The sequence below is a fragment of the Symbiobacterium turbinis genome (genome assembly GCF_055383075.1).
In genome coordinates, this window is the sequence record NZ_AP042433.1 from 1,198,866 (window position 1) to 1,254,957 (window position 56,092).

A 56,092-nucleotide genomic window follows, 5' to 3' on the forward strand; every position below is an offset into this window, starting at 1 on the left:
ACGCCGCCAGCAGGCCGCCCAGGAGGCCGCCGATGTGCGCGTAGTTGTCCACCCGCCCGTACATGAAGCCGAAAAGCAGGTTGATGGCCACCGGCGCGAGCAGGCCCTGCCAGTCCACGCGCCGGTTGCGGACTGTGGTCGCAAAATAGATGAGAGCACCCATGAGGCCCAGGATGGCCCCTGACGCCCCGACGCTAATGACCAGGCCCGGGCGCAGCGCGACGGAAGCGACGCCCCCGGCCACCCCGGCCACGAAGTAGATGAAGAGCATGCGCGCCGAGCCGTAGATCAGCTCGCAGTACCTGCCCACATGCCAGAATGCCCACATATTGAACGCCAGGTGCATCGCGCTGCCGTGGAGGAACAGGTGACTGACGAGGCGCCACTGCTGTGTCTGCTCGGCCAGCGTGAGCAGCGTGTAGTTTGCCCCCCAGATCACCAGCGAGAAGGTGTCCGGCCCGCTGATCAGCCGGAAGAGACCGCCACCCATCCAGACCGTCCACAGGTAGTACGCGATCGTCAGGGCCAGAATCACCCGGGTGGCCGGAAAGCGGCCCAGGTTCAGCAAGGGGCGCGGCGCCTCGTAACGGGGGGTTGCCTCCACATACCTGGGGGCCGGCGGCTCCGGCACATCGGTGAGGATGCGGGCCACCTCCGCGTCCACCGGCGGGAACCCGGTGTGCTGGTCCAGCAGCCCCACGTCCAGGTCCGCGCACCAGGGGATGACGCCCCAGCGGCCTTCGGGATCGCGCTCCCGCAGGGCGGCGATCGCGTCCGCGTCCTCGTCCGTCACCCCGCGGTCAAACGGGAAGAGCAGGATCATGTGCCGGGGCTCGCGGGCGCGTTCGTCAGTCTGCCCCGTCCGCAGCCACACCGCGCAGGCGCGCGTGAGCTCCTCCCGCTCCAGCGGGTCGGTGGGGTTCAGATCCTCGGTCAGCGCGATCAGGAGCCGTCCCCACTCCTCTGACCGTGAGACCACCAGCGCCAGGCGGCCCTGCAGCTCCGGGGGGACGGCCTCCGGCTGGAATCCGGCTTCCTTCAGCTGGCCCGCGACCATTTCAACGTATGCAGCGTAGTTCACAGCCCACCTCCGAAACGGGCGATGGCCGTCTGAGCCATCGCCCTGAACGCCATTCCACTTGATTCACCATCTGCAGCGACCATACCTCCTGCGTAGGGCCGTCAGGTCACGCGCTACACCGGATGAACCTAAGGTAAACCAACCAGAGCGTGAACCGCAAGGCCCGCCGGCGGGAAATGTGCAGTCCGCTCCTCCGGGCGCCCCGCGCGTCAAGCCAGATGGCGCTGCGCAGCGCGGTGTGCCAGAAACATGGTGAAGGCAATAAAGAGCCAGAGGGCCAGGGTCATCGCCGACAACCCCCGGATCGTCGCACCCCCGATGACCAGCGCCCGTGCCGCGTCCACCGCATAGGTGATGGGGTTGAACCGCGCCATGGCGCCGAGCCAGCCGGGCATGGCGTCGAGGGGCGCAAACACGCTGCTCAGGAACACCAGTGGCAGCGATACCAGGCCGGTAAGGGTGTAGAACTGTCCGTGGTGTTTCACGGTGAACGCCAGGGCGAGGGAAGCGGCGCAGACTCCGGCCCCGAGCAGCACGGCCAGCAGCAGCAGTCCGGGGAGCGTCCACCATCCTGCAGCGAACCGGACGCCGAGCAGCCCTGCCATCGCCACGATCGCCAACGTCTGGGCCGCGCCGACCGCGGTTACGTAAGTAAACCGGCTCGAGACGAGCGCCAGCGGGTGAACCGGGGCCACCAGAAAACGGTCCAGGGCGCCGCGCTCCCGGTCGACCAGAATCTACAGCCCGCCCATGAGCGACACGTTGAACACGGTCATCATGACAGCGCCCGCCGTCATGAACCGCAGATAGCTCTCCCCCGCCCAGTCCGGCCGGGCTGCGCTCTCCCAGAGGTGCCCGAAAAGCACCAGCCAGATGGCCGGCTGCACGCCCCCTTCGTTCCGGAACGCCCTGCCGAACCGGCGGCGCGGCGGGCACATGATCGAGGGCAGGAGGCTCCGCCGCTTCCACGGCCGACAGCGCCGGCTCCAGTTCCGCCGGCCGTGCAACCGCAGCCCCGGTCACCGGGTCAACGGCCCGCCCGGTCACCCGCGCGAAGACCTGGTCCAGCGTTGGACTGAGGGTCTCGATGGCGCCCGGCGGGGGCAGGGCACCCGCCTCAAGGGCGGGAACCAGCTTCAGCAGCGTGCCGGTCAGGTCGGAGCGCCGGCGCCTGGGGCACCCACCCGATGAGGCGCCGAATCGCCGCGCCGTCCTCCCGGAACGTCAGCCCCGCGATCCGCACCGTGCCCGAGGTGGGCCTCTCCAGCCCCATCAGCATGCGGATGGTCGTCGTCTTTCCCGCCCCGTTCGGCCCCAGCAGCCCGAAGATCTCGCCCTGGCGAATCGAAAGGGTGAGGTCGCGCACCGCCTCGACCTCGCCGAACCGTTTCGAGACCCCCGCAAGTTCGACCATGAAGGTCAATCTCGCTCCCCCCGTGTCGAGATGCTGTCCGGCCGCGGCTCCCCCGCCGCCCACTCCGCCGCCGGCCCTCGTCGGCGGTGCGGGCACTTGTTGTCGGCGCGGCGGCATCTTTGCCCTTATGATTCCAACAGATTTTATATTATTACGTCGAATATTCTGTTTACTGGTTACGCGCGCCCTTTTGGACTGCCGCCACAGAGCCCCCTGCGCCTCCCCGGAAAACGGCGGAACCAGGACGCCGCCACAACCGCGTCCTGGTTCCGCTTCACACGCACAGGCCCGCTCACTGCCCATGCCAGCCCGACTCACTGCTCACCTCTCACAGTCAACAGCCCACTGCCCCCACAACCCACGGCCCACAGCTCATAGCCAACTGCCTCTCACCGCTCACAGCTCACCGCCCACAGCCCACCGCTCACCGCTCACAGCTCACCGCCCACAGCTCACCGCTCACCGCTCAGATCAGTCCGAGTTCCCGCCCCACCTTCGCAAAGGCGGCCAGGGCCTCGTCCAGGTCCTCCTTCGTGTGCGCGGCGGTGACGATGGTCCGCACCCGGGCCTTCCCCCGCGGCACCGTCGGGTAGGCGATGCCCTGGGCGAAGACGCCTTCTTCCAGCAGCCGGTCGGAGAGCTGCATCGCCTTCACCTCATCGCCCACGATCACCGGGGTGATCGGCGTCTCGGACCGGCCGGTGTCCAGCCCCAGGTCGGTCAGCCCCTTCTTGAAGTAGCGGGTGTTCTCCCAGAGCCGGTCGATCAACTCCGGCTCCGACTCCATGATCTCGATGGCCTTCAGGCAGGCCGCGGCCACGCCCGGGGGATGGGACGTGGAGAACAGGAACGGCCGCCCCTTGTGCCACAGCAGCTCGATCAGCGCCCGGGGGCCGGCCACGTAACCGCCCAGCACCCCGACGGCCTTCGAGAGCGTGCCCACCTGCACCGTCACCCGGCCGTCGAGGCCGAAGTGGTTCACCGAGCCCCGGCCGTTCTTCCCCAGCACGCCGGAGGAGTGGGCGTCGTCCACGTAGGTCATGCAGCCGTACTTCTCGGCCAGCTCCACAATGTCGGGCAGCGGGGCGATGTCGCCGTCCATCGAGAAGACGCCGTCGGTGATGATCAGCCGGCGCCGATACTGCCCGTCGGTCTCCTTCAGCACCCGCTCCAGGTCGTCCATGTCCGCGTGCCTGAAGCGGTGGATCTTCGCCTTCGACAGCCGGCAGCCGTCGATGATGGAGGCGTGGTTCAGCTCGTCGGAGATGACCGCGTCGCCCTCGCCCACGAGCACGGGAATCACGCCGGAGTTGCACGTGAACCCCGACTGGAAGACCACGGCGGCCTCCACGTGCTTGAACTCGGCCAGCTTCTCCTCCAGCCGGTTGTGGATCGTCATCGTCCCGATGATGGTCCGCACCGCGCCGGAGCCGGCGCCGTAGGCCTCGGTCGCCTCGATCATCGCCTGCTTCAGGCGCGGGTCGTCGGCGAGACCGAGGTAGTTGTTGCTGGAGAGGTTGATGACCTCCCGCCCGTCGATGAGGGACCGGGGACGCTGGGGCGACTGCAACTCCTTCAGGGGCCGGTAGAGCCCAGCCTGCTTCAGGCTGTTGAGCTCCTCCACCAGAAAGTCCGTAAGAGCCATCCGCATAGACCTCCTCCGCGGGAAATCAGGCCTTCAGATCGGGCAGCAGGACGATCTTGCCGCTCTGGCCCGAACCCATCAGCTCCATGGCGGTGTCAAGCTGCTCCAGCGGCAGCCGGTGCGTGATCAGGGGCCGCAGCCGCTCGGCGAGGCCGGCGCGGTAGAGCGAGCGCACCTGGTACCAGGTCTGCCACATCCGCCTGCCGGTGATGCCCTGCAGGACCAGGCCCCGCATGATCACGTCGGCCGCGAGGTCCAGCTCCACCGGGCGGCCCGGCAGGCCCAGCAGCGAGATGCGCGCCCCATTGCGCGCCGCCCGCAGCCCCTGCCGGATGGCGGAGGGGTTGCCGGACATCTCCAGCACCACATCGGCGCCGTAGCCGCGCGTGTAGCTGCGCACCGCCTCCACCGGATCCTGCTTCGTGGGGTTGATCAGCACGTCAGCCCCCAGCTGACCGGCCAGCTGAAGCCGGTACTCGTTGATGTCCATCGCCATGACGATCTCCGCGCCGGCCATCTTGGCCACGGCCACCGACATGATGCCGATCGGGCCGCAGCCGGTGACCAGCACGGACCGGGCCGTGAGCTCGCCGCTGAGCGCCGTGTGCACGGCGTTGCCAAGCGGCTCCTGAATCGACTGCAGCTCAAACGGGATATCCTTATCGTTCACCCAGATGTTCTGTTCCGGAATCGCCACGTACTCCGCGAAGACACCGTCGGTATCCACGCCCAGGATCTGCGTGTTCTCGCACAGGTGGTACTCCCCCACATGGCAGCGGGGGCAGCGGTTGCATACAACATGCGTTTCGGCAGATACGTAATCGCCCACCTTGCAGGCGGTGACCTCCCGGCCCGTCGCCACCACCTCACCGGCCAGCTCGTGCCCGATGGTCAGCGGCGGCTTCACCCTCCCCGCGGACCAGGGATCCCACGTGTAGATGTGGTAGTCGGTGCCGCAGATCGAGGCCGCCCGCACCTTCACCAGGACGTCGCGGGGGCCGATGGTCGGGATCGGAACCTGCTGCAATGTCGCTCCGGGACCAGCTTCCAGTTTACGCAAAGCACGCATCGTTTCTGCCACGGCTGCCCACCTTCTTTGCCCCGCGGACCAGGAAGCCGCAGGGAAGTTTGATGGCTACCCCTCACTACTGTATATCACTTGCGAGAACAGTCGCAAGGTCGCGCTTGCTGCACTCCTCACCCCGCCCCGCGATACCTTTAGACCTAGACTTTCCATATAAGTGAAGGATTCCGGCGCCCGCGTAGCCAATTCAGGAGATTCTCAGGGTTCTTATGTAGACCATTTATCTAGATCTCTTGCAGGGAGGGCTGGGCAATGGGTTTGAGAGCACGGCTCCAGCGCTACGAGCAGGCGACCAACCGTACGGTCACCCTCATCCTGTGGGTCAGCCTCGCGCTGGTCGTGGCCGCACTGGTTCCCCTGTCCGCAAAAACCGGACTCCCCCTGGGCCCGTTCCTCCTCTGGGCGGCAGGGTCCGCCGTGCTGCTGGTTGCAGCGACCCTGCTGGTGCGGGCCGGAATCCTGCCACGGGCGCAGAAGTATGTCGTGATCGGCCTGCTGGCCGTGGTGCTCACGGGCATCGCCTTCCTGGTCCCGGGCTCCAACCAGCACGCCGGTATCTGGTTCCTCCTGCCGATGTTCACCGGCGTGTACGTCCAGCGCGGGGTTTCCGTCTACGGGACCTTCCTGGCCCTGGGCGGCTGGATCGCCCTGCTGCTGCTGAACCCGCCCGACGTGGCCCCTTCGGTCACGCTGGCGCGCATCGGCCTGGTCAACGGCGTCATGCTCACCCTCGTCGGCCTGGGCACCTACGCGATTGCGGCGCGCAGCCGGCAGCTCCTGGAGGCGCTCGCGGACGCCGCCGCACAGGAGGATGTTCTGCGCCGCCTTGACGCCGTGGTCGCCGAGGCGCGCGAGACCACACACGAACTCTCCGGCGCGGTGGCTGACCTGGCGCAGGTGGGCACGGATGCCCACGAGCAGATCGAAGCCCGCCTGCGCCCCACCGTGGCGCGGCTCACCAGCGCCAGCCACGAGTCCAGGGAGGCTGCCGAGGAGAGCCACGCCGCCCTCGTGGAGCTGACGACATCGGTCACGGCCGTTTCTGACGGCGCCCGCAGCCAGCTTGCGCAGACCGACGGCGCGCTCGCACTCAGCCGCAGCATGGACCAGGCGGCCGCGGCGATTGTGGAACTGGCGCGTGAGGTCGCCGCGCAGGCACAGGAAGCCCGGCGTGCAGTCGAAGCCGGGCGCGGCTCGGTGCAGCGGTCAGCCGACGGCATGACCCGGCTGGCCCGGACAACCGAGGAGGCGACTGGCGCCATGGTTGAGCTGGCGGGCTACTCGGCCCAGATCGGCCAGGTGGTCACCACCATTGAAGAGTTTGCCGGGCAGACCCGCATGCTGGCGCTCAACGCCGCGATCGAGGCGGCCCGCGCCGGCGCCGCCGGCCGGGGCTTCGCCGTGGTGGCCGACGAGGTCGGCAAGCTGGCCGCGCACTCCAGCCAGGCAGCGGCGGAGATCGGCCGGCTGATCGGCCAGGTGCAGTCCGGCATCGGCGCCGCCCAGTCGGCCATGACGAGCGCCCACGCACTCGCCGCAGAGAGCCTCACGCTCTCCTCGGCCACCGGCGAAAACCTGGCGGATCTCGCGGTCACCGTGGGCCACACGGCGGACCGCATGGCCGCCATCACCGCGCAGGCAGAACACCTCTCCGCAAACAGCCGGCAGCTTGCGGAAGCCCTGGCCGAGCTGACCGCCATCGCACAGGAGAACTCCGCCTCAGCCGAACAGATGGCGGCCACAGCCGAGCAGCTTGCCTCGGGCGCGCGCTCGGCGGCGGAATCGTCCGCCACCAGCGCCGCTGTGGCCGACGAGGTGGCGCAGGTGGCCGACGCGCTCTCCGCCCTGGTGGCCCAGGTGCGCGACAGCGTGGAACGGCTCCACCGCGCTGCCCAGGACCTGACGGCCGTGATCGCCGATGGCTAGGTCCGCGCTTACTCGTCTCCAGCAACCCACGGATATCTGTACCAGAGGAGAGATCCCGCGATGCATCGGACTGAACAGAGCCTGCAGCCCAAATCGGCCCGGCTCAGCGCCTGCGAAATGACAGAGATCATCATGCCCAATGATGCCAATCCGCTGGGCAACATGCTGGGCGGGCGGCTGCTTCACCTGATGGACGTGGCCGCTTCCATCACCGCGATGCGCCACGCGGGCAACCCATGCGTCACGGCCTCCTTCGACTCGGTCGATTTCCTCACGCCCGTCCACATCGGCGAGGTCTGCATCCTGAAGGCCCGCGTGACCTGGACCGGCCGCACCTCGCTGGAGGTCGGCATCGACGTCTACGCCGAATCGCCCACCAAAGGCGAACGCCGGCACACCACCTCGGCCTACGCGACCTTCGTGGCGCTGGATCCCGAGACGGGCCGGCCAACGCGCGTGCCGCCGCTGCTCATCGAGACCGAGCAAGACCGGCGCTGCTTCCAGGAAGGCGAAGAGCGGCGACGGCTGCGGCTGGCGCGCCGGCACGGCAGGGGTTGACAGACGACTTCTGTCACCTTCCGGGGCATACTCATGAAAGCACAACCCCGCGGAGGTGACGCACGCGTGGCCAGGCCGATCCTGCTGTTCGACCTGGACGGCATCTGCTGCAACCTGATGAAGAAGTGGCTGGCCGTCTACAACCGGGACTACAACGACAACCTCCGTCCGGAGGACATCACCTCCTGGAGTTGGGACACCTTCGTCAAACCCGAGTGCGGCAAGCGCATCTACCACTACCTGAACCGCCCGGGCTTTTTTGCGGATCTGGAGCCCATCGAGGGGTGCGTGGAGTCGCTGGGCCGGCTGGCGAAAATATGCGAGCTGGTGGTGGTAACCGCCAGCCCCAGGGAGGCCGCCGGCGACAAGATCGGCTGGGTGCGCAGGCACCTGCCCATGGTGCCCCGCGGGAACATCGTGATCACGCACCGAAAGGACCTGGTGCGCGGCGACTTCATGTTCGACGACGCGCCCAAGAACCTGCGCAACCACCCGGCCATTCGCATCATGATGGACTACCCGTACAACCGTCATTTCCACGATTGCTACCGCGTACACTCGTGGGCGGAGGCGGAACGGCTCATCCGGAGCCTCATCGACCGCCAGCAGGGGGTGAGCAGACAGCCGTCCGCCGAGTGGGCCATGCAGCCCGCGTACGGCGATGCTTCGCATGGCAACCAACCCACTGTGTAAAACTGCTACCACCTCAATCGCGCAACATGCAAACGAAAGTGCCCCCGGCTTCGTCTAACGAGTATCAAGGTCCGAAACCGGAGGCTGGCCAATGCGCAAACTGCTTACTTCTGCCGTCGTTCATTCCGTCCTGATTGCATCGCTCCTCATCACCGGCTGCAGCTCCCTCCCCGGCGGGAACACCGCTCCCCCCGGGCCGTCGGGACAGGTGCCGGTGGGCAACATCACCGGCCCCGGTGGAGAAGATCCCGCCGAACCCGGCGAGGCGCCCGATCCGGGTGAAGCTCCAGATCCCGGTGAAACGCCCGATCACGGTGAGGCTCCCGACCCTGGCAGCTCCGCTGATCCCGGCGACGCTGAAGTGCCCGGAGCCGGCGCGAAGCCCGGCGACGACGAACCCGCCGTTCCGGCGACACCGCCCCGCGAGATGCCCGATCCCGTGCGGGGCCTCCACCTTTCCGGCTGGTACGCGGGCTCCCCCGACCTGGTCTGGCCGCTGCTGGACTGGGCCCGGGCGGCCGGCATCAACACCATCGTGCTGGACCTGAAGGCCGAGGACGGCTACCTCTCGTGGGAGTCGGACATTCCGCTCGCCCAGGAGATCGGGGCCAACATGCGCAAGATCGCCGATCTGCCCGCGTTCATCGCGGAGGCCCACGAGCGGGGCTTCTGGGTGGCCGGCCGCATCGTCGTCATGAACGACCAGTGGCTGTACAAGGCCCGGCCGGAATGGGCCATTCCGGGGTTTGACGGCGGTGCGTACTCCTTCATGGACCCGGCCAACGAGAACGTGTGGAAGTACAACGTCGACGTGGCAAAGGAAGCCATCGCCGCCGGCATCGACGAAATCCAGTTCGACTACATCCGCTACTCCGAGAACCTGCGCGATGGCTACAACGGCCACGACACCACGGCGGAGCAGCGCACCGAGCCCATCAACGACTTCCTGCGGTACGCGATGGCGGAACTGAAGCCCCTGGGGGTCGTGGTCGGCGCCGACCTGTTCGGCCTGACCACCTCGGTGGCGGAGGGCGACGACATGCAGATCGGCCAGGACTACCGGCAGATCGCCGAGATCGTCGACTACGTCGCGCCAATGGTCTACCCCTCCCACTACGCCCCCTGGACCTACGGCCTGGAGGATCCCAACGCCGCGCCGTACGAAACCGTCTACAACTCCATGCAGAAGGCGCTGGAGCGGACCGAGGGGCTCCCCATCGAGAAGCACCGGCCCTGGATCCAGGACTTCTCCATGGGCGGCATCACCTACGGCCCCGCCGAGGTGTTGGCCCAGGTACAGGCGCTGCGGGACCTGGGCATCGAGTCCTTCATGCTGTGGGATCCGTCCAACCAGTACACCCGCGACGTCTCCTTTGAGTAGACCCGAGACGCGCAGCAAAGGGGCTGTCCCGGAAGCAGACCACTCTGCCGGGACAGCCCCGTTCGCATGTCTCCACTGCGGTCGCCGCTATTGAGGCCGGAAGAAGGTACCCAGGGTACGAGGGAAAACATCGCCTCGGGGCGAAAGGCCACGGCGAGGCATTCCGAGTATGCCGCAATAATGAAGACGGCCTTTCCGTGCGGGAGGTATCGCCTCGATGATCCCACGACACCACTACCGGTTCGAGCAGTTCTTCTCAGTCCGGCGCAACTACGGCATGCAGCTGGCCCCGGACGGCGACTCGCTGCTCTTCCTCAGCGACATGAGCGGCCAGCCCAACCTCTGGCGGGTCTCCAGCCGCGGAGGCTGGCCCCAGCAGCTCACGCTCTTCACGGATGTCTCTGTGGCCCAGGCGGTGCTGTCCGGGCTATTCCAAGCGGCGCAGCCGCTTGTAGGCCAGAATGAGGAGCAGGATGAGCACCGCCGTGAAGACCACCGTGCCGCCGGGGGCCAGGTCCAGCACGTAGGCCAGGGTCAGCCCCGCCAGCACCGAGACCATCCCGAAGCCCACCGAGAGCGCCAGCGCTCCCCGGAAGGAGCGGGCCACCTGCAGGGCGGCCCCCACGGGCACCACCATCAGCGAGGAGACCAGCAGGGCCCCCACCACCCGCATGGTGAGGCCCACGGTCAGCGCGACCAGAACGTAGAACAGCGTGTTCAGCGCCCGGATCGGCAGCCCGCTGATGCGGGCGTACTCTTCGTCAAAGGTCGACGCCAGCAGCTCCTTGTACAGGAGGAAGACGCAGCCAAGCACCACCACGCCCAGCACGCCGATCACCAGCACGTCGGTCCGGCTGACGGTGACGATGGAACCGAACAGGTAGGCCATCATTTCCCCCGTGCTGCCCGTGGCCAGCGACAGCAGGATGACCGCCAGGGCGAGGGCGCCGGCCAGCACGATGGCCACCGCCATCTCGCTGTACTTCCGGTACGACTGCCTGAGCCAGTCCATGCCCAGCGAGGCGGCCACGGCAAAGAGCAGGCCGGTGGCCACGGGGTAGGTCCTGGTCAGCATGCCGGCGGCGACGCCGGTCAGCGTGACGTGCGAGAGCGCATCGCCGTAGAGCGCCAGCCGGCGCAGGACCAGGAAGAGCCCGATGGAAGGCGCCACCACGGCGACGATCAGCCCGGCCACCAGGGCCCGCTGCATGAAGGCCAGCGAGAACATCTCAATCACGCGCGGTCGCCCTCCCCCGGGTGATGGTGGTGCTGGATGCGGATGACCTCGTGCCCGTAGAGCTCGCACAGCTGCTCATCGGTGCCGAAGTCAGCCGGCGAGCCATGGTAGAAGAGCCGGCGGTTAAGGCAGGCCAGCGCCGAGACCTCGTGCGAGATCGCGCCGATGTCGTGGGAGACCAGGATGACCGTCAGCCCCATCTCCTCCCGCAGGCGGCGGATCAGCCGGTAGAACTGCCCTTCCGCGGACGCGTCGACCCCGACGGTGGGCTCGTCCAGGATCAGCAGCTCCGGCCGGCTGACCAGGGCCCGGGCGATGAAGACCCGCTGCTGCTGGCCGCCGGAAAGCCGGCCCACCAGCCGGTCCTTGTAGGGTAGCAGCCCCACACGGTCCAGGGCCTGGCGCACGGCCAGCCGGTCCGACGGCGTGAACCGCCTCAGAACGCCGCGCCGCGCCGTCAGCCCCGTGTAAACGACCTCCTCCACCGTGGCCGGAAAGGCGGTGTTGAACGAGGCGGCCTTCTGCGCGACGTAGCCCACCCGCCAGCGGTCCCGGAACTTCTGCAGCGGCGTGCCGAACAGGCGGATCTCCCCCTGCGAGAGGGGCAGCAGCCCAAGCATCAGGCGCAGCAGCGTGGTCTTGCCTGACCCGTTGGGCCCGATCAGCCCCAGGTACTCGCCGCGCTCCACCGTCAGGCTGACGCGCTCCAGCACCAGATCCTTCCCGTAGCCGAAGCTGACGTCGCGCACCTCAACGACTGGATTCGTCATCATCACTGGCACCCCAGCGCCTTGCGCAGGTTGGTCAGGTTCTGCCGCATTACGGAGAGGTAGTCCTCGCCCGCCGCGATCTGCTCGGGCGTCAGCCCCTCGAAGGGGTTGAGCACCAAGGTCTCGGCGCCGACCTCGTCCGCCACCACCCGCGCGACCTTGTCGCTCACCAGCGTTTCGAAGAAGATGTACTGCACGTCGTGCTCCCGGGCCGCATCCACCACCGCCTTCAGCGCCCTGGGGGTCGGCTCGGCCTCCGCGGCCAGCCCCATGATGGCATGCTGCTCCAGGCCGTAGCGGTGGGCCAGGTAGCCGAACGCCGCGTGGGTGGTGAAGAAGACCCGCCGCTCGCACCGGGCGAGGCCGGCGGCAAACTCCTCATCCAGCGCCGCCAGCTCCGCCAGGTAGGCCTCGGCGTTGCTGCGATACACCTCCGCGTTGGCGGGATCGGCGGCCGCGAGGGCGTCGCGGATCCGCGCCACCGTATGCGCCGCCCCGTTGGGGTCGAGCCAGATGTGGGGATCCAGGTCCCCGTGATCGTGGGCGTGGTGGTCGCTGTCTTCGTGCTCGGGGTCAGCGTGGTGGTCGTCGTCTTCGTGTGCCTGGTCAGGGTCATGTTCATCGTGTACAAGTTCGCCCTCGTGGCTGTGCCCGTGCCCGGCGGCGTCCAGCAGCGCAAACCCTTCGCTGGTCTCCATCGCCATGAGGTCACGGTTGTCCAGCGAGGCCAGCGCCGCGTCGACCCAGTGTTCGAAACCCGCCCCGTTATACAGGAAGACCTGGGCGTCGTTCAGGGTGCGGATGTCGCCCACCGAGGGTTCCCAGTCGTGGGGCTCCGTGCCCGGCGGCACCAGGTTGACCAGATCGACCTGGTCTCCCCCCACCGCCCGTGCGAACTCGTATACCGGATAGATGCTGGTGGCCACCCGCAGCCGGCCGTCCCCCACAAAGGCCGAAGCTCCCCTGCGCGTGACGTTCGTCCCCCCGCAGCCGCCAACCAGCATGAGCGTCAGCGCCAGTGCTGCGAGCCATCTCAGTCGGCGCATCCTCATGCAGCCCTCCTTCTGCGATGAAAACCGATTTCTCGTGTCCCACCAGGGTATTCTGTGCTCCACATCGGATAACTGTCAAGTAGTAATTTTACTGTCTCCGACGGCGGCGCAGTCGGGGCAGTAGCCGAACAGCTCGATGTGGTGCGCCGAGATGACGAAGCCGTGCTGCTCCAGCGCCACCGCCTCCAGTTCCTTGATGGGGCAGTGGGCCAGGGGAATCTCCACACCGCACTCCAGGCAGACCAGGCTGTGGTTATGCATCTCCCGGTTCAGCGAGTACTGAGCCGTCCGCCCGGTCAGCTTCACTTCGTTCACCACGTTCAGACGCACCATCAGCCGCAGGTTGCGGTAGATGGTGTCCAGCCCGATCTCGGGATAGGTCCGGCGCACCTGCTGGTAGATCTCATCGGCGGTCAGCGCGTTCTCACCGGCGTCCAGCAGGACTTCGACGATGAGCCGACGCTGGGGCGTCAGCTTGCACCCCATCTCCTTCAGACGCTGCAGAACCTGCTCCACCGTCATCCTGCGCCCCTCCTAGTCATATCCAGTAAAATTCCTATTTGAGTTTAGCCCCCGCCGGCTCCCGTGTCAACACAGAGCCTTGCGTCCATAGGAAGAGGCGCCTCCGGTGGGCCGCCGTGCGGCCGCAAGAGGCGCCTTCGCTCGCAACCTTCAACTGCTCATGTATGGTCAAGGTAACACGTCTGTGTTCAAGGCAAGACACCTGTGGTCAGGGCAGCATGTCGATCCCCAGTACCAGGTCGATGTCGTCCACGGCGGTGGGATCCGGCTGCATGGTGACCACCACCCCGGGCAGGATGCCGGCCAGCTGGTCCGTCACGGCGCCCTCATCCAGATGCGGGCCCCGCACCAGCGCCAGTGTCGTCGGCAGAACCGCCTGGCTCTCGTGCACCCGCGAGACCTGCAGCCCTGCGGCCTCCAGCAGCTCCACGTAGGCCCAGGCCACGCCCTCGCCGGTGGCGTCCACCAGGTTCACCGTGGCCCAGGGCTCGGCTCCGACGCCTGCCTCACCGCCGGTCTCGTCGCCCGAGGGATCGCCGGAGCCTTCCGCCGCCCCCTCATCTCCCTCGGCATCACCCGGCCCCTGCGCGGTCTCTCCGCCCGGCTCGCCATCGTCCTCGCCTTCACCGGGCTCGCCCTCTTCCTCCTCCGCGCGGGCGGCGGCTTCCGCCCGGGACCGGGCCACCTCCTGCTGCAGGACCGACTGGTACTCCTGGTTGTCGGCACGGGCCTGGGCCAGGAACGCCTCATCTGGCGGCTCGCCCACCAGCAGCTCGTAAGCCGCCGTCCGCAGATCCACGAGGTCGGCGCCGAAGTAGAAAATGCCGTCAATCCAGTACTCATCGGCCTCAATCGTGCCCGTGATCAGCGGGTTGTTCAGGGCCTGCCGCCCCGCGGCGGCCAGCCTCACCATCTCGCCCAGAGTCATGTCGGTGCCGATGGTGTGGTAAAGGGCCGAGATGAGCTGCGGCGCCCGCGTGAAAACGGCCGGCGTCGCGGCCTTCTTCACGGCGGCCTGGATGATCTCCTGCTGGCGCCGCATGCGCCCCAGGTCGCCCTCGGAGTCGGCCCGGAAGCGGGCGTACTTCAGCGCGGTCAGGCCGTCCATCACCTGCGGCCCCGCCTTGATGTCGATGACGAGCCCGTCGGGTCCGAAGCGGAAATCGGAGGGATCGACGTAATAGAGCGGTTCAGGCGGGTTGACCTCCACGCCGTTCAGGGCGTCGATGACCTCGACGAACCCCTCGAAGGAAATGGAGACCCAGTGGTCGATATCCATGCCGAGCAACCGCTCCACCGTGTCCACCGAGAGGGCGGGGCCGCCGTACGCGTAGGCGTGGTTGATCTTGTCGTACCCGCGGCCGGGGATGTAGGTCCACAGGTCGCGGGGGATGGAGAGCATCGCGATCCGCTGTTCACGGGGATCGTACGACACCACCATCATGGAATCCGATCGGCCCCACTCACCCTCCCAGCTCTCCACGCCCATGACCAGGAAGGTCTGCAGATCTCCCGGCAGCGTCTGCAGCGGGGGCGGCGTCTCCGCCGACGTGCCTCCCGGCTCCGTGGGGTCCGACGGCCCCGGGTCGGCAGTTGCCGGGGAGTCGAACGGGCGATGCAGCGCCACGGCGCGGATTGCGGCTGCGAGGGCAAGGATGAGAAGGAGAGGGACCAACCAGTGCCACCGCTTCTTCTTGGACTTCTTTGTCGTGTAGTGCACGGGCTGCCCTCCTCGTTGCTGAGTTTACCTGTCTTACTATAGCAGAGAAAACCGCTTTGCCGTATAGCGACCTACCCTAGTTTGACGTGGGAATGGACGGATGAGTTTCTGCGCGCGGAACGGCCGCCCCCTTTTTCCGGGGGCGGCCGTTCAGTCGTCGGCGCCCTGCGGCGCATCGCCGGCCTGCACGTCGACTTGGACGCCGGTCAGGTACAGCAGGCGGCCGTCCACTCGCACGAACTCGGAGCGCTCGGTAAGCGAGTCCTCCGGCTGGCCGGCGACGCGGTACCAGGCCGTGAGCGTGCCGCGGGCGATTCCCCTTTCGTCCTCGGATTCCGTCTCGTGAATGACGAGGCGCGTGAAATCCACCTTCTTACAGTAGTGGAGCGTCTCCCGCTTGAAATCTGCCTCGGTCTTGCCGGCCCGCGCCTCGTTGTCGGGATGGGTGGTGCGCCAGAGGTAGTTGACGTCGCCGATCGCGTAGGCCGTGAAGCGGCTCCGGATCATGCGCTCCACGGTGTCGGGATACTGGATGCCGGCGTGGTAGAGGCCGCAGCAGGCCTTGTACTTCCGGCCGCTGCCGCAGGGGCAGGGGTCGTTCCGTCCGACTTTCTGCAAACAGGTCCACCTCGCTGACGACAGTGGCGTGCCGGGGCCGCACTGGGTAGTATGCCCGTCAGGCTTCCAGTACCCGCACCCGGCTCACCGTGACGGAGACGTGCCCGCCCCGGCGGTCAACCCGCCCCAGGGCGGCCAGCGGCGGCCGCGGGTCGGTGAAGATCAGGTGGCCGTAACGCTGGTAGACATCCTCGAAGATGGTGAGGTCGATCAGCCCCGTCTCGTCTTCCAGCGACAGGAAGACGACGATCTTGCCCGACCGCGTCGGGGGCCGGTGCGGGCAGACGGGCAGCCCGGCCACCTTCACCAGCTCCCCCGCCTGGCGCTGCCGCACCTCCTGCGCCGTCAGGTAGCCCTGCCGGGCCAGCCGTTCCCGCACGAAGCGCATGAAGTGTGCGCGCACCATCAGCCCGGTGAGCTCGTATTCCTTCAAATAGCGCTCCGCGGCGCTGAAGTCGGCGATCGGCGGCGCGGCCAGGTGCCCGGCTGGGTGCGCGGCTGGGTGCCCCACCGCGGCGTCCAGCAGGCTGGCCTGCTCCGCCCCCCGCTCGCGGCGGATCCGCTCGGCCTCCAGCAGGCGGGCCACCTGCCAGAGCGCCGCCCGCCGGTTGGGATGCAGGCTGTCGAAGGCGCCGGCCAGCGCCAGGGCCTCCAGCGGCCCCCGCGGCACGGCGCCCCCGGTCCGCCGCACCAGGTCGGCCAGCGACCGGAAGCCGCGCGGGCCCCGGGCCGCCAGAATCGCCGCCGCCGCCGGCTCCCCCACCCCCTTCACCGCCCGGAGCCCGATGCGGATCGCCTTGCCCGTCGCCGGGTGCTCGGGGGCGAAGGGCTCCGTCCCCCAGAAGGCCTCCCAGGCCTCCTGGGTCCATTCCTCCACGGTGAAGGCCTCATCCGAGCGGTTGATGTCCACCGGCAGGAGGCCGACCCCCCGGCGGCGGGCCTCCACCGCGAGGGTGTTGATGGGGTAGTAGCCCATCGGCTGGGCCGACATGAGCGCGGCGAAGTACTCCGCCGGGTAGTGGCGCACGAGGTAGGCGGTCTTGTAGGCCGTGTTGGCGAACGCCGCGGCGTGGGCCTCGCAGAAGCCGTACGAGGCGTAGCCCTGAATGTAGGAGAAGATGGTGTCGGCCACCGCCGGATCCACCCCGGCCGCGGCCGCCTTCTGCCGGAAGAGCCGGCCGATGGCCTCCATGTCCTCCCGGTTGCGGGCGTGGGTCATCACCCGGCGCAGCTGGTCCGCCTCGCCGGGGGTGAAGCCGGCCACCGCGGTGGCGATCTCGATCACCTGCTCCTGGAAGAGCACCACGCCGTAGGTCTTCTCGAGGATCGGCTTCAACTTGGGGTGCAGGTAGGTGACCTCCTCCTTCCCGTGGCGGCGGGCCAGGAACGGCTCCACCATGTTCCCCTTGATGGGCCCGGGCCGGATGATGGCCACCGAGGCGACGATGTCCTCGAACCGGTCCGGCTTCAGCCGCGCCTGCAAGGCCCGCTGCGCTGGCGACTCCAGCTGGAAGACGCCGATGGATTCGCCCACGCCCAGCATCTCGTAGGTGGCCGCATCGCCGTGGGGGATCTGCTCGTAGTCGATGTCGCCGATGGCCCGCACCGCGTCGTCGACGGCGGTGAAGGTGCGCAGCGAGAGCAGGTCCAGCTTCACCAGCCCCAGGTCCTCCACGTGCTCCTTGTCGAACTGGCAGATCACCTGCCCCTTGGCGGCCACCTGCAGCGGCGTCACCTCCAGGAGGGGCCGGCGGGAGATGACCAGCCCGCCCAGGTGCGTGCCGATGAAGCGGGGAAAGCGGGCGACCCGCGCCGTCGCCTCGATAAGTTGCTCGAACTTGTGCCAGGGAATGCCCGACTGGCGCAGCTCGGGGTAGCGGGCCATGACGGTGAGGATCTCGTCGGCTCCGGCGTGCCAGGGGATGCGCTTGGCCAGGTAGTCCAGCTCCGCCTCCTGAAAGCCCATCGCCTTGCCCAGGTCCCGCACGGCCGAGCGGGCCTGAAAGGTGTTGTAGGTGCAGACCGAGGCCACGTGCTCGGCGCCGTACTTGCGGTAGACGTAGGCTGCGACCTCATCGCGCCGGCGGGCGTCGAAGTCGATGTCGATGTCGGGCTTCTCGGCCCGCTCCAGCGACATGAAGCGCTCGAAGAGCAGGCCGCGCTCGATCGCGTCCACATCTGTAATGAAGAGGCAGTAGGCCACCGCCGAGTCGGCGGCGGAGCCCCGCCCGGCGCAGCGGATCCCCCGCTCCCGGGCGAAGCGGACCACGTCCCAGGCCAGCAGGAAGTAGTCCTCGTAGCCCAGCCGGGTGATGATGGTCAGCTCGTGCTCCAGCCGCCGGCGCACCCGCTCGGTGATGCGCCCGTAGCGGCGGGCCGCCCCGTCGTAGACCAGGCGGGTCAGGTAGGCGGCGGGGTGCGAGCCGTCGGGCGTCTGGAACTCGGGGAAGAGCCGGGCGTCCAGGTCCAGCACCGGCCGGCACCGCTCGGCGATGGCGAGGGTGTTGGCCACGGCACCCGGGAAGTCCCGGAAGCGCTCGGCCATCACCTCCGGCGGCTTCAGGTAGCGCTGGTCGTTGAGCGGCCGCTCCGGGTGGGGCTGGTCGAGCCGGGTGAGCGTGCGCACGCAGGTGAGCAGGTCGTGCACGAAAAACTCCTCGCGGGTGCGGTAGTGCACGTTGCCCGTGGCCACCAGCGGCAGGCCCAGCGCCTCGCCCAGGTCCCGGAGGGCGCGGTTCAGGGCCCGCTCGCCGGGCAGCTGCTCGTCGTGCAGCTCCAGGTAGAAGCGGCCCGGGAACCAGGCCGCGTAGCGCCGGGCGGCGGCCTCCGCCTCGGCCAGCCGCCCCCGCAGGATGAGGGACGGGATCTCGCCCCGCCGGCAGCCCGAGAGCGCGATCAGCCCGTCGGTGTCGTGGCTGAGGGCCGACATGGGGCACGCCGGCTGGAGCCGGTCGTGGTTCGGGGCCAGCGCATACATCGCCCCCGGCGTCGCGCGGGGCTCCTGCCCCAGGTGGGCGGCGGTGATCAGCCGGTTCAGGTTGGCGTAGCCCTTCGGCCCGGTGGCCAGCAGCGTGAGGTGGCAGCCGCCCTCCAGGGTCAGCTCGGCGCCCTGAATCGGCTGGATGCCGGCCTCCTGCGCCTTGCGCTGAAAGCGCACCGCCCCCGACACGTTGTTGTGGTCGGTGAGGGCCAGGGCCGGCATCCCGTGCAGGGCCGCCTCCGCGATCAGGGCGTCCAGCCGGGAGGCGCCGTCGAGGAACGAGAAGGGCGAGTGCACGTGGAGATGGACGAAGGTCATGGGCGGTGCACTCCTTCACGTGGATTCGGTTCCTCAATCTTTCAGGACTCAAACATATGTTCGATGCGTACACCTATTCTATGCCATGGCGGCCGCCCAGTCAAGTGCTTCGCACGCGGGATGCGGGAGTATCCGGCAGCGCATGTCGGGAGCCGGGCCTCCTCAACCACCCGGCGCAGTCACCCGCCGCCGCCTAAATGCGGCCAACTCCCACTTCGCCCCCACCAACAAGTGGAAATCCGCCGCACTTCGCACCCGCGCCCGACTCCTTCATGCCTCAGAGCGCCAGGCCCTCCTGCCAGGTGGCCCCCTGAACGCCGAGCGGCCCCCTGCCGGGGGGCCACCCTAGTCGTACGCCTTATAAAGCATCCAACGCCGCTCCCGCGGAATGAAATTCAGCTCGAAGAGGCCGCCGCTTTCGGTGGCCACCCGGTAGGCGATCAGTTCGGACTCCTGCTCCCACCAGCGGCCGGTCTCCACCCAGGCGTCAAGCACCGCGCGGACCCGCTCCCGCATGCCGGCGAAGCGGAAGGCGGCGGGCCGGCCGTCGGGGTCGGTCGCCACGTCGACCGGCTGGTTGATGATGCGCGACACGGCCCGTCACGCCTTCCGGGACCAGCGGTAGGGGTCGGCGTACTGGAGCATCTGCTCCCGCCAGGAGAGCGGGGTGCGCAGCCCCAGGCCGATCACCCGCGCCGGAAAGCGCTCGTGCAGCAGGGCCAGGGCGCCCTCGATCCGCTCCTGCCGCTCCCGGCGCAGCCTGTCGTCCCACAGCTCCATCTGCCGCCAGTCGACGGGGCCGATCAGCCCCACCTCGGCGGTGACCGCCGCGACCTCCGGCGGCTCCCCGAGGCCGTCCAGCACCTGGGCGAGCAGGGTGTGCAGCCCCTGCTGGATCGGATAGGCGGTGTGCCGCAGCCGGGGCAGGGTCCGCTCGGCGTGCAGCACCCGCCCGTCGGCCAGCTCCAGGATCAGGCCCACCAACTGGCACCCCTCGCCCCGCCGGTCTAGCTGGGCGGCCAGCAGCGCGGCTGACCGGCTCAGTTCCCGCTCCAGCGGATCCCGGTCCCGCACGCCGCCCAGCTCCGACCGCCGCGCCAGCCGCCGGGGCGGCCAGGCGGGCTTCACCGGCTCCGGGTCGATGCCCCGGCTCCAGCGGGCCACCATCCGCCCCTGCGGCCCCAGCTGCCGCACCCATTCATCCTCGCTCACCTGCGCCGCCTCGCCGATGCGCGCAAGCCCCAGCTGCCGCAGGCGGCGGCGCACCTCGGGCGGACAGGGCAGAAAGCCGATGGGCAGCGGGGCGAGGAAGCGGGCCTCCTCGCCGGGCGGGACGATTGCAATCTGCAGGGCCGGGCGTTCTGCCTGCCCGATGCCTGCCTGACGGTCGCCTGCCTGACGGCCACCTGCCTGCCCGACACCCGCCTGACAGACGCCTACCTGCCCGACACCCGCCTGACGGCCACCTGTCTGCCCGCTGCCCGCCGGCCGGGGGCCGGCCAGGCGCACAGCCTCCAGCCGCTGCGGGAGCGTGCCGGGCCGCCGCTCCAGAAACTCCGCCCGCAGGGCCCGGGCCGCTGCACGGGCCACCAGGCGGGAGGTGCCCACACCGACGAAGACGGCGAAACCGAAGGACGCGGCCGCCTCCGCCAGCGCCCTCACCTCCTCCTGCAGCCGGCGGCTCACCCTGCCCTGCGCCCGGCCGCCCGCCGAGCCGTCCGGCCCGTCGGGCAGCGGCAGATCCAGCAGCACCTGGTGCGGCTCCACCGGCTCGACGTAGGGCGTGTGGGCGAGGCAGCGGTCCCAAAAGGCGCGGGCCCGGGCGGCGGCGTCCACATCCGCAAATTCCACCAGGGCCGCCCGCGGGACGTCGCGCAGGACCTGACGGGCGGGGCTGCCCAGCTGCAGCCCCGCCGCAAAGGCCTCCCGGCAGCCGTCGAAGACCCGCCCCCCGCGCAGGACCGCGATCGGCCGGCCGCCCTCCGCCAGCCCCGCCTCCCGAACGGCGGCGGCGTAGAGGCCCTGAATCTCCACCCAACAGATCCACCGCATGCAATCAACCCCTCCGCACCCTCGTGCATTTAGGGCTACCGAATGTATAATCGCCAAACACCTGTTCGTGACGTACATCTATTCTATCCGCCGCCGCGGGCGAAGTCAAGAGGCCGGACAGTCGGCAGAAAAAATACACGATACTTTTCCGACGCTTTGGTGTACAATTAGGGCACCCACGCCCCGCCCTCATCCGCCATGGGCGAAGGGTGCGGACACGAAAACGCGACGCGGAGGAAGCCCCACATGCCTGAGGCGCGCAAGCCGGGCTGCCCGTTCTGCGGGGACATCTCACCGGGCGTTGTGGTCTACGACGACCCCCTCGTCTACGCCATCGTAAGCCAGCGCCCGATCAATGACTACCATGTCCTGGTGATTCCCAAACACCACTACGAGCAGTTCATCGATCTGCCGGACCCGCTGGCTGCGCATCTCTTCGTCGTGGCCAAGCACCTTTCGCACGCCGTGCGGCAGGTGCGCCCCATGGATGCGATCTGCCACCTCTCGGATGATGACATCACAGGCGCCGGGTACAATCTGGTGCGCCATTACAAGCTCCACATCATCCCCCGCCACGTGAGAGACCGCGTCGTCATCAACTGGAACCGGGACCCGGACCCTGGCGAGGCGGCCCGTTCCGCCCTCGCAGCCGAAATTCGCAGCGCCCTGGCCAAACTCGGCATGCCGGAGGGAGGCCTGCCGGCGGCCAGCGGCGCTGAGCAGCGAACGACTTCAACGAAGTGAGGGATTGCCGATGACGACCATCGATCCCAGGACCTTCCGCGATACCCTCGGCCAGTTCCTGACCGGCGTGACCATCGTGACGGCGGAGGCCCCCGACGGAACCCCGGTGGGCCTCACGGTGAACTCCTTCACCTCCGTCTCCCTCGAACCGCCGCTGGTCCTGTTCTGCATCGACAAGAACGCCGGTTCCTATGAAGGGATCGTGAACGCGCAGGGCTATGCGGTCCACATCCTGGGCGGCGACCAGGTGGACCTCGCCAACCGCTTCGCCACCAGGGGCGCCGACCGCTTCGGCGGCCTCAACTACACCCGGGGCTTCTACGGCGCGCCCATCCTGCCCGGCGCCCTGGCCCTCCTGGAGTGCCGCACCGTGCAACGGGTCGACGCCGGCGACCACACCATCCTCATCGGCCGGGTGGAGCGGCTGAACCCCGGCGGCCGCACCCGCAAGCCCCTCGGCTACTTCCGGGGGCGGTACACCGCAATCGCAGACTAAAGCGGCGGGTGTGCCCGCCACCCGGGCGCACCCGCTATGACGCATCCAACCGCGCCACCAGATCCGCCAGGTCCGGCGGCAGCGGCGCCTCAAAGCGCATCATCTCACCCGTGACGGGGTGGGCAAAGGCCAGGCCGGCGGCGTGCAGGGCCTGCCGGCCGATGAGCCGGCGGCTCCCGCCGTAAAGCTCGTCCCCCAGCAGCGGGTGGCCCAGGTGGGCCATGTGCACCCGGATCTGGTGCGTCCGCCCCGTCTCCAGCCTGAGTTCCAGCATCGTGGCCGCGGGCCAGCGGCGCAGCACCCGCCAGTGGGTCACCGCCGGCTGCCCCGCGGCTGTCCAGTCCTCCCGCAAGGCGCGGCCCGCCGCGGCCGCTTCCGCCAGCAGCCGCTCCTGCTCGGGGGTGCGGGGGCCCTCCGCCACCTCCCGGGCGACCGGATGGCCCCAGACCCGGCGCAGCGGCTTGTCCACCGTGCCGGCGTCGGCCGCCACCGCGCCCTCCACCAGGGCGATGTAGCGCCGCTCGAGCTTCTGCCGCTCCAGCTCCCGGGAGAGCAGGCCCGCCACCGCCGGCTCCTTCGCGAAGAGCACGAGACCTGAGGTCTCCCGGTCGATGCGCTGCACCGGCCGCGCCACGGGATCGCTGCCCGACTGAAGCAGGTGGTAGGCCACGCCGTTGGCGAGCGTGCCGGACACGTAGTCGCGCACCGGATGAACCACCATGCCCGCGGGCTTGTCCACCACCAGCAGGTAGGGATCCTCCCAGACCACCTGGATAGGCACCGGTTCGGGCTCCACGCGCCCTTCCTGCGCCACCCGCACCTCCACCACCTCGCCGCCGGCCAGAACGTGGCTGGTGCGGGCGGGCCGCCCGTCCACCAGGATGCCGCCGGCAGCCTTCGCCTTGCGCACCAGGGTGCGCGAGAGCTTCAGCCGGTCAAACAGATACTTGCTCAGGCGCATGCCCCGGGCCTCCGGCTCGACGACAAACCGCATGCGCGCACCTCCGCATCACGTGTTGAGGGGGCTGATTCCGATGATCGTTCGCAACGTCATGACCGAGGATGTGACCACGGTATCGCCGGACGATACCCTGCAGCGGGCCTACGAGATCATCCAGACCAAGAAGTACGACTGCCTGCCGGTCACGGCCGACCGGCTGGTGGGCATCATCCAGCTCACCGACATCTACGAGGCCTGTATGCGGGAAGGGCGTGAGGCCGCCCTGCCCCGCCGGGTGAAGGAGTTCATGGTGCCCGACGTGGTGACCGTGGGTCCCGACGACCTGGTGGAGACCGCCGCGCGGATCATGTTCCAGCGCGACGTTCCCCTGCTGCCGGTGGTCGAGGGCGGGCGGCTGGTCGGCGTCATCCACGAGCACGACATCTTCCGCGCCTTCGCCGACCTGCTCGGCGTCAACTCCGGCACCATCCGGCTGACCCTGGTTGTGCCCGACCGGCGCGGCCAGCTGGCCCGCATCGCCGAGATCATCCGCGATGCCGGGGTGGCCATCCGGAACGTGGCCACCTTCCGCTCCTCGGTGCTGGACCAGTACCAGATCATCGTCCGGGTGGAGACCGACACGTCCCGCCCGCTGGTCGACCTGCTGGAGCAGCACGGCTACAAGGTGCTGCACGTGCAGGAGAACTGACGCTCCAGAAATCTCCAGGGACGCAGGCGGCGTGTGTGCCCGGCTTCCGGGGGATACCTAGATTATCCCACTGAAAAGGAGGCCGGGCGATGCGCCGCTTCCTTGCGGGCGCGGTCCTGGGGCTTCTCCTCTCCCTCTCCGCCGCGGGCCTGGGCTGGCGGCTGCTCACCGCCCCGCCCGCCCCCGGCGGCCCTCCCGCCGGGGGCGACCCGGTAGAACTCGGACTCGTCCCCGAGGAGAAGGGCAAAGAAGCGGACCGGACAGAGCCGGTGTATGTGCTGGTGCTGGGGGTCGACGAGCGGCCCGGCGACCCCGGCCGCTCCGACACGATGCTGCTGGTGCGCGTGGGCGGGGGGGCGCTCCGGGTGCTGTCGCTGCCCCGCGACACCCGCGTGATCCTGGAAGGCGTGGGCGAGGCCAAGCTGAACGCCGCCTACGCCTGGGGCGGGCCAGAACTGGCCGTCCGCACGGTCTCGGACCTGCTGGGCCTGCCCGTCCACTACTACGTGAAGGTCAACCTGGCGGGGTTCCGCACCCTGGTCGACCTCATCGGCGGCGTGCCCATGTACGTGGAGGCGCCCATGCACTACGTCGACCCCGACGACAACCTGGTGATCGACCTGCAGCCGGGCCACCAGGTGCTGGACGGCCGCCGGGCCGAACAGTACGTGCGCTTCCGCAGCGACGCGATGGGCGATGACCTCAGCCGCATCCGGCGGCAGCAGCAGTTCCTCCGCGCCGCCGCCCGGCGGGCCCTGCAGCCAGGCAACCTGCCGCGGCTGCCCAAACTCCTGCGCACCGCCCGCCAGCACGTGGAAACCAACGTGCCCCTGGCGGAACAGTTCCGCCTGGCGACGACCGCCATCCACTCCTACCAGGCGGGCGCCCTCATCACCGAGACCCTGCCCGGGCACGCCGCCTACGTGGGCCCCATCTCCTACTTTCTGCCGGACTTCCAGCAGATCGAGCGCCTCCGGTCCGCCTGGCAGGCCCCCGGCGCTATGGACAACGCGGGCGCGGGACGATAAAGTAAGACCTGCGGAGTTCATGCCCAAAGGAGATATGCCCGTGTTCGGTAATCTGGGTTTCAGCGAGATCCTCATCATCATGATCGTGGCCCTGGTGATCTTCGGGCCCAACAAGCTTCCCGAGCTGGGGCGCAGCATGGGCCAGGCCATCCGCGAATTCAAGAAGGCGACCCAGTCCATCACCACCGAGGTGACCCGGGTCGCCTCCGATGAGGTCCGACAGAACATCGAAAAGGCGAAGCAGGCGCCGGAGGAGCGCTAGTGCAGCGGCCAGCTGTCCTCAGCGAGCAGATCCACCCGGTGAGCGCCCGCCCGGCGCATCTCGCGGGCGATTTCCGTGGCCTGGTCGGGGTCGTCGCAGCGGGCCACGACCAGGGTGCGCCCCCGTCGTACCTGATCGCCCCAGCGCCTGGCCACCGGATCCCGGGCGCCCGGCCCCTCAAGGTCGTCGAGCTCGTACAGGCCGCCCGGCCCGTCCAGGCCGTCCAGCTCGGTGTCCGCGAGGGCGGCCAGGAGCCAGGCGTCGGTCTCGTTCAACCCTGCGCCGCCCGCGGCGCTCAGCTCAGCCTGGCCGATCACGTCCAGCTTGTCCGCGTCCAGCGTGAAGGTTTCCCGCAGGTGGGCCGCGACCAGGTCGGCGTCGCCGCTGTGCCGGAAGAGACCCACGACCGTCTTACGCATGCCATCGCCTCCTCGGCCATAGTCTGGCCGGGGAGCGGGCGCGTTCATGCCCTCAGCGGGTCTCCTGCCGGCCGGCCACGGGCGGCGCCTGTACCGGACCGGGGGGCCGCGATTTGGGTTCGGCCCTGGGCTGGGTGCGGCGCTGGCGCGGAAACAGGGGCACGAGGAGCAGAAGCCCCGTCACCGCCTCTCCGGCCGCCCAGAGCAGGGGCAGGTGGGCCTGGTCCAGCGCGCTGATGGCCACCCCCAGCACGCCGGCGGGAAGGAGGAACCATCCTGCGCGCAGCCGCGGCCACTGGCCCGCCGTCACGCCGCCCAGCACCCAGCCGGCCGCGCCGATGCCCGAGAAGCAGGCCCCGAGCAGCCCGAACCAGAGCCAGCCGGGCGCGAGCCGCGGCAGCAGGGCCAGCCCCAGCGAGCCGGCCGCCAGCAGCACGGCGGCGACGGTGTAGAGCAGCCGCTGCACCACCCATCCCTCCTTCCGGCAGGCCGAAAGCCTTGCCTGCTGCACCTACTCATCATGATACAATACATCAGTCGTTTAAGAAAAGGTGGGCGACTGTGCCCCACGCGGGAGGGCATTTCACACACACGATGATGACGAATCTTGAGCAAACCTTCTGGTCCCGGGCCCTGAGTGCACCCCTGGTGGTGCTGACCGACTTCGACTTCACCATTTCCGCCGTCGACGTGGGCGACCTGATCTGCGACACCCTCGCTCCCTACCCGGCCCCGGTCCTGGAGCAGTACGCGCGGGGCGAGGTGGGCTCGCGGATCCTCTGGCTGCATTCCTTCGCGCACGTGAACCGGGACGAGGCGACCGCCCTGGCCGATCAGGTGGCCATCGACCCCGGTTTCCACGCCTTCGTCGACTGGGCCGAGCGGGAGGAGATCCCGCTGGCCGTGCTCAGCGACGGCTTCACGCTCTACATCGACCGCATCCTGGGCCGGGAGGGGCTCGGCCACCTGCCGGTCTTCGCCAACCGCTACGTGGACCGCGGCCACCTGGAGTGGCCCAACGCCAACCCGGCCTGCGATCTGTGCGGCTGCTGCAAGGCAGGCGTGGCCCGCCGCCTGAAGGAGTCGGGCGCCCACGTCATCTACGTGGGCGACGGGGTGAGCGACCTGTACGGCGCCAGCTTCGCGGACTGGGTCTTCGCGAAGAGCTCCCTGGCCCGGTTCATGGAGGAGCACGGTTCGCCCTACTTCCCCTTCACCGGGTTCGGCGACGCCCTCAGGATACTGCAGGAGCACCTGGAACGGTTCCGGGACGGCACCATGGAGCAGCGCAGCACCCTGCGCCCGAATCCCCGCTGCCGGTTCTGACGCATCCGGCTAAGCATCCGACTCCACACCCTTGTCCACCGGCTCCACCCGGCCCAGCAGCACCAGCTCGGGGCCGATCATGAGCGCCTGCACCGAAAGCTGATAGGTGACCCCGTCTATCTCCATCAGCCGGCCGTTGTAGCGGCCGTAGAGGATGACCGGCGATACGTTCTCAAGCTGGCGGCCGATCTGCTCGGCCGCCAGCTCTTTCTGTATGCGCCGCGCGGCCTCCAGCCCCACCCGCTCGTCCGGCCCGTCGATCTCCGCCCGGACCCGCTGAATCGTGCAGACGACGGGCCGCTTCCGCTCAGCCGACTCCAACTTGGCCACCTCCGCCTCCAGGGCCTCCACCTCGGCCAGACAGGCATCCCGCTCCAGCCGCAGCCGCTGCACCGTCGGCCCGGCCAAGACCGGCAGGAGCCAGATGGCGACGGCGAAACCCATGGCGAAGGAGGCCATGAGGGGGAGCGCCCGCTGCCACCGGCTCATGGCCGCCGCCCCGCCACCGTCTGAATGAGGAAGTAGCCCAGGTTGGCGCCGGCCATGGCGACCACCAGGGCCACCACCTGGCGGAACAGCGCGCGGCCCTGCCCGAACAGGAGGCCCTGCTCCAGGCTGCGGAGCGGCTCAAACGAGCCGCTGACCGCCACCAGAATGCCCCAGAGGCGGAGGTCTTCAGAGAGGTAGCGGAGGCGGTCGAGCGGGTGGCCGCCCGTCAGCAGCGACGCGGCGGCGCCCGAGAGCGAACCGCCCAGGGTCACGCCCAGGGCGATCATGAAGTTGGAGAGCAGCTTGGCGGCGAAGCCGTCGTCCATCGTTCCATCCCCCTCCTGGGGGGAGAGTACGCCCCGGAGGCCCTGTCCAGAACCGCGCGGTGTACAGGCAGCCGCCTTCCCTACACCTTCGGCGCGGCGAGCCCGCCCAGGGCCGTCGCGTGCCGCACGGCGTTCACCACGGCCCGCTCCACCGCCAGGGCCGCGGCGGCGCCTGCCGTGGTGATGTCGATCTCCGGCCCGCCTGTGGCCAGGCAGAAGAGGGTGTCGCCGTCCGCCATGGTGTGGATGGGGAAGATGGTGCGGGCCAGGCCGTCGTGCGCCATGCGGGCCACCTTGTTGGCCCCCTCCTTCGTGAGCCTCCCGCCCACCGCCACGACGCCGATGGTCGTGTTCTCCGCGAAGGGCTGCCCCGCGGCGCCCTGGAGCAGCAGGGCGGTGGTATCCAGGATGGCGCCGTCCGCACCCCTGGGCCCTGCCAGGAGCAGGCCGCTTTCCGGGTCGCGCACGTCGCCGAAGGCGTTCACGGCCACGATGGCCCCGATGGCAACCTCGCCCACCTTCACGCAGGCGGTGCCGATGCCGCTCTTGGTGGCCTGGCCCATGCCCAGGGCCTTGCCCACGCTGCATCCGGCCCCGGCGCCCACACAGCCCTGGGCGACGGGGCCGGCGGTGGCCGCCTGACAGGCGGCGTAGCCCATCGCCTCATCGGGGCGGACCTGCGCCGACCCAACGCCCAGGTCGTAGAGCACCGCCGCCGGCACGATGGGCACGGTGGCGTGACCCGTCGGCAGGCCGATGCCCCGCTCCTCCAGCCAGCGCATCGCGCCGTGGGCGGCCGCCAGGCCGAAGGCGCTGCCGCCGCAGAGCAGCACCGCGTGCGCGTGCTGCACCAGGTTGCCGGGGCGGCAGAGGTCAGTCTCACGCGTCCCCGGGGCCGACCCTTCCACGGCCACCCCCACCACCGCTCCGGCCGGGGCCAGCACCGCCGTCACGCCCGTGAGCGCACCCAGGTCGTGGGCGTGCCCCACCAGAATGCCCGGCACGTCTGTAATGCCGCTCAGCCACACCGGTTTCGTCACTGACTGCACGTCCTTTCGCCGGTATTCGAAGGGCCGCCCTCCCGGACGGAAGGCGGCCAGCATGCGCGCTTTACACGTTGCGCCCGGAGCCGGGGTAAGGGGCCCGGATATACCCGGCCCGGTGCAGGGCCAGCCCCACCACCACGACGGCGAAGGTGCCGACCAGCAGCTCGAGGGGGGCGTGGGTGGCAGCGACAACGGTCACCTGCTGAACCGGCCAGTAGCCCCGCAGCAGAATCATGCCCAGCACGAGGACGGTATTGGTCAGCGTGCCGACCACCCCGGCGGCCCCCAGGGCCAGCGCCGTGTTCCAGCGGCGCAGGGCCATGAAGGCGTATGCCGCAAACACCCCGATGAACAGCCGGGGCAGGATGGCCACCAGCGGGTCGGCAAAGGCCGGGTTGGTGGCCCGCATGAACGAGGTCAGGCCGAAAATCAACCCGACGAAGAGCCCGACGACGGGACCCTCGGCGATGCCGGCCAGGATGGCCGGAATCTGCAGGATGGTGACGTGCTGACCAGTGGGGAACGGAATCAAGCCGAGACCGGGAACCAGACCCAACACAGCAGAGACGGCGCCGAGCACGCCGGCCACCGTCATCCTCCGGACCGACAGATTCATGGTGCATCCCTCTCCCTTGGAAGTGGTGACGCCCATTTTGGGGTTGGTTACAGTATAAACACTCACCGGTCCGTTGTCACGGGTCTTTTCCCGGCTTCACTCGCACGGGCCCAGCAGGAAGAGCACGCCGCTGACGGTGAGGTTCCACACGCCCTCCCCGCGCGGTCCGGCGTGCAGCGAGACCGAGCGCACCCGCAGCCCCGGCACATTCTGCTCCAAGGTACTGAGGAAGGCCAGCAGCGGCGCCTGCGCGCCCTGCGCCTCAATCCGCAGGGGCTGCTCGCAGTAGAGCGCGGTCTCCGGCTGGTCCGGCGCCGCCGCGGCGCGCAAAGCGCCCGGGGCCAGGAGCCTCAGCGCCACGTCTGACCCGGCCAGCGCCTCAATGGCCCGCACCACCGCCATATCTCCCCCCGCGGGCGCCAGCTCGGCCTCCCTGAGGGCCAGGGCGCGGCGGACCTCATCCAGCTCCGCCCGGGCCGCCGCCAGCGAGGCGGCGATCTCCAGCTGGCTCGCGGCCTGCTCTTCCCGCTGGGAAAGAGCCTCCAGCAGCCGGGTCCGCTCCTGCCAGGCAGGCCGAACGCACATGAAGAGGACGAGGGCCAGGCACAGGGCCAGGGCCGCGTTCAGACTGCCCAGGAACTCCCGACGCCGCAGCATGGAGCGCGTCATTCGCCTCCGCCCCCTTCCCCGGGCCACAGCTCCCCGACCACCTGAAAGTCCACCTGGTCCGCCGACTCCGAGAGGTACGCAGACTGCAGGACCACCGCGGACAGGGCCGGAAGCGCCCGCAGCCGCTCCACGCAGTCCGCGGCCGCCCTGTAGCTCTGCGCCCTGCCCCGCAGGCTGAGCCCCTCCTGCGGGCTGACCGCGATCCGCTCCGCCGTGCAGCCCTCACCGAGGGCTTCGGCGATCTCCTCCAGCAGCGGGGTGAACCGCCTCTCGCCGGGCAGGGCCGCACCCAGAGCCTCCAGCCGGCCCTCCAGCCGCCGCGTCTCCTTCATCAAGGCCTGCCAGCGCTCCACGTCGCCGGACACGGCCGAGAGCTGCGCCTCCGCGGCCAAAAGCTCCCCGCCCGCCGCCCGCACCGCGCCCCGTCCGATCCCGCACGCGATGAGACTCAGGATCAGGAGCAGCGTGAGCACCAGAGCCAGTCCGGTGAGGATCTGCGCCTCACGGATCTCCCGCGATGGCAGGCGGGGCCGCAGCAGGTTGATGCGTTTCACGGCGCTCCCTCCTTCCAGAGGCAGAGGGCGGCCGCGCCGGCCATCTCGGGCGGCACGGCGCCGGCGGGAAGCGCTACGGAATCGCGCGCCCGCACCCCCACAACCCCTTCGATCTCCCTGCGCAGGAGAGGCCAGCGGGCCCCGCCGCCCACCAGGTGGAGGGAGGCGTACCCCTCCAGCCGGTGCTGCCGTTCCACATACCGCAGCGACCGCTCCAGTTCCCGCACCAGCCGCTCCCCCGCGGGGCCGAAGTCGGCCAGTGAGCCGGCCTCCTGGTACTCGGTGCACTTCAGTTCCTCGGCCTCCGCCAGGGTGACCTGCCGCCTTTCCGCCAGGGCCGCGGTCAGGTGGCTTCCCCCCACGGGCAGCTCCCGGAACAGCAGCAGCGCATCGGCCCGGGCCACCACCAGCCGTGTGCCGCCGGCGCCCAGGTCGACCAGCACCTCCACCGCCTCGCCCCCGGGTGCGGCCAGCAGCCTGGCCAGCCGGATCAGAACCGCGGGCTCCGGCTCCACCGCGACGGGCCGCAGGCGGGCCGCGCGCAGGGCGCAGGCCGCGGTGTCCACCGCCGCCTGCCGCGCCGTCAGCAGGAGGTAGCCCCGGCCGGCCCGGGCCGGGTCTTCACCGCCGGGCACGGCCAGCGGCAGCCAGTCCCCCACCGTCTCCGCCGGGTCGCCCGCGCGGAGCCGGTCGATCTCCAGGTACAGGGCCTCCCGCAGCTCGCCGGCCTTCAGGGGGGGCAGGTTCACCGCCCTCACCACCAGGGCGCCGGTGGGCAGTGATACGGCCGCCGGGGTCGGCCGGAGGCGCGGGCCCCACCGCACGCCGCTCAGCGATCCGGCGGCGCTCGCGACGGCCCCGGCCACGTCGGCCGCCGCCGGGCAACCGCCAACCCACGGCCCCGGCGCCGGGGCCGAAGCGGTCAGCAGTCCGCGCTGCCCCCCGCTCCCCTCCGTCAGGCAGGCCAGGTGCAGCGCATGGCTGCCCAGATCGATGCCGCAGAACCTGAGTCGCTGTTGCATGTGCCGCCACCTCCCGGCTCAGTCCAGCCACTGCCACGACAGCACCCGGGCCGTGCCCGTCTCCTGCAGGAAGGGCGGCACGTGCTGCCAGATCTCGGGCATCGACTCCAGGGTGAAGGAGCCCAGCGCGTCGGCCAGGCCGCTGACGTCGATGTTGACGTCGCCGCCGGCCACCAGGATGAGCGGGAGGGTCTGGAACGCGACGGCGTCCGCCACGTTCATGTGGCGCACCGTGATGTTGCCGTCGCCGCCCGCGTAGAGCAGGAGGGGCGCCGCGGACCGCCCGCCCAGGGCGTCCGCCAGCCCGCCGAGACCCAGCTCCACGTCGTTGTTCCGGTCGTCCTCGCCGGCGCTCAGGGCCAGGATCTGGAGCACCCCCTCCCGGTCCCGTCCAAAGGCGAGGAGCGCGGCCAGCTTGGCGCCGGACACTTCAATGTCGCCTGTCGCCGCGATGGTGCCGCCGCCCGCGGCGGGGAAGGGCGAGAGGATCAGCTCCAGGAGCGTCAGCGTGTCCACCTCCACGTGGCCGCGGGAGTTGGGCACCGCGCCGCCCCGCACGTAGACCAGTCCGGCCACGTCGGCGGCGAAGGCTTCCAGACTCCCGTCCACCACCAGCACCGCCCCGTCCTCCACCCGCAGCCGGAAGCAGTCCAGGTCTCCCCTGACCCGGGTCGGCCGGCTGACCGTGCACGCCTGGTCCGCCGGCACCGTCCGCAGCAGGCCCCGCGCCTCCAGGTCCGCCACCAGGGCCTCGTAGAAGTCGACGTCGGCGGCTGCCTCCCCGAGGGCCGGCACCGCCACGCCGTCGACCTTCCGCTCCGGGCCGTTGATCTTCACGCTGTGCGTCCCCAGACCGCCCCTCTTCTCATGGGTCTTCGTCCCGGCGTAGGCGACCGGGCCCTCTACCGTGATGGAGGAGTGTGTAAGCAAGAGCCCCGCGCGGGTGCGCAGCAGCAGGTCGCCGCCGGCCTCCACGCCGCCCTTCACCCTGGCGCTGGCCGTCGCGAGGAGCACGGTGGAGGCGGCCTCAATCTCCACGTCGCCGCCGGCCCGCACGTCGCCCTCCACCTCCAGGAAGCCGACGCTGAGGGCGCCGTTGGCGACGTTGAGCGCGACGTCGCCGTGGGCGTTGATGTCCCCCTTGATCTTCAGCGAACTGCCCAGTTCGATGAGGTTTTCGTAGCTCACGCTTGCGGAGCCGCCGGCCAGAACGACGAAGGACTCGGGCGGCGGGGCCAGCTCTGCCCGAACCCCTCTCTCCACGCCGCCCGACTCCCCGAAGCTCTCCACGATATAGGTGCCCCGGCCGCTGGGGGACACCCTGACCCGGTACGTGCCGGTGGCCTCCTCACCCGCGAACTCCAGCCCGCCCGACGGGACGGCCGGGCTGCCGGCATCGAGGCGCGCTCGCGCCGCCGCCACGCCTGCCTGGGCCAGCTCGCCGGCCCTGATCGCGCGCGCCTGCTCGGCCGCCCGGGTGGCATGGCCGGCGGCGGCGCCGACCAGCACCCAGCCCAGAAGCACCAGCAGGCCCAGGAGCACCAGCAGGACGGGGCCCATGCTGCCCCGCTGCTCCGCCAGCCGGCCCATCGCCCGGTCACCCCCTTCGCCTCAGCGGCACGGATTCTGTATGACCACCGCCAGCCGCACCGGGTAGCGCGCGGTGGTGCCGGTGGCGTCCTCCATCGCCAGGGAGAGGCTCACGCTGATCCGCCGGATCTGCGCCCGCCACCGGGCGTCATTCAGCCTGGCCGGCTCCAGCCGCACGTTCTCATGCGTGAAGTACGAGACCGACAAATCTTCTGCGCGCACACTGTCGGCGGTCACCGGGAGCGGCTTCTCGTTGCTCACCGCTTCCCACAGCCTGCCGTCTTCGAGATACCAGGCGACCCGGCGCAGCGGCTCCCCCGGCTGCGGGCGGTACTGGATCGCGAGCGCGCGGGACCAGTCGTCCCCCGCCTGAGCCGGCAGCGGCGGGAACGCCTCCTCGCCCGCCGATCCGTCCAGGTGGAGGCCCGCCAGCGCGATCTCCTTTTCCAGGCGGTCCAGTACGATGTATCCCCACTGCTGCACCGTCATCTGCTGCCGCACCTGGGCGTCCAGCGTCTGCGCGCGGGTCAGGATGCCCGCCAGGGCCACCAGCAGCAGTCCGACGAGGCCGAACCCGAGGATCAGTTCCACCAGCGACAGCCCACCCTCGCCCTTCCGCTCATGGATACACATAGCTCACCACCTGCACCGAATCCGGAATCCCGGTCCGGTACACCGACACGGTCACCCGCCGCACCCCCTCGGGCTGGCCCGCGGCCCGGGACACCGAGACCGTCACCCTGTCCACCCGGTCCGGGCATTCCGGCGGGCACCAGTCCCACTCGCCCTGCTCCAGCCGCGGGTCGCCGGCCGGGTAGAGCCGGACCTCGGCGATGACCGCCTGAGCCAGAGCCGTCGCCGCCCCGTACTCCCCGGCCCGGCGGCTCGTCCGCCCCGCCCCCACCGCGGCCGTCAGCAAGGCGGCGGCCACAAGGCTCAGCACCACGCCGGCCAGCAGGACCTCGAGGAGGATGGAGCCGCGGTGACCCTTCCCATGCCGGTCACTGGTCGCAAGTCGTGGCGTCAGGTCCTTCGAGGACCGCACTGCCATCGGGCTTCAACTCCAAACTCCAGAATCGGTTGTCGAAAGGTGCTGTAGCAGTGGGCTTCGCACAGAGCCGAATCAGGTCATCGTCGCTAAAATCTACGAAGAACTCCCAGTTATCGGTTGTGTGCGATGCGTCCATCCCCAGCGGAGTGAGGTCGTCTACCTCATCCCAGCTCGCATGCTCCAGGTAGTAGGACCACGCCAGAGACCGAATCGCACCAAGGTTCTGCTTCGCCTCCGCGTCGTACGCCCGGTTCCGTACAGTCAGGTACGTGGGCACGGCGATCGCCACCAGGATCCCGAGAATCGCCAGTGCAATCGCCAGTTCGATCAAGGTGAAGCCGGCCTCGTCCTTCCCGTTCCGCCGCCACAGTGCGCGCATCTCCGCATACCTCCCGTCTCAGAAAGCGGTGTCCACGGCGTTGAGCAGGGTCAGAATCGGCATGAAGAGCGACACGAGAATGAAGGCAACCAGACCGCCGATCAAGAGCAGCATGATGGGCTCCAGCAGGGCCGTCAGGTTGGCCACCATCTCCTCGGCCTGCCGGTCGTAATACTCGGCGGTCCTGGCGAACATCTCCTCCAGGGCGCCCGACTGCTCGCCCACCCGCACCATCTCGACGACGAAGGCCGGGATCACGCCCGTAAGGGCCATGGTCTCGGCCAGACTCTCGCCCCGGTTCGCCCCCTGGGCCACGTCTGCCAGCACGCTCTTGTACAGCGTGTTGCCCAGGGCGTCGCCGGTCGCCTCGAGGGCCTGCAGCAGGGGCAGCCCGCTGCCCAGCAGCATCGCCATGGTCCGGCCCAGGCTTCCCAGCAGCAGGTGGGTCTGCAGCCGGCCCACCACCGGCAGTTGCAGCCGCCATCGGTCCCACCGTCGCCGGCCCCGGGGCGTGCGCCCCAGGAACCGGAGTCCCAGCCCCGCCGCCACCAGCATCAGCAGCACCAGGAACCCGTGCCGCTGCAGCACCCCCAGCACGCCCAGGAGCCCCCGGGTCAGCGCCGGCAGGTCTGCCTGCAGCTCGTCGAAGATCGACATGAAAGAAGGGACCACGACCATGACCATGAAGCCCAGCACGCACAGGGCCACCAGCAGCACCACGGACGGGTACAGCAGCGCGGAGCGCACCTTGCCCCGCAGGGCGGCGTCCTTCTCCTCGGTGCCGGCCAGCCGGTCCAGCACCTCCGCCAGCCGGCCCGACAGCTCACCCGCCCGCACCAGGCTGAGGTGCACGGCGGGAAAGGCGACGCCGCTCTGCGCCATGGCCTCCGCCAGCGGGGCCCCCCGCACCAGCTCGCGGTTCACCGCGGCGGCCGCCTCGTAACCGCCGCCCCGCCCCTGCTGCATCAGCACCTCCAGGGCGGTGGTCAGCGGCAGGCCGGCCTGCAGCATGGTGGCCATCTGCCGGTAGAAGACCGCCCGGTCCCTGGGCTGCAGCGGCTCCAGCTGTTTCAGCATGCGGCCGAGGCGGGACACCCAGCCCTCCGCGCGGATGGCCAGCGGCACGTACCCCGCCTGGCGGAGCTGCTCCATCAGGTCGGTGGGGCTTCCCGCCCGGGCGATGCCCCGCACCTGCCGGCCGGTGGCGAGGCTGCGGGCCCGGTAGGCGTAGTTCCGCACCGGTTATCCCCCCAGGATCAGGGCGTGGTCGGCGCTGTGGGCCGGCCAGGCCTCCTGCACCGTGCTCCGGGTCACCCGCAGCACCTCTTCGAGGCTGGTCTCGCCGGCCAGCACCCGCCGGAGCCCCTCTTCCCGCATGGGCCGCATCCCGCCGATCACGGCCGCCTCCCGGACCGCCTCGGTGTCCGCCCGCTGAAGGATCAGGCTGCGGATGGCATCGTCCACCACCATCAGTTCCGAGATGACCGTGCGCCCGGCGTAGCCCATCCGGCAGTGCGGGCAGGGCCGCTCCTCACTGGTGGGCGGCCGGTAGAGCGGCTTGCCCTTCTCCACCGTCCAGCCCTCCGCCACCCGCAGCTCACGGGGCAGGAAGTAGGGCTGCCGGCAGTGCGGGCAGAGCAGGCGCACCAGCCGCTGGGCCAGCACCCCGCTCAGCGCCGAGGCCAGCAGGATGGGCTCGATGCCCATGTCCAGCAGCCGGGCCACCGTGCCGGGCGCGTCGTTGGTGTGCAGGGTGCTCAGGACCAGGTGGCCGGTGAGCGAGGCCTGAACGGCCAGCTCGGCGGTCTCCCGGTCGCGGATCTCGCCGACCATGATCACGTCGGGGTCCTGCCGCAGGATGTGCCTGAGGGCCACGGCGAACGTGAGCCCGGCCCGCACGTTCACCTGCATCTGGCAGACGCCGGGCAGCCGGTACTCCACCGGGTCCTCGACGGTGACAATGTTCAGCGCGGAGGCATCCAGGTGCGACAGGCAGGCCGAGAGCGTGGTGGACTTGCCGCTGCCCGTGGGGCCCACCACCAGGAACAGGCCGTAGGGCTGGGCCAGCAGCCGCTCGACGCGCCGCTGGTCCCCGGGGGTGAAGCCCAGCTCGTTCAGGCGCCGCACGCCGCCGCTCTTGTCCAGGATGCGGAGCACGACCTTCTCCCCGTGGATGCTGGGCAGGGTGGAGACCCGGAAGTCGTAGGCCTTGCCGTCCACCGTGAGGCTGAACCGGCCGTCCTGGGGCAGGCGCCGCTCCCCGATGTCCATGCCGCCCAGCACCTTCACCCTGGCCACCACCGCCGGGTGCAGGGAGAGCGGCTGGCACATGGCCTCGTGCAGCACCCCGTCCACCCGGTAGCGCACCCGCAGTTCCGTCTCCTGGGGCTCCAGGTGGAGGTCGCTGGCTCCCACGCGCACCGCCTGCATCAGCAGGCTCTGCACCAGCGCGACGATGGGCCCGTCCTCTGTGGCAACCGTCACCTCCGGCTCGGGCGGCCTCTCGCGGGCGGCCGCCGCGCGGTACCGCACAGCCAGCTCGGCGTTGTGCATCAGGTCGAAGATGCGCCCCACCGCCTCGGAGATCTCATCGGCGTCTGCCAGGACCGGCTCCACTTCCAGCCGGGTGAGGGCCCGGACCTCGTCCTCCGCCGCGATGTCCGCCGGGTTGGCCATGGCCACCGTCAGGCGGTCGCCGCTGCGGGCCGTGGGGATCAGCCGGTAGCGGTGCGCCAAACGGGCCGGCACCAGCCGTGCCGCGGCGGGATCGGGTGGGTTCAGCCGCAGCGAGACGAACGGCACCCCGTAGAACGCCGCCAGCTCCTGCAGAAGGGACTCGCGGGCGACGAAGCCCATGTCCACCAGAGTCTCGCCCAGGAGCATGCCGGTGCGGACCTGCTGGTCCAGAGCGGCCTGGAGTTGCTCGCGGCTGATCACCCCGCGCCGCACAAGGAATTCACCGAGTCGCTCCCGACGCGCCATGGCCCGCACCTCCCGTAACCCGAAAAGTCGTATGAGTGTATTATTCCTACATTGAGCTTACTGAGCGGCCTCCTCAGGGGTCAATCATAGGAAAAGATGAAACAACTCTGCGATCGCCTGCATTGCGCCGTGTATGGCCAGCCCCCCGACGGATGGAACTTTTGTGCTACGCAACAGGCCACCCACCTGTCCAAAAGGTGAATGGCCTGACTTTCCAGTGTTCTGTTAGATATCCGTGGCCTGAAGCAGCGCTTCCAGCACGTCGGCTGCCTCCTCGGCATCGGCGCCGGAAGCCCGCAGCAGCACCTCGGTGTTGGGCCCGACGCCGAGCCCGAGCACGGCAAGCAAGGACTTCAGGTTCGCCTGCCGTCCGCCCGCCTCCAGCGTCAGCTCAGCCTGAAACCGCTGTGCCTCGGCGACCAGCCGCGCGGCCGGCCTGGCGTGGAGGCCGGCCGCGTGCCGCACCACTGCCCGGCGCTCCACAACGCCCATTAGCCGTGCACCTCCCCCGGCAGCCTCACCACCCTGGTCAGCCCCCGGGGGCGGTCCGGATCGAGCCCGGCAACAGCCGTTCGGGCCACGGCGAAGAGCTGCAGCGGCGGAAGGTAGAGCGGCGCCCTCGCCCAGTCCCCGAACCCGCTTTCGAGCTGGAAATCGGCCTGTCCGGGAGCCAGTGTCACGGTGCGCGCCCCGCGCTCCCGCACGTGCGCCATCAGCTCGTCCTCCGGCCCGCCCGATTCCTCCCGCCGCAGGAGCACGCACAGCGTGCGATCGGTCAGGACCGACTGCGGCCCGTGCCGGAACTCCAGCGGGTGGTAGGCCTCGGTAACCGCCTGCGTCATCTCCTTCAGCTTCAGGGACGCCTCGCAGGCCAGGCCGTAGTACGCGCCGGTGCCGAAGAAGAAGGCCTGCGACCAGCTCTCGTCACGGGCAGTGGCCTCTGCCGCGATCTGCCACTTCTGCAGGCCGGCGCGCACGCTGTCGGGAAGCATGCGCAGTTCGGCCAGCCTGTCCGCATCGCCGGCGGCGTGGGCACACCCCGCCATGACGGCCAGGAGCATGTTGGTGAACGACTGCGTCATCACAACGCTCTCGTCCCCGGCGTGCGGCAGGTTCACGCTTCTGTCGGCCACGGCGGAAAGCGCCGAGTCCGCGGCGCAGGTGACGGCCACCGTCGTGCCATGCGCGCCTGCGGCCCGGCAGGCCGCGACGGTCTCGCTCGTCTCCCCGGACCGGGAGAAGGCAACCAGCCGGGTCCGCCTCCGGGTGAAGACCTGCCGGGCCGCAAGCGCCACGTCGCTGGCGGGCACGGCGATGGCCGGCGCGCCCAGGGCCTCCCGGGCGAGGCTGGCGGCCGCCCGTGCCAGGTAATACGAGCTGCCGCACCCGGTGAAAACGAGTTCCTCTTCCTCAGGCGCCACGGCAGCCAGGGTCGCGGCGTCCAGTTCCAGGGTGGCCGCCCAGCTCGCCGGCTGGTTCATGATCTCTCGCATGGTGAGCGACTGTGCAACGCTTTCCCACAAAGTCGGCACGGTCAGACCCCTCCTCTGCTTTGCGCGGGCACAGGTGCGGCCAGCCGCCCAGTGCGCCCCCACGGTTCAGTCCTTGTAGTACCGGATGCGCGGCGCGTAACGCCGGGCGTACTCGGCATTCTTCGCAAGGTCCGCGTCGAGGTTGGCGCTCGTGAAGACCGGCGGCTCCACACCCCTCTCTGCCAGCCGGGCCACGAGCTCCACCAGCATGCTGTTCAGGATCGCCGCGTTCAGGATGGTGGTCACCGGCCCGGCCTTCGGCCCGACGCCCGGCAGCGTCTGGGACGCGTCTCCCAGCGGGCCGCAGTTGTCAATCGTGATGTCGGCGATCTCAAAGAGCCGTTTCCCGCTGGAGTGCTTTGAACGGACCTGGGTCGAGTAGTCCATCGACGTGATGGCGACCACCGTGAGGCCGCGCGCTTTCGCCTTGAGCGCGACCTCGATGGGCACGGCGTTACGCCCGGAGTTGGAGAGCACCAGAATGACCTCGCCCGGGCGGGCATCGTGCACATCGAAGATCAGCTCGCCGAAGCCCTCCAGCTTCTCCATCGCGCTGCCCAGCGCAGGGCCGTTGTGGGGCCACAGGTTCTCGTTGAACACCGGGCTCATGAAGGCCGGCTGGCCGGCCCTGTACCAGACCTCCAGGCCCAGCACCTGGGTATGCCCGCACCCGAAGACGTGGACGACACCGCCGTCCACCACGGACCGCGCCATGGCCTCGATGGCGGCGTTCATCGCGTCCTGCTGCGTCTCCCACAGCCGGCTGAGCAGCGCCTGCACGCCATCCAGGTATGCCTTGGCATACTGCATATCGAGGACCTCCTCACGGAAAGTTTGGGACGGGGGGGTTCAACCCCGCCCGCCCCACCTGAACAACTGCGGTTACAGGCCGAACAGCTTGGCGATGAGCCTGATGATGGTGGCGATGGACAGCGCGTCGGGCACGATGAAGCCGACGCCCACCGCGCCGAGGCCCACCAGGTCGCCGAAGAGCTGGAACTTGATCGCGGCGGATGCCGTGATCAGGCCGACGAACGACCAGAAGAAGCCGCCGAAGATCGCGCCCCTCCGTCCGGCCACGGCGTTGGCGAAGATGGCGCCGGAGCCCGACGCGAAGAAGGCGACGATCATGCTGGGGATGGGCACCGGCCAGCCTATGGCGATCAGCAGCAGAATGGCCAGGGCCTGGGCGATGGTGCCGACGATCAGACCGATGATCAGGGAGTTGGGCGCATAGGCGTAAATCACGGGGCAGTCCAGCGCAGGCCGGGCGCCGGGCACCACCTTCTCAGCGATGCCCCGGAAGGCAGGAACCATCTCGCCGATGAACATGCGGACGCCCTGGAGCAGGACGAGCACGCCCGCGGTAAATGTAAGCGCCTGGATGATCGCGTACATGATGAAATTCTGCCCGCCGGAGAGCTGGCCCTCAATGTACCCCGGTCCGGCGAACAGGGCCGCCGCGAGGCTGACCACCAGCATGATCAGCGACATGGAGACGGCCATGTCACGGAAGAAGGACCACTTGTCCGAGACCCGTATGGTCTCCGCCGAGTCCTCGGGGTTGCCGAAGGTCCTGGCGATGAGGGCTCCGAGCACGTTCAGCAGGGTCTGTCCGTGGCCAAAGGCGATGTCGTCGCTGCCGGTGATCTTGCGCATGAACGGCTGGGCCATGGCCGGGAAGAAGGTGGTGTAGCACCCCTGCACGATGGTGCCGAGGACCACGGTGACGACGGTGGAGCAGCCCAGCTGGTTGAACAGGATGGCCCAGGCGCCGGCATGGATCCACATCATGTGTCCGGTGAGGTAGATATACTTGAAGGGCGTGACCCGGGCCAGCAGCACATTCACCAGGAAGCCCAGCCCGAGGATCAGGGCCGTCTCCCGTCCGAGTTTCGCCGCAACGCCGGCCACCACCAGTTCATCGAACGGGAGGAAGCCCTCCAACTGGAAGGCCTGAAGGATCATCTGCTGAATGGGATCGAGTGCGCCAACGATCACGCCTGAGCCAGCCGTCACGATCAGGAAGCCGAGAACGGTCTTGAAGGTGCCGCTGATCACATCGCCCGCGCTGCGCCGCTGGAGGACGAGGCCCAGCAGGGCGATCACGCCGATGACGATCGCGGGAGCGCCGAAGAAGTCAACGATGAAGTCAAGCATCCTGGTCCCCCCTTATGTCTGCATCTCCGATCTCCTGATCCAGGGGTTTCCGTGTTCGGTTGACCTGGCCGATCGGCGACTGCGGGTGGCTACTGGTTCATCAGCTCCTCCACGACGGGGATCAGCTTCGCTTCCACCTCCTGCTTGTTGGTCAGGTTGTCGACCAGCACGACTCGGGCCGGGAAGTCTTTCAGGTGACGTTCCATGTCGCGCGGGGCCACCACGATGTCCGCCTGCTGTCCCTTGGCGCTGCCCAGGTCCCACGCCATGGTCTCGGCCTTGATGCCGCGCGCCTTCAGGATCTCGTCGATGGTCATGCGCAGGATGAGGCTGGTGCCAAAACCCATTCCGCATATGCTCACGATCCGCATGCGCCTTCCTCCTTTCCAGCGGTGTTGGGGAACACAACCTTCAGCACCTCCGCAACATCCTGTGCCGACCCGAGCCGTGCCACGTGCTCAGGGTTGCTGATGATGGATGAGAGCTGAGAGAGGGCCTTCAGGTGACTGTCCACGTCCACGGCGGCGAGCGCGAACACCAGCGAGACCGGGTCGTTCGTCTCGTGCCCGAAGGCCACCGGGTCCCGCAGCTGCACCATGCTGATGGCGAGGCGGCGCACGCCGTCCTCCGGGCGGGCGTGGGGGAGGGCCACTCCCGGCGCCACGACGATGTAGGGCCCGACCCGCCGCACCCCCTCCACCATCGCGTCCACGTATCTGGGCTCGACCGCGCCGTTGTCGACCAGCACCCGGCCGGCTGCCCTCACGGCGGCTTCCCAGTCTGCAGCCTCCACACCAAGCCGGATCAGTTGTTCGGTCAGGACGTCTGACAGCATAGGCGGATAACCCCTTCTCTGGAAGGAATGTACATAGCCCTCCGGCGCCAAGGCGTCGCGAATCGCACGCAGGTCGCCGGCGAAGAGCAGCGGACTGACCTGGACCACCGGGGTTGCGATCTCCGGAACCGGGCACGTGGCAACGACGAGGTCGCACTCGCACGTCCGCAGGGTCTCGCCCAGGGAGAGCAGCGACGTCACCGCCACCAGTTCCACCTCCGGGAGCGCCGCCTGCAGGCGGCTCGCCAGCAGGCGGGCCGTGCCCACGCCGCTGCTGCAGACCGCGACGACCCGGTGCCGGCGGGGCCGCGCGAGGCGGCGCCGCTCGAGGGCAGCTCCCAGGTGCATGGTCAGGTAGCCGACCTCCGCCTCCGGAACCGGAAGCCCCCACGCCTCCTCCAGCACGGCCGCCGCCTGCCGCGCCGCTGCGAACAGCTCGGGGTACATCTCCCGGATCTGCTCCAGCAGCGGGTTCACGATGGGCGGACTCTGCGCGAGCCGGTGCGGGATGGGCTGCAGGTGCAGGGCCAGCCCGGAGATGAAGTCGCTGTCGCCGGCCAGATCGACGGCCAGGAGCGACTCTGCCACCGCGGCGAACCGCCTGGCCAGGTACACCGCATCGGGCGAATGCGGCAGTTCGCGGCCTGCGGCGCACACTCTGCGGCCGGCCTTCTGAATCAGCCCCGCCAGCGGCGCCACCTCCGAGGCCGGCATGGGCGTGCCGGAGAGCGCCTCGACCTGTTCAACCAACAGCCGTGCAGTCCGCCACTCGGGGGCATCCGTGGCGGGCAGGCCCGAAAACTCCGCGTGCTTCCCCTGCCTCACCCGGTGCACGGCGAACGCCAGGTGAAGCACCGCCTCGGCAAACCAGACATCGGTCAGACCCAGGCCGCTGTAGTCCTCCACGGCCCGCAGGGCACGAAGCGCCGCTCTGAAGCAGGGCTCCGGCGGCAGGTCGTAGGGCTCCAGCCCCCAGCGGTCGGTCTGCTCGCACTGGGCAATCAGCAAGACGAGCTGGTCCATTCCGATCCGCTCCAGCGCCAGGGCCACCAGCGCCTCACGAATCCCGGTCTCAGGGCCGGACACGCAGACGCCTCGCTTCGGGCGTTTCATCAGCTGCAGGCCGTACTGCCCCAGCCGCTCCGCCACGGCGTGCAGGTCGCTGTAGATGGTCCCGCGGCTTACGCCCAGCTGATCGGCCAGGGTGCCGATGGGAACGGGGTCACCCTGCTCGAGCAGGAGGGTCATGATCCAGTTGTGCCGTTCGGCAGGCGTCAGAATGTACTCCGCCGGCGGCTTATCCGATCGCATGACGCTTTCCAGGTCGGCCAGAACCCGCTCGCAGTCGCCATCGATGCAGATGCCGCTGCGGGGATCGTGGCGCACCTGCGCACCCTTGCGACGGACCCAGTCGCCGATCTCGGCCAGGTCGTACCGGATCAGCCGCTCGGAGACGCCCAGCCGCGCAGCGAGCGTCGCGACGGTGTTCACGCGGTCTCCCGGCGCCAGCAGAAACCGCAGCAAGGCCACCCGCCGCTGGTTCAGCACCGGGATCACCTCCCGGGTTTGATATTTCTTTCGTGTGCAGTATTTCTCCTGTACCGTAACCTTTCAAATTCATTCCCCGGGAAGGTGAAGGTGTCTGACACAAAGAATGGGCCACCCACCCGTCGAAGGTGAGTGGCCCGTACAGACCCGTCAGCCGGCGGCCGCCGCCCTGTTCACCTGCTGAGGCCCGGGTGCAGGCCCTGCTGTACCCAGGCGGTCACGTCCGCCAGCTCCTCCGGCGAGATGGAATGGCCCATGGGGTAGGTGCGGGCGGTGAGGTCGGCGCCTGCAGCCCGCAGCCGCTTCTGCCCCTCCAGGGCGAGGGCGTGGGGGATGGCCGGATCCCGCTCCCCGTGTCCCCAGAAGAAGCGGGTGCCCTTCACCCGTTCGGGGGTGACCTCCACGTCCGGATGCTCGGCCAGGAAGCCGCTGAAGTTGACCACCATCGACACCGCGCCGGGATGGAGCAGGGCGTAGGCCATGCTCATCACGCCGCCCTGGGAGAAGCCGCCCAGGATGACCGGACCGGGCCTCACCGGCAGCCGGCCGGGCAGCCCGGCCAGGAACTCCGCCAGGGCCCGCTGGCTCTCCCGGAACGACTCGGGCTCCGGTCTCGCCCCGCCCAGGAAGCGGTACCAGGCCCAGCCCGGCCCGTAACCCCAGGGCGCACCCGGGAAGGGCGCCTCGGGCGTGACCAACAGGGCGGAGGGCGGCAGGTAGGGCCGCAGGCCCATCAGGTCGCCCTTGTGGCTGCCGCGGCCGTGCAGCAGCACGAAGAGCGGGGCGCCGTCTCGGGCGCCGGCCGGGATGTACTGATCGTATCGCAGCACAGGCCCGCCCCCCTCAGTCGATCGGCTTCAGGTTGGCCTCGATCTCCGCCCGCCGGTGCTCCAGGAAGGGCGGCAGGATCAGCTTCTCGCCCAGCGCCTCCAGCGGCTCGTCGATGGCAAAGCCCGGGCCGTCGGTGGCGATCTCAAACAGGATGCCGCCGGGCTCCCGGAAGTAGAGCGACTTGAACCAGAACCGGTCCACCGGGCCGCTGTTGCGGATGCCCAGCTGGTTCAGCCGCCGCAGCCACGCCTGGTACTCCCGCTCGTTGGGGGTGCGGAAGGCCACGTGGTGGACGCCGCCCGCCCCCTGCTGCGCCATGCGCAGACGGGGCTGCACCAGCACGTGCAGCTCGGCGGCCGGGCCGCCTTCATGCATGCTGAAGACGTGCAGGGTGTCCTTCGGATCCTCCGGCGACGCCAGCTCCCGCTCCCGCCGCATCCCCAGCACCTGGATCAGGCTCGCGGCGGTGGGCCCCAGTTCGGGCACGCTGAGCACGATGGGCCCCAGGCCCCGGAGCTGGTGATCGGGCGGCACCGGGCTCCGCTCCCAGATGACCGGGTCAGGCCCCTGTCCGCCGTCGTCCACCAGGGCCAGCCGCTGCCCTTCGGGATCCTCGAAGAGCACCGTCGGCCGCCCGGCCCAGTCGATCACCTCGCCGACCGGAACGCCGGCGTCCGCCAGCCGGCGCTGCCACCAGGCCAGGGACTCCTGCCCGTTCACGCGGAACATGGTGCGCACGATCGAGCGGGTGCCGCGCCGCTCCGGGGGGATGTCCCAGTCAAAGAACGTGATATCGGTGCCGGGGCTCCCGGCACCGTCGGTGTAGTACAGGTGGTAAGCACGCACGTCGTCCTGGTTGACGGTGCGCTTGGCCAGCCTCAGACCCAACACCTCGGTGTAGAACCGCCAGTTCTCGCGGATGCGGGCGGTCATCGCCGTGAGGTGGTGAAAACCGGTAAGCTGCACCCCGATCCCTCCCTCGCTCGGGCAACTTTCATATCTATGACGTTTAGATTGGCGTAAGGGGGACGCCCAGGCGCCGTGCAGGGGTGTCCGTGTGCCTGGACAGCCGTCCGGAAGGCGCCTGGGGTGCTCACCGGTTCCGCCGACGGGAGAGTTTTCCTCGACCGCTCTGCTCCGAGGATTCCCGCACGGTGCCGCACCTGAGCCGGCGAAAGGATCTGCATCGCCCATCTCAGATCTCCGGAGGAGGAACCTTGCCGATGCCGCGCACCCCCGAAGAGAGCCGCGCCCTGTTCGACCGCTGGGCGCGCACCTACGATCTGGATCTGGCGGGACAGGACGGTCCTAAGGCAGGCCCGCTGGTCGGCTACGCCGAAACCCTGCGGATCGCCGCCGAACAGGTGCCCGTCGCCCCGGGGATGTCGGTGCTGGACGTGGGCATCGGGACCGGCGCCTTCGCCGCCCGCCTCCGCGGGCGCGGCGTCCGCGTCTCTGGGGTGGATCCGTCGCCCGCCATGCTCGACGCCTGCCGGGGGAAGCACCCCGGCTTCACCCTGCGGGTCGGGGATTTCAACGCCATTCCCTTCGACTCGGGCGAGTTCGACGTGGTCATCTCCAGCTTCGCCTTCCACGAGGTCCCGCCCGGGGGCCGTCTCGCGGCATGCAGGGAGCTTGCCCGGGTGCTGAAACCCGGCGGGGCGCTCTGCCTGGTGGACATCATGTTCGCCTCCCCGGCGGCGCTGGCTGCGGCCAGGGAGGCCATCGGCGAGCGCTGGGACGACGAGGAGGACTACCCGCTGGTCGGCGACCTGGACCAACTGCTCCACGAGGCTGGCTTCGGCGGTTCCCGCTGGCGGCAGACGGCCCCCTGCCACTGGATGGTGATCGCCCGCAAGCGTGCGTGATCCCTGATGAGGGGACCGTAACCCCGGCGCCGGGAGTCCCGTTGTACCGGGCAGGAGGTGATCAGCGCGATGAACCGGCGACACCGCGTTCACCCGCGGATCCTGCCCTGGCTCCTGATCGCCGCGCTGCTCGTCAGCGGCTGCAGCGCCGGAGGGCCCGACCCCTCCGCGGCTGCGCCCACGGACCGGACCGAAAACCCGGGACAGACGGCTGATCCCCAGATGCCGGAGGATCCGGCCGGGCCTGACAGCGCTGCGGACCACCCGCCCGTGGCCGGCGCCGTCCCGGCGGACCTGGACGGGGACGGCGCGCCGGAGTGGATCCGGGGCCTCACCGATACGTGGACCGCCGACCCCGTGGAGATCTACGACGCGCAGGGTGAAAAGCTCCTCACCTGGGAGACCTTCGGATGGGAGCGGAAGGTCTCGCTGCACAGCCTGCCTGGCCAGCCCCGCGCCGTGCTGCTGGAGTGGCGCCGGTTTGAGGACGGCCAGACTGCCGTAGGCATCCAGGCCTTCGTCCGGCGGTCGGGCACCTTCGCCCACGACCGGCTCTACGGCTGGGGGTTGAAGCACGCGGAGACCACCCCGGCGCACCGCGCGTCCTTCACCGAGGACGGGGCCCTCCTGGTGGAGTGGGACATGGGCGACCCGGCGCGCCACACCCGGATCCGCCGGTACGCGCTGAACCTGGAGCAAGGCAGCGTGGCCATCGTGGAGGAGCGGCTTGTGCCGGAGGGTAGCGATCTGGTGTACCCCGAGGCTCCGGAGGCGGTGCTGCACGCCGCGCAGATCGCGGCGGCGTACCGGCTGGAGGATGAGCTGCCCCGGTACTTCGCCTCGACCGACGTGGCCGGAGCCTTCCTGGAAGCCATCCCCCCGTGGCCCTACGAGGTGACGGGCGTTGAGCTGGCCAGCGTCACCGCATTCGACGAGTACTGCGTGCCGACGACCGAACCGGCGCAGCCCGACGCCGACGGCAAGGCGCCGTTCGTGGTGTGGTTGGCCGGTCAGATCAACCTGATCGTGAAAGTGGGCACCGTGTGGTTTGAAACCGACGACGCCGGACGAACCATCATCCGGGACTTCCGGCTGGACGAAGGGTGTACGTGATGCGACATGTTGAACCATGGGATCGGGTTCTCCCTGGAATGGCTGCGCCTGCGGCCCGCCGCGTTCTGGGCTGCCGGAGCCGCGAGCGCCGGCCTGTTCGTCGACTGGCTGCTGCGGGTCGAATCCTTTTCCCCGCTGGATGAGAACAGCGGGAAGGCCCTGCTCGGGCTGACGTTCCTGGCGGCCGGCCTCTTCGGTTGGGCCGTGCTCATCGCCATCGGCGAGTGGGCGCTGCGGCAGCGGATCCGCTCGCCCTGGGCCCCGCTGGCCTGGGGTGCTCTGCTCACCCTCCTCACGATCGGCTGGTTCCCGCCGGGTGCGATGCTTGGCTCCCTCTATGTGGGGACGCCGCTCGCGGACCGGCTGGGGGCGACGCGAAGGGTGCCGTGGCCGGTGGTCTGGCCGTTGTGGCTGGCGGGGTCTCTGGGCATCACGTTCGCCATTCTGCGCTTCTTCGTTTGATCCGCACCGGCCGGCAGCGCCTGAGAGGGCAAAAAGAGGAGCACGCTCAGGCGCGCTCCTCTACGCCAGCGGTACGCTGTTTTGCTGAGTACCCTTCTTCCGCGGCGACCTTATCACCACAGTAACCACATACGTAGGATCGCGCCCCTACGTTCTGAAGATTTGTCCAGCATCCACCCTTCAGTTGATCCACGACCGCTGACATTTGAGTCTTCCCCCTACGTCGTTGGTCCAAGGATGGCTCTAGGCCGTGGCCCACTCCTGCGACAGCACCTCCGCCTGCTTCAGCACCAGGTTCGTCGCCGCCTCCTGCCGGTCCGGCGGGTACTTATACCGTCGGAGCAGCGTGCGCACCATCACCCGCAGCCGGGCCCGCACCGTCTCGCGGCGCGCCCAGTCCACGGTCACCGACTTACGCAGCCGCTCCGTGAGCTCGACAGCCATCTTCTTCAGCACCTCGTCGCCGAGCTCCCGCACGGCCGACTCGTTGCTGGCCAGGGCGTCGTAGAAGGCGAGCTCATCCTCGTTCAGCCCGAGCTGCTCGCCCCGCCGCGCCTCCTCCTGGAAGCGCCTGGCCATGGCGATCAGCTCCTCGATCACCTGCGCCGTCTCGATGGTGCGGTTCCGGTAGCGGGTGAGCGCCTGCTGGAGCAGGTCCGAGAACCTCGCCGACTGGACCACGTTGGTCTCGAAGCGCGCCTTGATCTCGTTCTTGATCAGGCGCTGCAGCAGCTCGACGGCGAGGTTGCGCTCCTTCATCCGGCGCACCTCGTCGAGGAACTCCTCCGAGAGGATGGAAATGTCAGGCTTGCTGAGCCCCGCCGCGGCGAAGATGTCCACCACCTCGTCGGAGACCACCGCCTGGGCGATGATCTGCCGCAGGGCCGCCTCCTTGCGCTCATCCGCCACCTTCCGGTCGGTTTCCGCGCGCTTGGAGAGCGCCGCCTTGACCGCCTGGAAGAAGGCCAACTCGTCCCGGTAGGCCAGGGCGCCCTCCAGGGTGCAGCAGAGGGCGAAGGCCCTGGAGGCGGCCACCACGTGGTCGGCGAAGCGCTTCTGTCCGTCCTCCAGCCCCAGGATGTGGTTGGCCACCTTGGGCAGAAGCGCGATGGCCTCGGTGCGGAAGGCCGAGTAGTCGCAGCCGTGGAGCATCGCCCGGAGCACGTCCATCTTCTCGCGCAGGATGTCCAGGGCCTGCTCCGCGTCGATGGCCGGCTCGCCCCGGCCCCGCGCGGCGGTGTACTCCCGCAGGGCCTGTTTCAGCTCGTGCGAGATGCCGATGTAGTCCACCACCAGCCCGCCGGGCTTGTCCCTGAAGACCCGGTTGACCCGGGCGATGGCCTGCATCAGGTTGTGGCCCCGCATCGGCTTGTCGATGTACATCGTGTGCAGGCAGGGGGCGTCGAAGCCCGTGAGCCACATGTCCCGCACGATGACGATCTTGAACGGGTCGTTGGGGTCCTTGAAGCGCCGCTCCAGCCGCTTGCGGACCTCCTTGCTGTAGATGTGCGGCCGCAGGAGCGGCTTGTCGGCGGCGGAACCGGTCATCACGATCTTGATGACGCCTTTTTCGGGATCCGGGTCGTGCCACTCGGGCCGCAGGGCGACGATGGCGTTGTACATGTGCACGCAGATCTCCCGGCTCATGCACACGACCATCGCCTTGCCGTCCATGGCCGCGAGGCGCCGCTCGAAGTGGGCGACCAGGTCGGCGGCCACCTTCTGGATGCGGGGCGGCGCGCCCACCAGCTTCTCCAGAGCCGTCCAGCGGCGGTACTGGGCGGCCCGTGCGGCGTCGTCCTCCTCGTCCTCGGTCAGCTCTTCCACGGCCTCGTCGATCCGGGGGATCTCCTCCTCCTTCAGGTCGAGCTTGGCCAGGCGGGACTCGTAGTAGATGGGCACCGTCGCGCCGTCCTTCACCGCCTGCAGCACGTCGTAGATGTGCACGTAGTCACCGAAGACGGCCCGGGTGTTCCGGTCCTCCAGGGCAACGGGGGTGCCTGTGAAGGCGACGAAGGTCGCCCCGGGCAGGGCGTCGCGCATGTGCTGGGCGTAGCCGTAGCGGACGGCGTAATCCCCGCCCGGCGCCTCGGCCGCGATCTGGTCGGACAGGTCGCCCCCGGACCCCATGGGCGCGGTCGCCGGGCGCCTGCGCCGCTCAGGCAGGCTCAGTCTGGCGGCGAAGCCGTACTGGCTGCGGTGGGCCTCGTCGCAGATGACGATGATGTTGGTCCGCTCGGAGAGCACAGGGAAGGTGTCCTCGTCCTCGCCGGGCATGAACTTCTGGATGGTGGTGAAGATGATTCCGCCCGACGGCCGGTTGGCCAGGAGTTCCCGCAGCCGCGGCCGGGTCTCGGCCTGGACCGGCGTCTCCCTGAGGAGCTCCGTGGCGCCGGCGAAGACGCCGAAGAGCTGGTTGTCCAGGTCGTTCCGGTCGGTGACCACCACGATGGTGGGGTTTTTCAGGTCCGGGTGGCTCATCAGCCGGCCAGCGAGGCAGGTCATCTCCAGGGACTTGCCGGCCCCCTGGGTGTGCCAGACGACGCCGCCCTTACGGGAGCCGCCCGGGGCCGATGCCTTCAGCACGCTTTCCACCACGGCCCGGACGGCGTGGAACTGATGGTACCCGGCCACTTTCTTGACGAGGTGGCCATCCTCTTCGAAGAGGATGAAGTAGCGCAGGTACTCCAGCAGCAGGTCGTGCCGGAAGGCGCCGCGGATCAGGGTCTCCAGCTCACGCATCTCGCCCAGGGGGTCGATCTCGTGGCCGTCGATGGTCCGCCAGGCCATGAACCGCTCCCGGTTGGCGGTCAGCGACCCCATGCGGGCGGAGAGGCCGTCGGAGATGACCAGCAGCTCGTTGTAGACGAAGAGGTCGGGGATGTCCTCCTTGTAGGCCTGGAGCTGGTTGAAGGCGGCCCAGATGTCTGCGTTCTCGTCTGCCGGGTTCTTCAACTCGATGACGACGATCGGCAGGCCGTTGAGGTACAGGATGACATCCGGCCTGCGCACCTTCTTCGGCCCCTGAATGGAGAGCTGGTTGACCGCCAGCCAGTCGTTCCGACCCGGGTCGGTGAAGTCCACCAGCCGCACCCGGTCGCCCCGGGTCTCCCCATCCTTCTGGAACTCGACCGGCACGCCCTCCACGAGCCACCGATGGAACTGCCGGTTGGCCTGCACCAGGCCGGGGATGTTGGGGTTCACCACCTGCCGGAGGGCGTCCTCCTGCGCCGAGGCCGGGATGTGGGGGTTGAGGCGCTGGATGCCCTCACGCAGCCGGCCCGTCAGCACGACCTGGCGGTAGGACTCCCGCTCGGGGCCGGGGGTGTTGGCGTCCACAGGGGAGATGTCAGGTCCATATGCGACCTCCCAGCGGAGCTCGCGGAGCCATTCGAGTGCCGCCTGTTCCAGGGTCTCTTCGTTGAGGACGGGCATCACAGCACCTCCTTCAGGGCCTCCTCGGCCTCGGGCACGCGGAGCTTGCCGGAGATGAGTCGGGGGAGCAGGGTGTCGCGAAGAGAGGAAAGGGTAGACGCTTGAATAGTGTTTTGGCGGATCTTGGCGAAAATGGGAGCTACAAGATTACGGAAAGCGAAAAGAACCTGGGCGCTGGGCATAACCATGACGATCTTTTTCACATCAGTCTGAGTTATCATTGGCTGGGTTGACCCGCGATTGAGTTGTGACAAATCGACCGACTTTAAATAGAAGTAGAGAAAGATAGTAATCTCTTCTGCTGATCTTATCACGAGGGTATTGTCTGACGGCCAACAAGGGCCGTCTACAAAAAAGACTTTGCCCAGCGTCCCAACTCGCCCTGTAATGACAATAGGGCCGTTCGTAAGTGCCGATGTGGTCCATGCCATCAGCCCTGCTCCACCATATATAGGAATGCAGGCATCCGAACTAGGCTTATCCGTTAGAAACGTCGGTCGTTTACCGCTGGTGACAGTTGCTACCTCCTCTACAGTTGTAACCCGCCACCCCTTCGGAATGAGTCCCAACTTTGACTGTTCAAATTCGATCGGGAATAATGCAGTTGCCTTGGCGTCCAAACCCTGTGATTTCGCGTCTTCAGCTTTGGCGCGAACGGGGTCGAAGTCGATGAACCATGACTTGAAGATCGCCCGTGCGATCGCTTCGAGTGTCACGGTCTCTTGCTTTAACAAGTCGATCCAATCATCGATCCCACCCAGAATTTCGACGATCCTCTGCTGGTCAGCTAACGGCGGGACAAGTATACAAGTGCGCTTTATATCTGATGCTTTTAGCGCGGGTACTGCCGACGAAGCCACTCCTCCCAAAATGGCTTCCTTTATTCCTGGAAATCGGAGAGCATAGAACAGGTACCGTGGAACAAGAACCTTGGGGTCTGGAGAGAGTCTGATCAGGTTAGGCGAGATCTGCGCCCCCACATGCTCCTTGCCTACCCGAGCGAAAGCGCCCACGGTGCCGCGCACGGACATCACAACATCGTCCAGTGCGAGAACCGTCTTCGGGTACCGCTCAGAAACCTCCGGCGCGACGAACCAATAATCATCCCAATTTGTCGAGATCGTTCCATCCGGCATCAGGTGTTCGCCACGGACGACCGGCACGCCCTCCGAGTGTTTCTCCATACCGTAGAAGGACGGGTACCGGTAGATCAGTGCACAAACTTTACCGAGTGGCAAGCTACGAATCTCAGAGGTCATACCCCAACCTCCCCAGCACCTGCCGGATACGTTCCTCCAGTTCGGCTCCCCGCCGCATCTGCTCAGCTAGGTCCGCGGTCAGCCGCTCCATCTTCTCGGCAAAGGTCTCGTCGTCGTCCTCCACCTCTTCCGCCCCGACGTAGCGCCCAGGGGTGAGCACGTAGCCGTTCGCGGCGATCTCCTCCAGCTTGACCGCGCGGCAGAAGCCCGGCACATCCTCGTACACCTGCCCGGACGGCGCCTCCCGGTCCTGCCGCCAGAGGTGCACCGTGTTGGCGATCTTCGCGATCTCCTCGTCGTCGAGGACACGCTGAACCCGCGTCTCCATTCGCCCCATCTTCCGGGCGTCGATGAAGAGCACCTCGCCCCGGCGATCCCGGCCGTTCTTGGTCTTGTCCTTGCACAAGAACCAGAGGCAGGCCGGGATCTGCGTGTTGAAGAATAGCTGCGGCGGGAGCGCGACCATGACCTCGACCACGTCGGCCTCCACCATGTTCTTGCGGATCTCGCCCTCGTTGTTCTGCTGCGACGACATCGAGCCGTTGGCGAGCACCACGCCCGCCTGGCCCGCCGGAGCCAGGTGCCAGAGGATGTGCTGCAGCCAGGCGAAGTTGGCGTTGCCGGCCGGCGGCGTGCCGTAGATCCACCGGGGGTCATCGACCAGCCGCTCACCGCCCCAGTCGGACATGTTGAACGGCGGATTGGCCAGGATGTAATCCGCCCGCAGGTCCGGGTGCTGGTTCCGGTGGAACGTGTCGGCCGGTTCCTTGCCCAGGTTGAAGTCGAGCCCCCGGATCGTCAGGTTCATCGCGACCAGCCGCCACGTGGTGGGGTTGGCCTCCTGACCGTAGATCGAGAGGTCCCCGAAGCGGCCGCCCCTGCTCTCCAGAAAGCGCTCCGCCTGCACGAACATGCCGCCCGAGCCACAGCACGGGTCGTAGACCTTCCCCTTGTAGGGCGCGAGAATCGCGACCAGCAGCTTCACCACTGAGGCGGGCGTGTAGAACTGGCCGCCCTTCTTGCCCTCCGCGCTGGCGAACTGGCCCAGGAAGTATTCGTACACCTCGCCGAGCACGTCCCTGGCCCGGTGCTCCTCGCCGAACCCGATGGTGGAGATCAGGTCGACCAGCTCGCCCAGCCGCCCGGGTTCCAGATGGGCCCGGCCGTACCGCTTGTCCAAGAGCCCCTTCAGCCGCGGGTTCTCCTGCTCGATGGCCTCCAGGGCCTGGTCAATGCGCACGCCAATGTCCGGCTGCTTCGCATGGGCGCGGATGGTCTCCCAGCGCGCCCGGTCGGGCACCCAGAAAACATTGTCCATCGTGTAGTAATCCCGCTCTTCCAGGGCTGCTTCCCGGTCGGCCGGGTCATCCAGATAGAGTTCGGATTCGGGGTCACCAAGTATCCTCCGCAGCCGCTCCCGTCGTGCCACGAAAGAGTCGGAGATGTACTTGAGGAAGATCAGACCCAGCACAATGTGCTTGTACTCGGCCGCATCCATAGACGACCGCAGCTTATCTGCGGCGGCCCAGAGCGTACGTTTCATCTCGTTGTCCATTCGTTCAACCCTCTCGCCACAGTTCTTCCGATTGCAGCCTGCTGGCAACCGGTGAGGCCAGACCCTGGATACGCAATCCCAGGCTCAACGGCACTCTGACCGAACAGGCCTGCAATTCCAAGTCATTGATAGTCAGTTCGGTACACGGAGGGCGGCTCCCTGCCGGAGCCTGGCTGTGCCGGCCAGGGCAGGGCGGTCAACCCAGCCGTGCACGCGGCCCCCCTCCATCCTCATCCCTTCCGCGCCTCGCCGTCGCTCCGGCGGCGCCGGCGGACGACCACCGTCCCCAGCCCCAGGAGCAGCACCGCACCGACGGCAACCCCGACAGCGGGTGCCCAGCCGCGCCGGGCCCCGGCATCGGTGGGCTCCGCGGCCCCGGGCGCAGGGGTCTCCCCGGCCGGCGGTGAAGGCCGGTCGGCCGGATCGGCCGCAGGCGGCTGCGCCGCGCCGCTTCCGGCCGTGGCCGCGCGCCGGACCGCCTCCGCGGCCAGCCGGTCAGCCCGCTCAGGCGTCAGCGCCTCCCCGGCGTTGGCCTCAACCCAGGCACAGGCCGCGTCTTCCGAAGCGAACGTCCCGGGCATGACCTCGGTCAGGAAGGCGGCGATCGCGTCCTGGGTCTCGGGACGCCACGGGTAGCCCGCCAGCTCCTCCTCCGCCCACGGCCGCCACCGCTGCACGTACAGCCGGTCGGTCATGCCGTGGGCGACCGCCTCCCGCAGGAAGAGGGCGAGGTGGTCCTCGCTGCGCACCCGCCAGACCCAGTCGGCCGACTCCCACACCAGCGGCAGCGACGTCTCCCGCAAGAGGAGCAGGTACTGCACCCGGACCTCGTCGTCGTCGGGATGCTCTGCCAGGAACGACTCGGCCGCGGCCAGTACATCCGGCAGCAGCCGGTCAGCGGCCTCGCCGGGCAGGCTGCCGTCCCGCAGGGAGGAGTTCATGCCCATGTTCCCGGCCTCGGCCAGGCTGCGGGTGGCTTCGATTACCGCGGTCAGCGCCGCAGGGTCGGCGATGCCTGCCTGCAGCATCTCCCGGATCTCCACCCCCATGTCGCGCCAGTAGGGGTTCTCCAGCACCACATGGATATCGAAGTCCGGCTCCACGTCCTCCCACACCCAGCGAAGGGCGCCGTCCTCCAGCACCCAGCCGGGGGTCGTGATGCGGAAGGGGTTCTCCTCCGACCGGATGTCCTCCGCCCGGATCGGCCGGTCCATGGCCAGCACCGCCTCCGCCCGGCCGATCGTCCCGGCCCAGTGGGCGCCGGTGCGCAGGACGTAGGCGACCCAGAGCGGCGCGTCGTAGCCCTTGCCGTACGGCAGCACATTCATGGTGTAGCTGACCACCATCTCCAGCGGCTGGCCCGCCCGGAAGGTGACCGGAAAGACCGCCCAGTTCACGGGACCGGCATCGGCGTCCTGGTGCACAGCGGACTCGCGGACCTCCGTGGCCACCTCCCGTCCGTCGATCTCCACCCGCAGGTTCTCGATGTGGGCGCCGAAGATCGCCTGTTCGGGGTCGAAGATGAACAGCGGGAAACCCACCATCATCTCCTCGTCCGCCTCGGGCTCGAAGCGGAACCAGATGCGGTACTCGCCCACCGCGCTGGTGCTGAGACGGGCATCGTGCCGTGTGTCGCGGCGCAGGAAAATCTCGATGCGCTCTTCCGCCAGCCGGACGGTGGTGGAGTCCAGCGGCTGGACGTGGGGCCCGACGGGGGCCAGGGGTGCGCTGTCACCCAGGCAGGTCGAGGAAAGGGCAAGGACGAGGAGCAGCGCGATCCAGAACCGGCGCAATT

The 56,092-nt window shown here is 69.0% G+C and carries 56 protein-coding genes (1 of these 56 running past the window's edge); 13 read left to right on the plus strand and 43 right to left on the minus strand.

Going from position 1 to position 56,092, the window contains the following annotated elements; genetic code table 11:
- The 6 genes from ACZ45O_RS05795 to tdh all read right to left on the minus strand — a co-directional run.
- Positions 1-1,081: the 5' portion of a rhomboid family intramembrane serine protease gene (locus ACZ45O_RS05795; RefSeq protein ID WP_464856447.1), read on the minus strand. 128 nt of this gene lie to the left of the window's left edge; the window shows 1,081 of its 1,209 coding nt (coding positions 1-1,081); it begins with the start codon at positions 1,079-1,081; its stop codon lies off the left edge, out of view.
- A 209-nt stretch (positions 1,082-1,290) separates the two neighbouring features.
- Positions 1,291-1,818: an ABC transporter permease gene (locus ACZ45O_RS05800; RefSeq protein ID WP_464857674.1), complete on the minus strand. Its 528-nt coding sequence runs from the start codon at positions 1,816-1,818 to the stop codon at positions 1,291-1,293.
- Positions 1,819-2,019, minus strand: a complete 201-nt coding sequence (locus ACZ45O_RS05805; RefSeq protein WP_464856449.1) for a hypothetical protein — start codon at positions 2,017-2,019, stop codon at positions 1,819-1,821.
- Positions 2,020-2,198: 179 nt separating this feature from the next.
- The gene (locus ACZ45O_RS05810; protein WP_464857676.1) at positions 2,199-2,495 is read right to left on the minus strand and encodes an ATP-binding cassette domain-containing protein; all 297 of its coding nucleotides are present in this window, start codon (positions 2,493-2,495) and stop codon (positions 2,199-2,201) included.
- A gap of 466 nt (positions 2,496-2,961) precedes the next feature.
- Positions 2,962-4,140 (minus strand): glycine C-acetyltransferase, encoded by a 1,179-nt coding sequence (locus tag ACZ45O_RS05815; RefSeq protein WP_464856451.1) that lies wholly within the window; start codon positions 4,138-4,140, stop codon positions 2,962-2,964.
- A 25-nt stretch (positions 4,141-4,165) separates the two neighbouring features.
- Positions 4,166-5,209 carry an L-threonine 3-dehydrogenase gene (gene tdh, locus ACZ45O_RS05820; RefSeq protein ID WP_464857678.1) on the minus strand — a complete coding sequence of 348 codons (1,044 nt, stop codon included), beginning with the start codon at positions 5,207-5,209 and terminating at the stop codon, positions 4,166-4,168.
- A 267-nt stretch (positions 5,210-5,476) separates the two neighbouring features.
- On the opposite strand from tdh, the gene ACZ45O_RS05825 reads away from it, so the two are divergent.
- From ACZ45O_RS05825 to ACZ45O_RS05840, 4 genes are all read left to right on the plus strand, one after another.
- Positions 5,477-7,150 (plus strand): methyl-accepting chemotaxis protein, encoded by a 1,674-nt coding sequence (locus ACZ45O_RS05825; RefSeq protein WP_464856453.1) that lies wholly within the window; start codon positions 5,477-5,479, stop codon positions 7,148-7,150.
- Positions 7,151-7,210: 60 nt separating this feature from the next.
- Positions 7,211-7,708, plus strand: a complete 498-nt coding sequence (locus ACZ45O_RS05830) for an acyl-CoA thioesterase (RefSeq protein ID WP_464856455.1) — start codon at positions 7,211-7,213, stop codon at positions 7,706-7,708.
- 66 nt (positions 7,709-7,774) lie between these two features.
- Positions 7,775-8,401 carry a 5' nucleotidase, NT5C type gene (locus ACZ45O_RS05835; protein ID WP_464856457.1) on the plus strand — a complete coding sequence of 209 codons (627 nt, stop codon included), beginning with the start codon at positions 7,775-7,777 and terminating at the stop codon, positions 8,399-8,401.
- Between the two features lie 91 nt (positions 8,402-8,492).
- The gene (locus tag ACZ45O_RS05840) at positions 8,493-9,782 is read left to right on the plus strand and encodes a putative glycoside hydrolase (protein ID WP_464856459.1); all 1,290 of its coding nucleotides are present in this window, start codon (positions 8,493-8,495) and stop codon (positions 9,780-9,782) included.
- Between the two features lie 427 nt (positions 9,783-10,209).
- Here the strand turns inward: ACZ45O_RS05840 and ACZ45O_RS05845 are convergent, their stop codons facing one another.
- The 9 genes from ACZ45O_RS05845 to ACZ45O_RS05885 form a co-directional block, all read right to left on the minus strand.
- Positions 10,210-11,010 (minus strand): metal ABC transporter permease, encoded by an 801-nt coding sequence (locus ACZ45O_RS05845; protein ID WP_464857680.1) that lies wholly within the window; start codon positions 11,008-11,010, stop codon positions 10,210-10,212.
- Positions 11,011-11,015: 5 nt separating this feature from the next.
- Positions 11,016-11,789, minus strand: coding sequence for a metal ABC transporter ATP-binding protein (locus ACZ45O_RS05850; RefSeq protein WP_464856461.1), 774 nt, complete (start codon positions 11,787-11,789; stop codon positions 11,016-11,018).
- 2 nt (positions 11,790-11,791) lie between these two features.
- A complete protein-coding gene (locus tag ACZ45O_RS05855) occupies positions 11,792-12,835 on the minus strand; it encodes a metal ABC transporter solute-binding protein, Zn/Mn family (RefSeq protein ID WP_464856463.1) in 1,044 nt (347 codons plus the stop codon).
- Positions 12,836-12,916: 81 nt separating this feature from the next.
- On the minus strand, positions 12,917-13,363 hold the full coding sequence (locus ACZ45O_RS05860; RefSeq protein WP_464856465.1) for a Fur family transcriptional regulator: 447 nt from the start codon (positions 13,361-13,363) through the stop codon (positions 12,917-12,919).
- A gap of 208 nt (positions 13,364-13,571) precedes the next feature.
- Positions 13,572-15,083 carry an LCP family protein gene (locus ACZ45O_RS05865; RefSeq protein WP_464856467.1) on the minus strand — a complete coding sequence of 504 codons (1,512 nt, stop codon included), beginning with the start codon at positions 15,081-15,083 and terminating at the stop codon, positions 13,572-13,574.
- Positions 15,084-15,233: 150 nt separating this feature from the next.
- Positions 15,234-15,701: a YchJ family protein gene (locus tag ACZ45O_RS05870; protein WP_464856469.1), complete on the minus strand. Its 468-nt coding sequence runs from the start codon at positions 15,699-15,701 to the stop codon at positions 15,234-15,236.
- A gap of 58 nt (positions 15,702-15,759) precedes the next feature.
- A complete protein-coding gene (locus ACZ45O_RS05875) occupies positions 15,760-18,999 on the minus strand; it encodes a DNA polymerase III subunit alpha (RefSeq protein ID WP_464856471.1) in 3,240 nt (1,079 codons plus the stop codon).
- A gap of 345 nt (positions 19,000-19,344) precedes the next feature.
- The gene (locus tag ACZ45O_RS05880) at positions 19,345-19,593 is read right to left on the minus strand and encodes a DUF6504 family protein (RefSeq protein WP_464856473.1); all 249 of its coding nucleotides are present in this window, start codon (positions 19,591-19,593) and stop codon (positions 19,345-19,347) included.
- Positions 19,594-19,599: 6 nt separating this feature from the next.
- Positions 19,600-21,051 (minus strand): hypothetical protein, encoded by a 1,452-nt coding sequence (locus ACZ45O_RS05885; RefSeq protein WP_464856475.1) that lies wholly within the window; start codon positions 21,049-21,051, stop codon positions 19,600-19,602.
- 246 nt (positions 21,052-21,297) lie between these two features.
- On the opposite strand from ACZ45O_RS05885, the gene ACZ45O_RS05890 reads away from it, so the two are divergent.
- Both ACZ45O_RS05890 and ACZ45O_RS05895 read left to right on the plus strand, forming a co-directional pair.
- Positions 21,298-21,795 carry an HIT family protein gene (locus ACZ45O_RS05890; RefSeq protein ID WP_464856477.1) on the plus strand — a complete coding sequence of 166 codons (498 nt, stop codon included), beginning with the start codon at positions 21,298-21,300 and terminating at the stop codon, positions 21,793-21,795.
- Positions 21,796-21,805: 10 nt separating this feature from the next.
- On the plus strand, positions 21,806-22,291 hold the full coding sequence (locus tag ACZ45O_RS05895; protein WP_464856479.1) for a flavin reductase family protein: 486 nt from the start codon (positions 21,806-21,808) through the stop codon (positions 22,289-22,291).
- A gap of 34 nt (positions 22,292-22,325) precedes the next feature.
- On the opposite strand, the gene ACZ45O_RS05900 is transcribed toward ACZ45O_RS05895, so the two are convergent.
- Positions 22,326-23,285, minus strand: coding sequence for an RluA family pseudouridine synthase (locus ACZ45O_RS05900; RefSeq protein WP_464856481.1), 960 nt, complete (start codon positions 23,283-23,285; stop codon positions 22,326-22,328).
- Between the two features lie 40 nt (positions 23,286-23,325).
- On the opposite strand from ACZ45O_RS05900, the gene ACZ45O_RS05905 reads away from it, so the two are divergent.
- The 3 genes from ACZ45O_RS05905 to tatB all read left to right on the plus strand — a co-directional run bounded on the left by ACZ45O_RS05905 (position 23,326) and on the right by tatB (position 25,230).
- Positions 23,326-23,940, plus strand: a complete 615-nt coding sequence (locus ACZ45O_RS05905; RefSeq protein ID WP_464856483.1) for a CBS and ACT domain-containing protein — start codon at positions 23,326-23,328, stop codon at positions 23,938-23,940.
- An 89-nt stretch (positions 23,941-24,029) separates the two neighbouring features.
- Positions 24,030-24,968, plus strand: a complete 939-nt coding sequence (locus ACZ45O_RS05910) for an LCP family protein (RefSeq protein WP_464856485.1) — start codon at positions 24,030-24,032, stop codon at positions 24,966-24,968.
- Positions 24,969-25,008: 40 nt separating this feature from the next.
- A complete protein-coding gene (gene tatB / locus ACZ45O_RS05915; RefSeq protein WP_464856487.1) occupies positions 25,009-25,230 on the plus strand; it encodes a Sec-independent protein translocase protein TatB in 222 nt (73 codons plus the stop codon).
- Here tatB and ACZ45O_RS05920 read toward each other — a convergent pair.
- Entirely contained in the window at positions 25,227-25,649 is a 423-nt protein-coding gene (locus ACZ45O_RS05920) for a hypothetical protein (RefSeq protein ID WP_464856489.1), read from the minus strand. The two genes, tatB and ACZ45O_RS05920, sit on opposite strands and share 4 nt — an antisense overlap.
- 52 nt (positions 25,650-25,701) lie before the next feature.
- Positions 25,702-26,115: a hypothetical protein gene (locus ACZ45O_RS05925; RefSeq protein WP_464856491.1), complete on the minus strand. Its 414-nt coding sequence runs from the start codon at positions 26,113-26,115 to the stop codon at positions 25,702-25,704.
- Between the two features lie 128 nt (positions 26,116-26,243).
- Between ACZ45O_RS05925 and ACZ45O_RS05930 the strand changes: the two genes are divergently transcribed.
- The gene (locus ACZ45O_RS05930) at positions 26,244-26,975 is read left to right on the plus strand and encodes an MtnX-like HAD-IB family phosphatase (protein ID WP_464856493.1); all 732 of its coding nucleotides are present in this window, start codon (positions 26,244-26,246) and stop codon (positions 26,973-26,975) included.
- 9 nt (positions 26,976-26,984) lie between these two features.
- Here ACZ45O_RS05930 and ACZ45O_RS05935 read toward each other — a convergent pair whose 3' ends face one another.
- The 21 genes from ACZ45O_RS05935 to ACZ45O_RS06035 all read right to left on the minus strand — a co-directional run bounded on the left by ACZ45O_RS05935 (position 26,985) and on the right by ACZ45O_RS06035 (position 45,571).
- Entirely contained in the window at positions 26,985-27,464 is a 480-nt protein-coding gene (locus tag ACZ45O_RS05935) for a hypothetical protein (protein WP_464856495.1), read from the minus strand.
- Positions 27,461-27,790 carry a YtrH family sporulation protein gene (locus ACZ45O_RS05940; RefSeq protein ID WP_464856497.1) on the minus strand — a complete coding sequence of 110 codons (330 nt, stop codon included), beginning with the start codon at positions 27,788-27,790 and terminating at the stop codon, positions 27,461-27,463. The genes ACZ45O_RS05935 and ACZ45O_RS05940 overlap by 4 nt, the downstream gene beginning before the upstream one ends.
- A gap of 80 nt (positions 27,791-27,870) precedes the next feature.
- Positions 27,871-28,830 (minus strand): P1 family peptidase, encoded by a 960-nt coding sequence (locus tag ACZ45O_RS05945; protein ID WP_464856499.1) that lies wholly within the window; start codon positions 28,828-28,830, stop codon positions 27,871-27,873.
- A gap of 70 nt (positions 28,831-28,900) precedes the next feature.
- Positions 28,901-29,452, minus strand: coding sequence for an ECF transporter S component (locus ACZ45O_RS05950; protein WP_464856501.1), 552 nt, complete (start codon positions 29,450-29,452; stop codon positions 28,901-28,903).
- A gap of 96 nt (positions 29,453-29,548) precedes the next feature.
- A complete protein-coding gene (locus ACZ45O_RS05955; RefSeq protein ID WP_464856503.1) occupies positions 29,549-30,121 on the minus strand; it encodes a hypothetical protein in 573 nt (190 codons plus the stop codon).
- Positions 30,118-30,675, minus strand: a complete 558-nt coding sequence (locus ACZ45O_RS05960) for a PilN domain-containing protein (protein ID WP_464856505.1) — start codon at positions 30,673-30,675, stop codon at positions 30,118-30,120. The genes ACZ45O_RS05955 and ACZ45O_RS05960 overlap by 4 nt, the downstream gene beginning before the upstream one ends.
- Entirely contained in the window at positions 30,672-31,697 is a 1,026-nt protein-coding gene (gene pilM, locus ACZ45O_RS05965; RefSeq protein WP_464856507.1) for a pilus assembly protein PilM, read from the minus strand. The genes ACZ45O_RS05960 and pilM overlap by 4 nt, the downstream gene beginning before the upstream one ends.
- Positions 31,698-31,715: 18 nt before the next feature.
- Complete coding sequence (locus ACZ45O_RS05970) at positions 31,716-33,287, minus strand: hypothetical protein (protein WP_464856509.1); 1,572 nt, start codon at positions 33,285-33,287, stop codon at positions 31,716-31,718.
- A gap of 21 nt (positions 33,288-33,308) precedes the next feature.
- A complete protein-coding gene (locus ACZ45O_RS05975) occupies positions 33,309-33,920 on the minus strand; it encodes a hypothetical protein (protein WP_464856511.1) in 612 nt (203 codons plus the stop codon).
- On the minus strand, positions 33,907-34,338 hold the full coding sequence (locus tag ACZ45O_RS05980) for a hypothetical protein (protein WP_464856513.1): 432 nt from the start codon (positions 34,336-34,338) through the stop codon (positions 33,907-33,909). Before ACZ45O_RS05980 ends, ACZ45O_RS05975 begins: the two co-directional genes overlap by 14 nt.
- Complete coding sequence (locus ACZ45O_RS05985; RefSeq protein ID WP_464856515.1) at positions 34,289-34,717, minus strand: type IV pilin protein; 429 nt, start codon at positions 34,715-34,717, stop codon at positions 34,289-34,291. Before ACZ45O_RS05985 ends, ACZ45O_RS05980 begins: the two co-directional genes overlap by 50 nt.
- A gap of 18 nt (positions 34,718-34,735) precedes the next feature.
- Entirely contained in the window at positions 34,736-35,956 is a 1,221-nt protein-coding gene (locus tag ACZ45O_RS05990) for a type II secretion system F family protein (protein ID WP_464856517.1), read from the minus strand.
- A gap of 3 nt (positions 35,957-35,959) precedes the next feature.
- Positions 35,960-37,699 (minus strand): GspE/PulE family protein, encoded by a 1,740-nt coding sequence (locus tag ACZ45O_RS05995; RefSeq protein ID WP_464856519.1) that lies wholly within the window; start codon positions 37,697-37,699, stop codon positions 35,960-35,962.
- 225 nt (positions 37,700-37,924) lie between these two features.
- Positions 37,925-38,191: an HPr family phosphocarrier protein gene (locus ACZ45O_RS06000; RefSeq protein WP_464856521.1), complete on the minus strand. Its 267-nt coding sequence runs from the start codon at positions 38,189-38,191 to the stop codon at positions 37,925-37,927.
- On the minus strand, positions 38,191-39,231 hold the full coding sequence (locus tag ACZ45O_RS06005) for an SIS domain-containing protein (protein WP_464856523.1): 1,041 nt from the start codon (positions 39,229-39,231) through the stop codon (positions 38,191-38,193). The genes ACZ45O_RS06000 and ACZ45O_RS06005 overlap by 1 nt, the downstream gene beginning before the upstream one ends.
- 66 nt (positions 39,232-39,297) lie before the next feature.
- Complete coding sequence (locus ACZ45O_RS06010) at positions 39,298-40,041, minus strand: sugar isomerase domain-containing protein (protein WP_464856525.1); 744 nt, start codon at positions 40,039-40,041, stop codon at positions 39,298-39,300.
- Between the two features lie 72 nt (positions 40,042-40,113).
- Positions 40,114-41,391: a PTS ascorbate transporter subunit IIC gene (locus ACZ45O_RS06015; protein WP_464856527.1), complete on the minus strand. Its 1,278-nt coding sequence runs from the start codon at positions 41,389-41,391 to the stop codon at positions 40,114-40,116.
- A gap of 89 nt (positions 41,392-41,480) precedes the next feature.
- Positions 41,481-41,762 (minus strand): PTS sugar transporter subunit IIB, encoded by a 282-nt coding sequence (locus ACZ45O_RS06020; RefSeq protein WP_464856529.1) that lies wholly within the window; start codon positions 41,760-41,762, stop codon positions 41,481-41,483.
- A complete protein-coding gene (locus ACZ45O_RS06025; RefSeq protein ID WP_464856531.1) occupies positions 41,750-43,774 on the minus strand; it encodes a BglG family transcription antiterminator in 2,025 nt (674 codons plus the stop codon). Before ACZ45O_RS06025 ends, ACZ45O_RS06020 begins: the two co-directional genes overlap by 13 nt.
- 173 nt (positions 43,775-43,947) lie before the next feature.
- Positions 43,948-44,604, minus strand: a complete 657-nt coding sequence (locus tag ACZ45O_RS06030; protein ID WP_464856533.1) for an alpha/beta hydrolase — start codon at positions 44,602-44,604, stop codon at positions 43,948-43,950.
- A 13-nt stretch (positions 44,605-44,617) separates the two neighbouring features.
- Positions 44,618-45,571 carry a ring-cleaving dioxygenase gene (locus tag ACZ45O_RS06035; protein ID WP_464856535.1) on the minus strand — a complete coding sequence of 318 codons (954 nt, stop codon included), beginning with the start codon at positions 45,569-45,571 and terminating at the stop codon, positions 44,618-44,620.
- 257 nt (positions 45,572-45,828) lie between these two features.
- Here ACZ45O_RS06035 and ACZ45O_RS06040 point away from each other — a divergent pair, with 257 nt between their 5' ends.
- From ACZ45O_RS06040 to ACZ45O_RS06050, 3 genes are all read left to right on the plus strand, one after another.
- Positions 45,829-46,473 (plus strand): class I SAM-dependent methyltransferase, encoded by a 645-nt coding sequence (locus ACZ45O_RS06040; protein ID WP_464856537.1) that lies wholly within the window; start codon positions 45,829-45,831, stop codon positions 46,471-46,473.
- A 69-nt stretch (positions 46,474-46,542) separates the two neighbouring features.
- A complete protein-coding gene (locus ACZ45O_RS06045; RefSeq protein ID WP_464856539.1) occupies positions 46,543-47,586 on the plus strand; it encodes a hypothetical protein in 1,044 nt (347 codons plus the stop codon).
- Between the two features lie 6 nt (positions 47,587-47,592).
- Entirely contained in the window at positions 47,593-48,048 is a 456-nt protein-coding gene (locus ACZ45O_RS06050) for a hypothetical protein (protein WP_464856541.1), read from the plus strand.
- 243 nt (positions 48,049-48,291) lie between these two features.
- Here the strand turns inward: ACZ45O_RS06050 and ACZ45O_RS06055 are convergent, their stop codons facing one another.
- The 4 genes from ACZ45O_RS06055 to ACZ45O_RS06070 form a co-directional block, all read right to left on the minus strand.
- Positions 48,292-51,483 (minus strand): type I restriction endonuclease subunit R, encoded by a 3,192-nt coding sequence (locus ACZ45O_RS06055; RefSeq protein WP_464856543.1) that lies wholly within the window; start codon positions 51,481-51,483, stop codon positions 48,292-48,294.
- Positions 51,483-52,742: a restriction endonuclease subunit S gene (locus tag ACZ45O_RS06060; protein WP_464856545.1), complete on the minus strand. Its 1,260-nt coding sequence runs from the start codon at positions 52,740-52,742 to the stop codon at positions 51,483-51,485. Before ACZ45O_RS06060 ends, ACZ45O_RS06055 begins: the two co-directional genes overlap by 1 nt.
- Positions 52,732-54,297, minus strand: coding sequence for a class I SAM-dependent DNA methyltransferase (locus tag ACZ45O_RS06065; RefSeq protein ID WP_464856547.1), 1,566 nt, complete (start codon positions 54,295-54,297; stop codon positions 52,732-52,734). Before ACZ45O_RS06065 ends, ACZ45O_RS06060 begins: the two co-directional genes overlap by 11 nt.
- A gap of 230 nt (positions 54,298-54,527) precedes the next feature.
- The gene (locus tag ACZ45O_RS06070; protein WP_464856549.1) at positions 54,528-56,090 is read right to left on the minus strand and encodes a hypothetical protein; all 1,563 of its coding nucleotides are present in this window, start codon (positions 56,088-56,090) and stop codon (positions 54,528-54,530) included.
- Positions 56,091-56,092 lie beyond the last annotated feature (2 nt).

Coding starts and splice junctions, on each gene's coding strand:
- ACZ45O_RS05860 (WP_464856465.1), bottom strand. CDS start 13,363: ATGACGGTGGAGCAGGTTCTGCAGCGTCTGAAGGAGATGGGGTGCAAG.
- ACZ45O_RS05905 (WP_464856483.1), top strand. CDS start 23,326: ATGATCGTTCGCAACGTCATGACCGAGGATGTGACCACGGTATCGCCG.
- ACZ45O_RS06060 (WP_464856545.1), bottom strand. CDS start 52,742: ATGACCTCTGAGATTCGTAGCTTGCCACTCGGTAAAGTTTGTGCACTG.
- ACZ45O_RS05900 (WP_464856481.1), bottom strand. CDS start 23,285: ATGCGGTTTGTCGTCGAGCCGGAGGCCCGGGGCATGCGCCTGAGCAAG.
- ACZ45O_RS05890 (WP_464856477.1), top strand. CDS start 21,298: ATGCCTGAGGCGCGCAAGCCGGGCTGCCCGTTCTGCGGGGACATCTCA.
- ACZ45O_RS06000 (WP_464856521.1), bottom strand. CDS start 38,191: ATGGGCGTTGTGGAGCGCCGGGCAGTGGTGCGGCACGCGGCCGGCCTC.
- ACZ45O_RS05940 (WP_464856497.1), bottom strand. CDS start 27,790: ATGGACGACGGCTTCGCCGCCAAGCTGCTCTCCAACTTCATGATCGCC.
- ACZ45O_RS05970 (WP_464856509.1), bottom strand. CDS start 33,287: ATGGGCCGGCTGGCGGAGCAGCGGGGCAGCATGGGCCCCGTCCTGCTG.
- ACZ45O_RS05825 (WP_464856453.1), top strand. CDS start 5,477: ATGGGTTTGAGAGCACGGCTCCAGCGCTACGAGCAGGCGACCAACCGT.
- ACZ45O_RS05930 (WP_464856493.1), top strand. CDS start 26,244: ATGATGACGAATCTTGAGCAAACCTTCTGGTCCCGGGCCCTGAGTGCA.
- ACZ45O_RS05955 (WP_464856503.1), bottom strand. CDS start 30,121: ATGACGCGCTCCATGCTGCGGCGTCGGGAGTTCCTGGGCAGTCTGAAC.
- ACZ45O_RS05810 (WP_464857676.1), bottom strand. CDS start 2,495: ATGGTCGAACTTGCGGGGGTCTCGAAACGGTTCGGCGAGGTCGAGGCG.
- ACZ45O_RS05950 (WP_464856501.1), bottom strand. CDS start 29,452: ATGAATCTGTCGGTCCGGAGGATGACGGTGGCCGGCGTGCTCGGCGCC.
- ACZ45O_RS06040 (WP_464856537.1), top strand. CDS start 45,829: ATGCCGCGCACCCCCGAAGAGAGCCGCGCCCTGTTCGACCGCTGGGCG.
- ACZ45O_RS05935 (WP_464856495.1), bottom strand. CDS start 27,464: ATGAGCCGGTGGCAGCGGGCGCTCCCCCTCATGGCCTCCTTCGCCATG.
- ACZ45O_RS06020 (WP_464856529.1), bottom strand. CDS start 41,762: ATGCGGATCGTGAGCATATGCGGAATGGGTTTTGGCACCAGCCTCATC.
- ACZ45O_RS05845 (WP_464857680.1), bottom strand. CDS start 11,010: ATGTTCTCGCTGGCCTTCATGCAGCGGGCCCTGGTGGCCGGGCTGATC.
- ACZ45O_RS05855 (WP_464856463.1), bottom strand. CDS start 12,835: ATGCGCCGACTGAGATGGCTCGCAGCACTGGCGCTGACGCTCATGCTG.
- ACZ45O_RS05995 (WP_464856519.1), bottom strand. CDS start 37,699: ATGGCGCGTCGGGAGCGACTCGGTGAATTCCTTGTGCGGCGCGGGGTG.
- pilM (WP_464856507.1), bottom strand. CDS start 31,697: ATGCAACAGCGACTCAGGTTCTGCGGCATCGATCTGGGCAGCCATGCG.
- ACZ45O_RS05840 (WP_464856459.1), top strand. CDS start 8,493: ATGCGCAAACTGCTTACTTCTGCCGTCGTTCATTCCGTCCTGATTGCA.
- ACZ45O_RS06055 (WP_464856543.1), bottom strand. CDS start 51,483: ATGCCCGTCCTCAACGAAGAGACCCTGGAACAGGCGGCACTCGAATGG.
- ACZ45O_RS06050 (WP_464856541.1), top strand. CDS start 47,593: ATGTTGAACCATGGGATCGGGTTCTCCCTGGAATGGCTGCGCCTGCGG.
- ACZ45O_RS05895 (WP_464856479.1), top strand. CDS start 21,806: ATGACGACCATCGATCCCAGGACCTTCCGCGATACCCTCGGCCAGTTC.
- ACZ45O_RS06065 (WP_464856547.1), bottom strand. CDS start 54,297: ATGGACAACGAGATGAAACGTACGCTCTGGGCCGCCGCAGATAAGCTG.
- ACZ45O_RS06045 (WP_464856539.1), top strand. CDS start 46,543: ATGAACCGGCGACACCGCGTTCACCCGCGGATCCTGCCCTGGCTCCTG.
- ACZ45O_RS05815 (WP_464856451.1), bottom strand. CDS start 4,140: ATGGCTCTTACGGACTTTCTGGTGGAGGAGCTCAACAGCCTGAAGCAG.
- ACZ45O_RS06015 (WP_464856527.1), bottom strand. CDS start 41,391: ATGCTTGACTTCATCGTTGACTTCTTCGGCGCTCCCGCGATCGTCATC.
- ACZ45O_RS05885 (WP_464856475.1), bottom strand. CDS start 21,051: ATGCGGTGGATCTGTTGGGTGGAGATTCAGGGCCTCTACGCCGCCGCC.
- ACZ45O_RS05920 (WP_464856489.1), bottom strand. CDS start 25,649: ATGCGTAAGACGGTCGTGGGTCTCTTCCGGCACAGCGGCGACGCCGAC.
- ACZ45O_RS05875 (WP_464856471.1), bottom strand. CDS start 18,999: ATGACCTTCGTCCATCTCCACGTGCACTCGCCCTTCTCGTTCCTCGAC.
- ACZ45O_RS05985 (WP_464856515.1), bottom strand. CDS start 34,717: ATGCGCGCACTGTGGCGGCGGAACGGGAAGGACGAGGCCGGCTTCACC.
- tdh (WP_464857678.1), bottom strand. CDS start 5,209: ATGCGTGCTTTGCGTAAACTGGAAGCTGGTCCCGGAGCGACATTGCAG.
- ACZ45O_RS05980 (WP_464856513.1), bottom strand. CDS start 34,338: ATGGCAGTGCGGTCCTCGAAGGACCTGACGCCACGACTTGCGACCAGT.
- ACZ45O_RS05850 (WP_464856461.1), bottom strand. CDS start 11,789: ATGACGAATCCAGTCGTTGAGGTGCGCGACGTCAGCTTCGGCTACGGG.
- ACZ45O_RS06010 (WP_464856525.1), bottom strand. CDS start 40,041: ATGCAGTATGCCAAGGCATACCTGGATGGCGTGCAGGCGCTGCTCAGC.
- ACZ45O_RS05830 (WP_464856455.1), top strand. CDS start 7,211: ATGCATCGGACTGAACAGAGCCTGCAGCCCAAATCGGCCCGGCTCAGC.
- ACZ45O_RS05975 (WP_464856511.1), bottom strand. CDS start 33,920: ATGTGTATCCATGAGCGGAAGGGCGAGGGTGGGCTGTCGCTGGTGGAA.
- ACZ45O_RS05910 (WP_464856485.1), top strand. CDS start 24,030: ATGCGCCGCTTCCTTGCGGGCGCGGTCCTGGGGCTTCTCCTCTCCCTC.
- ACZ45O_RS05805 (WP_464856449.1), bottom strand. CDS start 2,019: ATGTGCCCGCCGCGCCGCCGGTTCGGCAGGGCGTTCCGGAACGAAGGG.